Source organism: Cupriavidus gilardii (genome assembly GCF_013314895.1).
GTDB classification, from domain to species: Bacteria; Pseudomonadota; Gammaproteobacteria; order Burkholderiales; family Burkholderiaceae; genus Cupriavidus; species Cupriavidus gilardii_C.
Window position 1 is genome coordinate 57,275 of sequence record NZ_JABTYE010000009.1, and the last position, 55,747, is coordinate 113,021.

The following is a 55,747-nucleotide window of genomic DNA, read 5'->3' on the forward strand; positions in this document are numbered from 1 at the left end:
GCTGGAGCAGGACGAGCGCTATATCGCCATCGGCAAGGAAGAAGGCGCGCGGCTGGTGTGCGGCGGCGAGCGGCTGTCGCTGGACAAGGACGGCTTCTACCTGAGCCCGGCGCTGTTCGTCGACTGCAGCAACGACATGCGGATCGCGCGCGAGGAGATCTTCGGGCCGGTGGCAGCAGTGATCGCGGCACGCGACTACGACGAGGCGCTGGCACTCGCCAACGATACCGAATTCGGCCTGTCCGCCGGGATCTGCACCACCTCGCTGAAGCTGGCCACGCATTTCAAGCGCCACGCACAGGCGGGCATGGTGATGGTCAATGCGCCGACGGCTGGCGTGGATTTCCACGTGCCGTTCGGCGGCCGCAAGGGTTCGAGCTATGGCCCGCGCGAACAAGGGCGGTATGCGCAGGAGTTCTATACGGCGGTCAAGACGGCGTATACCGCGGCTTGACGCCCTGATCGCCCTCTACAGGCCCTTCGGCAACAACGTCCCTACCGCCTCCCGCATCAGCCGTGCGATCAACTGCTGACGATCGCGCGGCATCCGCGCCAGCGTGGTGGCAACGCTGATGCCGGCTACCGGTTCGCCGTCGCGGTTGTGCACCGCCATGCCGACCGCGAGCGCGCCGCGGGTCGCGTGATTGCCGATCACCGACCATCCGCGCTCCCGCGTGGCGCGAATCAGGATGCGCATGCGTTCCGGCGTCATGCCGCCGTATTGGCTCAGCGTGTCGGCATTGCCGGCGATGATCTCGCCGACCGCGTCGTCCGGCAGCGCCGACAGCAGCGCCAGCCCGGCCGCGCCAACACCGAGCGGCTGACGCGTACCGACCTGGATCACCAGCACCTGCACCGGATGCGTGCCTACATGGCGCGCGATGCAGCGCGACAGCGAACCATCGCGCACGATCGCGAAGGCCGCATCGCCGCACGCTCCGCTGACCCGCGCCAGCACCGGCCGCAGTTTCTCCGCCAGTTCGGTCGAGCCGTCGCGCTGCGGCATCGCCGCGAGCCTCGGCCCGCTGACATAGCGAAAGCGGCCGCGCTGAGCGACATAGCCGCATTCGATCAGCGTCGCCAGCAGCCGATAGACGGTCGGGCGTTCGAGCCCCGCCGCCCTGCATAGATCGACGACGCGCAAGCCGTCCCTGCCGCCCGCCAGAATCGCGTCGAGCAACGTCAGGCCGCGCCGCAGCGCACGCGCGCCCTCTTCCGGAGCGGTCGTTGAAACGTCCGCCTGCCGGACGTTCTGAGTCGCAAGACGAGAGGTCATCGGGAAGAATTTCCGTGCCGGGATACCAGTCGGCAGTATGCCCCAACACCACAAGAGGGCTCGCCCCGGCAAGGCTATCGACCCAGGAGACAACCATCATGAACGTACGGAACGCGCCGCGCCGGCGCCTGTTCGGCTGTGCCCTTGCCCTTTCGCTTGCCGTGCTGGCAGGCGGAATTTCCCCTTCTGCCCATGCCCAGCAACCCTGGCCCAGCAAGCCGCTGCGGCTCGTCGTCGGCTATGCCGCGGGCGGCGCGACCGACGTGCTGGCGCGCCTGGTCGCCCTGAAGCTCGGCGACGAGCTCGGCAAGCCAGTGGTCGTCGAGAACCGTGCCGGCGCCAACAGCAATGTCGGCGCCGAGGTGGTCGCCAAGGCCGAGCCCGACGGCTACACCCTCTACGTCTACACGATCGCCAACACGATCAATGCCTCGCTATACGACAAGCTCGGCTACGACCCCGCCAAGGACTTCGAGCCGGTCGGCATGATCGCCAAGATTCCGAACGTGCTGGTGGTCAACCCGAGCCTTCCGGTCAAGAGCGTGGCCGACTATCTGCGGTTTGCCAGGGAATCGTCGTCCGGGATCACCTTCGCGTCATCGGGCAGCGGCTCGTCGATCCATCTGTCCGGCGAGATCTTCCGCATGCGCAGCGGCATCAATATGCTGCACGTCCCCTATCGCGGCAGCGCGCCGGCGGTCACCGACCTGCTCGGCGGGCAGGTGCAATCGATGTTCGACAACACGCCGTCCGCGATGCCGCACGTCAAGGCCGGCCGCTTGCGCGCCATCGCGGTGACCAGCCCGCAGCGTCTTCCGTTGCTGCCCGATGTGCCGACCGTGGCCGAGTCGGGCTACCCCGGCTTCGACGTGCAGTCGTGGTTCGCGATCGCGGCGCCCGCCGGTACGCCGAAACCCGTGGTAGACCGGCTCAACGCCGCTCTGAACAAGGCGCTGGCCGCGCCCGACGTGCGCCAGCGCATGCAGGACCTCGCCGCCCATCCGCAACCGGGCACGCCGGAGCAGATGCGCATCTTCATGATGTCCGAGATCAAGCGCTGGCACGATGTCGTCAAGCAGTCCGGCGCCCGTGTGAACTGAGGAGCCCCATGTTTCCGATCGATCTGTTCTGGCGGGCCGCGGACCGCTGGCCCGACAACATCGCCATCGACGCGCCGGACGGCTGCCTGACCTATCGCGAATTGGCGGCGCGCGTCGCCGCGGCGGCGGCCGGCCTGCTGGCGCTCGATGCCTCGCCGCAGAGCCGCGTCGGCATCTGCGCCGGCAATTCCACCGCGCATCTGGTTGCGCTGCTGGCGGTGCTGGCCAGCGGCAAGGTCTGGGTGCCGCTGAACCCGAAGAGCACGCGACCGGAGCTGCGCCGCATTGTCGATGCGACCCAGCCGAGCATTCTGGTGCTGGACAGCGGCTGCCTCGCGTTGCTCGACGGCGCGCCGGGCGTGCGGATCTTCACGGACGTCGCGGAGGACGGCTGCGACGCATTGCCGGCGCTCATCGCTCGTCATGCCGACGCGGCGCGGCCCCGTCTCGATCTTTATCCCGACCTCGATCGCGATGCCACCCAGGCCATCAAGTTCACCGGCGGCACCACCGGCGCGCCAAAGGGCGTGATGCAGCCCTACCGCGCGTGGATGGCCAATATCGTCAACCAGATCCATGCGTGGGGCTTCGATGCCGACGATCGCTACGTGATGGCGGCCCCGATCACGCACGGCACCTCGACCTATGTGCTGCCGATCCTCGCGCAAGGCGGCTGCCACGTGATCCTGGACGGCAGCGGTGCCGAGGCGGTCCGCGCCGCGTTTCGCGACCGGCGCGGCACGGTGTCCTTCATGCCGCCGACGCTGATCTACATGCTGATGGCGCTGCCGGGCACGTCCCGCGACGACTACCCCGCGCTGCGCCGACTGATCTATGGCGGCGCGCCGATGCCCGTCGAGAAGATCCGCCAGGCGCGCGCGTTCTTCGGCCCGGTGGTCGGCACGACTTACGGACAGACGGAAGCGCCGCAGCTGCTGACGGTGCTGCGCCCCGAGGATTTCGACGACGAGCGCAATCTGGCCTCGGTCGGACGGACCACCTGGTTCAGCGACGTCGGCATCATGGCACCGGACGGCACGCTGTTGCCGCCGGGACAGATCGGCGAGGTCGTGGCTCGTGGCGACCTGGTGATGACCGGCTACTGGCGGCGCCCCGACCTGACCGCCGCGACGATCGTCGACGGCTGGCTGCATACCGGCGATCGCGGCCTGTTCGACGAGCGCGGCTACCTGTATCTGAAGGACCGGCTGCGCGAGGTCGTGATCACCGGCGGCTTCAACGTCTATCCGATCGACGTCGAGAACGCGCTGGGACAGCATCCCGCAGTCCACGAATGCGCGGTGTTCGGTGTGCCCGACGACAAATGGGGCGAGGCAGTGCACGCCGCCGTCCAATTGCGCGAAGGCGGTCAGCCACCGAGCGAAGCGGAACTGATCGCCTTCGTCCGCGAACGCCTGGGACCCGTGCCCACGCCCAAGCGCATCCACTTCCACGACTGCCTGCCGCGCTCCAGTGTCGGCAAGGTACTGAAGAACGCCGTACGCGAACGGGCGCTCGCCGATGCGTCGGCCACCCCATCCATATCGCCCATACAAGAGGGAGAGCAGCCATGACCGCCACCACCAAGCCCGTAACCCGCCTTTGCACGCATACGCTGACGAGCCTGCACTACCGCGATGCCGATCTGGTCAATGACCTGATGGGCAAGAAGACCTTCACCGAAGTCATGCTGATGCAGATTCTCGGCCGCACGCCGCGGCCCGTCGATATGCGGATCACCGATGTCGTGCTGATCGTGCTGATGGAACATGGCCTGACGCCGAGCGCTATTGCGACGCGGTTGGTCTATATGAGCGCGCCGGAGAATCTGCAGGGGGCCGTTTCCGCCGGGCTGCTGGCCGTCGGCAGCTCCTTCGTCGGCACCATGGAGAACTGCTCGCAGCTGCTCGATCGATTGCTTGCGGCCGACGATCCCGAGGCCGAAGCGCGGGCCATCGCGCGCCACTACAAGGAAACGAAGAGCCCGGTGCCCGGCTTCGGCCACCATCTGCACAAGCCGGTCGATCCACGCGCGTACAAGCTGCTCGAATTGGCCGAGGCAGAGCCGGAATTGGGCGGCGAGCGGATTCGCGCGCTGAAGCAGTTGTCCGCGGCGGTCGACGAAGCGGCCGGCCGGCCGATCACGATCAACGCCACCGGTGCGGTCGCGGCGCTGCTCGGCGAGATCGGCGTACCGACCGCGGTGATGCGCGGCTTCGCCGTGATCTCGCGCGCGGCCGGGCTGGTCGCCCATATCGTCGAGGAACAGCAAAGTCCTTCCGGCCGCTATATCTGGGACACCGTCGAGCACGCGATTCCCTATGTCGGCAGCGCGCCGACGGGAGAGGCATCGTGACGCCCACGCCCGCGCTTCCCCTCAGCCTTGCCGACCGTACCGTATTCGTCGCCGGCGCTGGATCGGCCGGCCCGGGCTGGAGCATCGGCCGCGCCGCCAGCCTGACCTATGCGCGCCTCGGCGCTCGCGTCTGCGTGGTCGATCGCGATGCAGCGTCCGCCGAAGAGACCACGGCGCTGATCCGCGCGGAAGGCGGCACAGCGGAGACGTTCATCGGGGACGTCGCCATCGAGCCGGAGGTCGAGCGCCTGTTCGTCGAGGCGCGTGCGCGCTTCGGTGCGATCGACGTGCTGCACCACAACGTCGGCATCGGCAAGCCCGGCGGCCCGCTCGACACCGCGCTCGCGGACTTTGACCAGGCTCACAACGTCAATGTCCGCAGTCTGCTGCTCGCGTCGCAACAGGTATTGCCCGAGATGGTCGCGCGCCGGCGCGGCGCCATCGTGACCATTTCCTCGGTCGCGGGGCTGCGCTATCTCGGCTATCCGCACCTGTCGTACTGCGTGACCAAGGCGGCGGTGATCCAGTTCACGCGCATGCTGGCCCAGCAATACGCGTCGCACGGCATCCGCGCCAACACGGTGGTGCCGGGCCTGATCGATACGCCTCGGATCGCGCATACGGTGGCCAAGATGTTTTCCGACAACGATCTCGAGGAGGCGCGCTCCGCCAGGGCCCGGCAGGTGCCGATGCAGCGGATGGGAACGGCATGGGACGTGGCTTACGCCTGCGCGTTTCTGGCGTCGGATGCGGCGGCGTATGTCACGGGGACGGAACTGGTGGTGGATGGCGGGCTGACGGGGAAGTACGCATAGGCTCGCATTGCTCGTCAGTTCGCCTACCTCATGTTCTGGCCGCGACAGAATTTGAAATCCGCGGGTAGTCTCCCGCGGAATGCTCGCAGGCGCTCCAACAACGCATCCGCGTCCCGACTCCTGCGGCTTGGCGAACTCCGCGAATTGTCGACAACGATTTCAACGTGGTCCCCCTCGCGCAATTCCAGCAGCTCCACAATGCTGTTCGGAAGGCGTATGGCCAAACTGGTTCCCCACCTCTCTAAGCGCATTGGCGTTCTCCGTGACTAAGGACAGTAGATGTTCGCTGATACAGAACTCGACGGCTAGGCTTCTACCCGCCACCAGGCCGGCAACAACTCCCGTACCGACGGCTGCGCAAACCGGTCGTCGATCAGATAGATCACGCCGCGGTCTTCGGTGGTTCGGATCACCCTGCCCGCCGCCTGCACGACCTTGCGCAGGCCCGGATACAGATAGGTGTAGGCATAGCCGTCGCCGAACGTGTCCTCGAGCCGGCTGCGCAGTTGCTCGTTGACCGGATTGAACTGCGGCAGGCCGAGCGTGGCGACGAATGCGCCGATCAGGCGGTCGCCGGGGAGATCGACGCCCTCGGCGAACGGGCCGCCCAGTACGGCAAAGCCCACGCCGCGGCCGCCGGGCTGGAAGGCGGCGAGAAACTCGGCCTGCTCGGCCTCACCCATGCCGCGCGCCTGCGACCAGCTCGGGATATCGGCATGCCGCTGCGTGAACAGCGCCAGCGCCTCGCCCAGGTAGTCGTGGCTGCTGAAGAAGGCGAGATAGTTGCCGGGGTTCTGTCGATACTGGGCGGCGATCAGCTCGACGATGTCCGGCAGCGAGCGCCGGCGATGCGCGAAGCGGGTCGAGATATGCGATGCGACCCGAACGCGCAACTGGTCCGGCTGGAATGGCGACGGCACCTCGTGCCAGACCCATCGCTCGGGCAGGCCCAGCATATCTGCATAGTAGGAGGCCGGCGCCAACGTGGCCGAGAACAGCGACACGGAATGCGCCGCCGCCAGCCGCGGCCGCAGAAAGTGCGCCGGCACCAGGTTGCGTACCCCGAGACGGACATTGCCGTGCGCACCGCGCGCCGGCATCCGCGTCATGTCGAAAACGGAATGCGGACCGATCTGTTCGGCCAGCCGGCAGAATTGCAGCACATCGAAATAGAAGCGCTGCAGCGCCGGGTCCTGTTCGGTGGGCCGCTCCGTGAACCGCTCCAGCAAGGTGGCGCACAGTCCCTCGAAGGCATCGAGCAGCTGCGGCGGAACCTTTGCCTCAGCCTGATAGTCCCTGAGCAGCGCCTTCGCCGCGACATTCCACTGACGGCCGACGCGATCGAACGCGCGGCGCAGGTCCGCAGGGGCCTGACGCCGCAGCGCGCGGAATTCCGCCTGATCGAGCGTGGCGCTGTACATGTCGCGCGCCCGCTCCGGCAATTGATGCGCCTCGTCGACCAGCACGCTGACGCGCCAGCCGTCGTGCAGCGCGAAGGCATGCAGCAACGCGGTGCGGTCGAAGTAGTAGTTGTAGTCGGCCACCACCACATCGCTCCAGCGCGCCATTTCCTGGCTCAGGTAGTACGGGCAGATATCGTTGGCGAGTGCGATCTCGCGGATCTCGGCTCGACCGAGCATCGACCGCTGCGCCGCCTGCGCACGCGCTGCGGGCAGCCGGTCATGGAAGCCACGCGCCAGCGGACACGCTTCGCCGTGACAGGCGCGGCCAGGATATTCACAGGCCTTGTCGCGCGCCACCATCTCGAGCACGCGCAGCGGCATCGCTTCATGCTGGGCAGCCAACGCGCGCGCGGCTTCCAGCGCCAGGGCCCTGCCGGTGGAGCGAGCCGACAACACGAACAGCTTGTCGATCTTCTGCTTCGGCATCGCCTTCAACGCGGGGAAGATCGTGCCGACGGTCTTGCCGATGCCGGTGGGCGCCTGCGCGAGCAGGCAGCGGCCGGAGAGATTGGCGCGATAGACGGACTCGGCCAGTTCGCGTTGGCCGGCGCGAAACGCCGCATGCGGAAACGCCAGCGCGTCCAGCGACAGATTGCGCTCCATGCGATGTGCCAGCTCCTGCTCGGCCCACCCTATGAAGGCGCGACATTGCGCCTCGAAGCCTTCGCGCAGCGTCGCTGCCGTGAAACGCTGCGAGTCGGCCCGCTCGCGGCCGCTGACGATATCGAAATAGACCACCGCGATCTCGATGTCGTCGAGGTCATCGCGCTGGCACATCAACCAGCCGTAGACCTTGGCCTGCGCCCAGTGCAAATGTCGATGATGGGCGGGCACCTCGGCCGCATCGCCGCGCACCGTCTTGATTTCCTCGAGCCGCCGCAGCGCGGGGTCGTAGCCGTCGGCACGACCGCGCACGCGCAGCGGGCCGAAGTCAGCGCTCAGTGCAATTTCGGTCTGATAGCCGGCGGGCCGGCGCGATGTCACGGTGGCATGTCCCGCCATGCCTTCGAGCGCGGTCGGCGAGGGGGTAAACCGCAGATCCAGGTCTCCGGCGCGGGCGGTGAAATCGCACAGCGTGCGCACCGCGACGACGTAGCGCGGTTCGCCTTCGACCGCCACGGCGGACCCGGCTTGCTCGCAGGGCGGAGCTGAAGGCCGGTCATGAACGGTGGCGGGAAAACTCGGCGGAGCTTCCGGCGAGGAATTGGGTTGAGCAGCGGCGGACATCGGTAACGGCGGGGATCGCTTCATTTCGCCGAGGGGCGAAATGGACTGTATAAATATACAGGTGCGCGGCCGGCGTGTCGATGTCCCTTTCCGTCGTCCCCGAGAACGCGGGGACGACGTTGCACAACGCGTCAGCGCGAATCAATCCACGGTGATATTCGCGCTGCGCGCCACCTTGCCGAACTTTTCGTATTCCGACTGCGTCAGCGCCTGCAATTCGGCCGCGCTCGACGACTTTGGATTGAAGCCGGCCTGCACCAGCTTGTCGCGCACTGGCGCACTGCCCAGGGCCTCGACAAAGGCGGCATTGAGCTTCTGCACGATATCGGCCGGCATGCCGGCCGGTCCGTACACGCCGAACCACGGCTCGACCGAATAGCCCACCAGACCTGCCTCCGCGAGCGTCGGCACATTGGGCAATGCTGGTGAGCGCGTGCTGCCTGCCACCGCGAGCGCGCGCAGCTTGCCGGCCTGGATATGCGGCAGCGACGCAGGCAGATTGTCGAACATCACGGGGATATGCCCCCCGAGCATGTCGTTGATCGCCGGGCTGCTGCCCTTGTACGGTACGTGGGTCAGACTGGTGCCGGTCATCTGCGCAAACATCGCACCGGCCAGATGCATCGAGGTGCCGGTGCCCGCGGTCGCATAGGTCAGACCCGGATTGCGCTTGGCCCAGGCAACCAGTTCGGCGACGTTCTTGACGGGCAGCTGATTGCCGACCTCCAGCACGATGGTCGACGTACCCAGCAGACTGACCGCGGTGAAATCGCGGCGCGGATCGAACGGCATGGCCTTGTAGATGTGCGGGTTCAGCGCATTGGTCGAAATCGCGCCGAAGCCGATCGTATAGCCGTCGGGCGCGGCCTTTGCCACGGCCTCCATGCCGATATTGCCGCCGGCGCCCGGGCGGTTCTCGATCACCACCGGTTGGCCCAGCTTCTCGGCGACACGTTGGCCGACGGTGCGTGCCACCAGGTCGGTGGTGCCGCCGGCGGCGTAGGGCACGATGAAGCGAATCGGCTTGGTCGGGTAATCGGCCGCGCGGGCTGGCGTCGGCAGACCCAGCGTTGCGGTGACCAGGCCAGCCAGCGCAAAGGCGAGAACGGTGCGGCGGGGAAGATGGCGGACGCGAGGCGTCATGGGCAGTCTCCTTTCGTGTGGTGATTGGTTGTTGTTGTCGTGCACATGCAGTGCCGGCGGAAACCGGCCGGCGCCATCTTATCCAATCCTCACTGCGCGCGTTCGGCGCGCGCTGCAGCTCGACGTCATACGCTGCCGCCCCCACCCGCTTCGCGCAAGGCATCTCTGGACCAGGGCGCCATACGCCTACCCCCTATGCCCGCCACCGCTGACCGCCTGCATCTCGGCGTCCGCAAAGCGCCGCTGCCGCGGGAGAAACCGGCGGCGACCGCAGCGTCAGCCGGCAGCCGCAGGCAAATCGCCGCGATGGACGACCTGGACCTTGTTGCCGTCCGGATCGCGCAGATAGGCGCCGTAATACCCCTCGCCGTAGTGCGGGCGCGGTCCCGGCGGACCTTCGTCTGTTCCACCGGCGGCCATGGCAGCCGCATAGGCCTGCTCGACCGCCTCCGGCGACGGTGCCAGGAACGACACCATGCTGCCGTTGCCGGCGCTAGCCGGTTGCCGGTTGAAGGGGTGGTAGGCGTAGAAGCGAGGCAGCGCCTCACCCGGCCGGATCCAGCACAGCGCGGCGGGGCCGCCGTCCGGCACGACAGGACGCTGGCGCAAACCCAGCGGGGCGAGCAGCGCATCGTAGAACCTTCCAGCACGGGATAGGTCCGCGACGCCGACGGTGACATGGCTGAACATGGTGAGGCTCTCCTCCGGTAGCAATCGAGACGACAGGCAGGCTATTGGAATTGGCGCAAATACGCCAGCAGATCCTCGATCTGCTGCGCACTGCCAATTCCCCAGAAGCGCATCTTGTTGCCCGGCACGACCTGCTCCGGGTCGCGCAGGAAGACGGTCAGCGTCTTGTCCGACCAGACGATGCCCGAGGCGCGCATGGCGCTCGAATAGTGGTAGTCGCCGACGGCCCCCGCCTTGCGGCCGACGATGCCGTTCAGTTGCGGACCGAATCCGCTGCGCGCCGCGGGCCCGACCTGGTGGCAGGACCCGCATTTGCGGTCGAACGCCGCCTTGCCGGCGCGCGGATCGCCGGCAGCGTGCGCGGATGCATAGACCGCAAAAGTCAGCACCGCGAGGGTCGTTTTGATCATGCCGTGATGCGAATGGAAATGGCGCGGCCGCGAGGCGGCGCAGAGGTGGGCATTCTAGCGTTGTCGCCGTTCGACGGTTCAGGGTCCGCCCCCACTTCTGCTGGCGGGTGTTTACTGGTTCGAGAAATTTCTGGCGGTTAATTGCATTCGTGCCGACGACCATGCCGGGCAGTCCAGGCGAATAGATTGGGCGGCACTGGCCCTTTCCACGGTCAATCGGCGCGATGCAGGGCCTTGGTCCGGTACAGCATGTACAGCGCGACCGGCGCGCCGACCAGCCCGATCACGGCATTCAGGTGAAACACATGCCGGCTCCACGGCAGATGCACCACCAGGTCGGCGGCCAGGCCCAGCACCGCGCCGACCAGCGCCGCGCCGGGAAGCAGCACGCGATGGTCGGCGCAGCGCCACAGCGTGCGGGCCAGCTGCGCCGATACCAGTCCGAGGAATGCCACCGGGCCGCAGAAGGCCGTCACCAGCCCGGTCAGCCAGGCGGTGGCCAGCAACGCGGCGCGCTTGACCCGCGCCACCGGAATCCCCATCGATTCGGCGTAGCGCTCGCCGAGCAGCAGGCCATTGAGGGGCTTGACCAGCAGCAGGCTGCCGATCAGCCCGATCGCCACGCCCGGCACCAGGATCTCGAGCTGTCGCCGCGTGGCGCCGGCGAAGCTGGCATCGTCCCAGGCCTTGAACGCACGGGCCTGAGTCTCGTCGATGAAGTGCATCGACGCGCTGATCAGCCCGACCGCAAGGTAACCGAGCATCAGGCCCGTGATCAGCAGCGTCACCGTGCCCACCCGCCGCGACAGCACCGCGAGCAGGGCCAGCACGGCGGTGGAGCCGGCGATCGATGCCAGCGCCATGCCAAGATCCCCGACCAGCCCGTAGCGCAGCAGGAACGCATTGCCGGCGACGCCGGCGATGGTCACCAGCAGCGCCGTACCGAGGCGCGCGCCATGCACGATGCCGAGCACGAAGGGATCGGCCAGCGGATTGCGGAACAGCGTCTGCAACAGCAGCCCCGACACGCCGAGCGCGGCGCCGCTGATCATCGCGTTGACCGCCCGGGGCAAGCGGAAGCCAAGCACGATCTCGCGCCACACCGGCGCTTCCACCATCTGCCCGGTCAGCGACTGCAGCACCGCGGGCAACGGCACGGCGACAGCACCAAGCGTCAGCTCGGCAATCAGCAGCAGCAGTGCGGCCAGCATCAGGCCCGCGAAGATCAGCGCGGCGCGCGGGCTCGATCTGCGTGGTATTGCCGCCGTGGCGGGAGCGTGGATCAGGGTCGTCACGGTAGTTTGCGCAGAAATTGAGGAGTCAGGCGAAGGGCAGACGTTTCGGGCCCGGCAGGTTCGATGACGCCGGCAGCTTCGCCTGCCAGTTCAGGATGCAACGCGGCGATGGCTTCGGCCAGCTGGATATGCGGCCGCGTCATGCTCTGGTCCTGGTACGGATACGCCCACGCCCCGGTATACCCACGGTCCCACGCATGGACATTGCGCGCGCTGGCGGCGGCAAAGCGCCCATGCAGCGGATTGGCGGCGATCCACGCCTCGATACTGGCCTGCCCGCCCATCGTGCCGAGCCATGCCGGCGCGCTGGCCCCTGTCGCGTAGACGCGCTCGAACGGCAAATAGACCAGGCTGCCAGTGCCGCCGCCGTCCAGCACGTAGCGCCCGCCAGCGTCCGCGATGAGCCTGGCGCGCTGGTTGTGCTCGCCGAACGTCTCGAAACGATTGCGGCCGGCGGCAAAACCGGACATCACCATGGGACGGCTCGTCGCCCGCGCGCCAATCGCGGACAGACCGTTGTATGCGGCTTCGATCGACGCAAAGCGATCGTTGGCACGCTGCTCCCGATTCGACAGCAGCGCCAGCAGCTTGAGCCATTCGGCACGCCCGAGCGGATGGGGTTCGTGATGGTCGGCCTGCGGAATCGCCCGCACACCGAGTTCCCACAGGCGGGGATGCATATTGCCCTGCGGATAGGCCGAATAGAAGCTGAGGTAGACGTCCGCCTGCACCGACATCGCCTGTTCGATCGAGGCATGGCCATAGCCCCACATATCGTGGACCAGGCCCTGCTCGACCCGTGCGCGCACCGACGGCACCGTCACGCTGCGCACGTTCTCGGCGCCGTACAGGCGGTCCACCAGGCCGAGCTCGTCCAGTGCTCCCAGCATCGCGGCATTGCCGGTGACCAGACGCTGGATCGGCACCAGGATCACCGGTACATCGGCGGCATGCGGCGGCACCGGCGTGCCGCATTGCACCAGCAGATATTCGAGCCGCTCGCCGGTCGCCACGCTCGGCGTAAAGCGGACGCGCTTGTAGTGGGGGCCGTATTCGACCTGCAGCTGCGACGAATGCGAGAACGTGGTCTTCTGCGGAAAGTAATCGACACCGGGTCGATAGTCGGCGACGCAGGCCGCATCGAGATTCGCGATCGGCCCGCCGGGTCCGACGGCCTGCTCCGGCCATGCGGCGCGCGCAGGCGCGTCGATGCGCGTGCAGCCGCACAGCAGGCCGGCAGCGAGCGCCATCGCGGCAAGACGTCGGCTCACCGCACCGTCTCCGTGGCAGAGCCAGACCCGGTCCGCTCCGACGCCACGCGCAGCGCCTCCACCAGCGCGCCGAGCGTCGCGTAGCGCGTGCCATCGTCACCGTCGCGCGCCACCGTGTAGCCAGAAGGATCGGCATGCACCGTCAGCGTCGCCGAGGCGTCGCGTACATACCCAGCCCGCTCGAGCGCTCGCGCGGCCCAGCTGACGCGCAGCCCCACGCCTTCGAGCCGCACTGCGCGCGTGCCGGCCCGCCCCACCCGCAACTCCGCGCGCTCGAGATCGAAGTCCAGCCCATCGGCGGCGAAGCTCGCACCCAGCGTGCCGGCGATCGCCAGGTCCTCTGGCGCGCCGACATGCAGCTGCCGCTTGCCGTCGATCAGCCACAGCTCGTCCGCATAGCGCAACGCCAGTTCGAGGTCGTGCGTGGACAGCAGTACAGCCAGGCCGCGCTCGCGCGCGAGATCGAGCAGCAGTTGCATGGTGCCGACGCGACGCGGCAGATCGAGAAACGCCGTCGCTTCGTCGAGCACCAGCAGGCTCGGCTGTTGTGCCAGGGCGCGCGCAATCATGATCTTCTGCCGCTCGCCATCGGACATCTCGGCGACCAGCCGATCCGCCAGCGGCAGCGCGCCGGCACTGACCAGCGCCTGATGCACGATGCGATGGTCGTCCGGGCTCAGGCGGCCAGCCCAGCCCAGATAGGGATAACGCCCCATGCTGGCGAGTTCGTAGCCGCGCATCAGCGTGCCGTCGACCCGCTCGGTCAACACGACCGCAAGGCGCCGCGCCCGCTGCGCCGACGGCATCGCATGGATCGGCTCGCCGTCCAGATGCACCTGTCCCGCTACCGGTGCCTGCATCGCGCACAGCGTGCGAATCAGCGTCGATTTGCCGGCGCCGTTCGCGCCCAGCAGACAGACGAAACGCCCGCTCGGGATGGCCAGGTCGAGCGGACCCAGCAGCGGCCTTCCGCCGTGCCCGGCGAACAGGCCCGTGGTGACCAGCACCGTCACAACGTCGCTCCGAAGCTCGCGAACACCGTGCGCGGTGCACCGGGATAGGTCGGCACGAACGCGCCGCCCGAGTCGTAGTAGCGGCGATCGCCGAGGTTCTGCACCGTCAGCTGCAGCTTGTAGCGCCGCGCCTTGCCGAAGCGATAGGCGATATTGGCATCCCATCGCGTGTACGACGGCAAGGCGAAGGTGTTCTCGGTATTGGCCTGCCGTTCGCCCACATAGGTCGCGCCAATGCCGACGCTGAGGCCCGATGCGACGCCGGCAAAGTCATAGGTGGTCCAGATGCTCGCGGTGCGGCGCGGCGCATTGGCCAGCAGCTTGCCGACCAGCGCCGGATTGCTGTCCGCGGCGATCTCGGCCTTGTATTGCGTATAGCTCGCCAGCACCCGCCAGCGCGGCGTGATGCTGAACGGTACGTCGATTTCCCAGCCGCGGCTGCGCTGCTCGCCCACCTGAATCACATAGTTGAAGTCCTCCGGGTCCGATACCACGCCGTTGCTGCGGCGGATATCGAACAGCGCGACGGTCGGCTCGAGCCGGCCGTCCAGCAGGCTGAACTTTGCGCCGACCTCGGTCTGCTTGCCACGCGACGGCGCGGGCAATGTGCCGGCCCGTAGCATGCCGCCGGAGGGCTCCGTCAGGAAGGACCGCGCCCAGCTGGCGTAGAACGACACGGCCTCGACGGGCGTCCACGTCAGGCCCGCGCGCGGCGACAGCGCATCGTCATGCCGGACCAGCGTGTCCGCTGCCTGCAGGTACTGCGCCCGCGCGCTGGACCGCGAACGGTCGTAGCGCAGGCCGAGCAGCAGGCGCCAATGCGGGCCGAACTGCAGCTCGTCCTGCGCATACAGGCCGAGATTGCGGCCGGTGTAACGAGAACCATCGTACGGCAGCAGCGGTCCGGCGGCGGTGCCATGCACCGGGTGGTAGAGGTCGATGGGCAGATTCACCGGGAAGCCGCCCGGCCCGAGGTTGGCCTGAGCGCTGAAGTCCCATTCGTCCCAGTTGTAATCGGCGCCGATCAGCACGCGATGGCCGATGCCGGCGGTATGAAAGCGGCGCGAGGCTTCGGCCATCAACGTGGTATCGGTCTGCCGATCGATATTGCGTTGCTTGCGGCGGTTGACCTGCGGGTCCGGGCCTTCGGCGCCGCCGATCGGCTGGAATCCATACGGATACCAGACCGCATCGGTGCGCGCGTACGATCGTTGGGCGCCGGCGCGCAGCTCCCAGCCGTTGTCGAAGCGGTGATCGAGCACCAGCGACCCGAGCGCGCTGTCGTTGTCCAGCCGTGCGTCCCGCTCGCCATAGTTGTAATGGATTGGCACGCCGAGAAACAGCGGGCTGTTGCCGAAGCCGCGGTCGAAGGCCGAGCGACGGCGGCCGAACTCGAATTCCGCGGTCAGCCGCGTCTGCGGCGCGAGCTTCCATTGCAGTACCGGCGACACGAATGCGGTTTCGGCATCGACGAAATCGCGGAAGCTGCGGTTGTCCTGCCAGGAACCGGTGATCCGGTAGCTCAGCGTATCGCTGATCGGTCCGGTGCTGTCCACCGTCACGCGGCGGAAATCATGGCTGCCGCCAGTGAGCTCGACACTGTGCTGCGGCTTGTCCAACGGCTTTTTGGTGACCAGATTGACCACGCCGCCAGGCTCGAAGCGGCCATAGAGCGCGGACGCCGGGCCCTTCAGCACTTCGATCTGCTCGATATTGACCATCTCGTCGACCGGTGCGAAGACGCTGCGGCGAAAGCCGTTCTTCAGATTGGCCGAGGTGGCGAAGCCGCGCAGCCGGAAGCGGTCGTTGCTGCCGCCCCAGCCGACTTGCGGCGTCACGCCCGGCACGGTGCGAATCGCCTCGCCCAGCGTGAACACGCCACGGTCTTCGATCAGCTCGCGCGTCACGGTCTGAATCGAGAACGGCGTTTCCTTCAGCGCGGTATCGCTCTTGTTGGCGGTGGGCGCCACCACCGCGCGATAGGCCCGCTCGCGCGTGCCGGTGACAGTCACCGCTTCCAGTTCGGCCACCGCGCCGGCCTCTCCCTCCTGCGCCGCGCAGATGCCGGGCACCGCCGCGAGCAGTGCCATGGTCGCGCGCCGCTGCCATCGGTTCGTATGGGGTCGTGTTTGCATGATCGAGGGCAAGGTAAGCGGTCCGGGTAGCCAGTGGGCGGAGGACGATAATGATATTTCATTATCATTAGAAGTCAATCCGTGGAAATCAATCCGCCGCCCCGTTGAGCCCGCCTTCGCGACCGCTGCAGCAGACTGCGCGGCCCTGGCACGCCAGTTGCATTCCATCTTGGATACAAGATTGGATGCACCAAAATGCTACGGACCATCATCGGCACTACCGCCACCACCACGACCACCACCACCGCTCCGACCCAGGGTTCGCCCGCCTGGATCCGCCGCTTCGACACCGCGCTCGCCGGCGCGGCGTCTGGCCAGCTGGCCGGCCTCTCCTTCGCCATCAAGGACAACATCGATCTGGCGGGCTACCCGACTACGGCTGCCTGTCCCGCGTTCGACCGGATGCCGCGCGACAGCGCGCCGGTGGTGCAGAGGCTGCTCGCGGCTGGTGCATCGCTGCACGGCAAGACCAATCTCGATCAGTTCGCGTGCGGGTTGAACGGCACGCGCTCGCCCTATGGCGCCGTGCCGAACGCCTTCGATCCAAGCTATGTGTCGGGAGGCTCGAGCTCGGGCTCGGCCCATGTGGTGGCCATCGGCGAGGTCGATTTCGCGCTGGGCACCGATACCGCCGGTTCCGGCCGCGTGCCGGCGGGGCTGAACAATATCGTCGGACTGAAGCCGAGCAAGGGCCTGATCAGCGCGCGCGGTGTCCTGCCCGCGGCGCAGAGCGTCGATTGCGTATCCATCTTCGCGCGCACGGTCGCCACCGCATGCCGCGTGCTCGCCGTGGCGAAGGGCTACGACCCGCTCGATCCATATTCCCGCGATCTGCCGCTTTGCAGCCGTCCCTTTGCGGCCGAGTTCCGCTTCGGCGTCCCCGATACGCTGGAATTCTGCGGCGATGCCCTTGCCGAGCGCGAATTCGCGGTCGCGATCGAACGGCTGCGCGAACTGGGCGGCGAGGCGGTGACGATCGACTACGCGCCGCTGGCCGAGGCCGCCGCCCTGCTCTATGACAGCGCGCTGGTGGCCGAGCGCTACGCGGCCATCCGCACCTTCTTCGATGCGCACGAAGCCGACGTCGCCGAGCCGGTGCGCAGCATCGTTGCCAGCGGCCGCCAGTACAGCGCGGCCGACGTGTTCGAGGCCCAGACGCGATTGCGTGCCCTCGGGCAGCGCGCGGCGGCGATGTGGGAGCGCATCGACCTGCTGCTGGTGCCGACCGCACCGACCCACTACACCATCGCGCAGATGCGCGACGATCCGATCGCCCTGAACCGCCATCTCGGCGCCTATACCAACTTCGTCAATCTGCTCGACTACGCGGCCTTGTCGGTGCCGAGCAGCCTGCGCGCCGACGGCCTGCCGTTCGGCATCACGCTGATCGGCCCGTGCGGCAGCGATCTGCAATTGGCCGAACTGGGGCAGCGTTACCACCACCGCACCGGACTGATGCAGGGCGCGACGGGCGTGCCGTTGCCCGCGCCCGAGCCGATTCCAGGGCTGGTACCGGCAGGCGATGACACCGTGCAAGTGGCCGTAGTTGGCGCCCATCTCAGTGGCATGCCGCTGAATACTCAACTGACCGAGCGCCGCGCCCGCCTGGTGCGGCAGGCCATGACCGCGCCCGACTATCGGCTGTACGCGCTGCCCGACAGCACACCGGCGAAGCCGGGACTGCTGCGCGTCGCGCCCGGCACCGGCCACCGCATCGCACTCGAGATCTGGGAGATGCCGGTGCAGGCTTACGGCTCCTTTGTGGCGCTGATTCCCGCGCCGCTGGGAATCGGCCGCATCCGGCTCGACGACGGCGGCGACGTACAGGGCTTCCTGTGCGAGCCGTTCGCGCTGGCCGGCGCCTGCGATATCAGCCACTTCGGCGGCTGGCGCGCGTATCTCGCGGCGAACGCCTGACGCGTTTCCCGCCCCGACTTCGCACACCCCAAACCCGATTACCGACTAGCGACCTCAACCTCCAGGAGCGATCTCATGCCCCCCGAAACCCAATCGTCCCAGGCTGCCCACGCAACGCCCGTTTCCGACGCCGCCACGTCGCTGCAAAGCGGCCGCCGGCGCGTACTGAAGGCCGCCGCCGCAACCGCGCTCGGCGTCATCGGCGCGCCCGCCATCGTGCGTGCCCAGAGCGCGCCGCCGATCCGCGTCGGCTTCTGGCCGGTGGCCTCCGGCCTGCCCTTCTTCGCCGCGATCGACAAGGGCTATTTCAAGGAAGCGGGCCTGAACGTGCAGGCGCAGAAGTTCGCCAGCCCGCAGCAGGTCACCGAGGCGATCCTCGCCGGACGCTCCGAGGGCAGCGCCAGCGGCACTGCGTCGGCCGCGCTCGCCATCGGCGAAATCGCTCAGCCGGGCCTGGTCAAGATCTTCTGCGCCAATCCCAGCAACGCCAAATACGTGCTCGACGAATTCCTGGTCGCCAAGGACAGCCCGATCCAGAGCATTGCCCAGCTGAAGGGCAAGAAGATCGGATGTGGGCCGGGCGTGCAGAACGTGCTGATGGCCAAGACCGTGCTGGAGCGCGCGGGTGCGACCGGCGCCACCGTGGTCGAGCTGCCGATCGGTCAGCATGTGGCCGCGATTGCCGCAGGCCAGATCGAGGCCTGCTACACGCTCGAGCCGACCGGCACGATCGGCCGCCTCAATGGCGCGACCCGCACGCTCGAAGTCGGCGTGATCGCCAAATACCTGCTCGGCGATCCGATGGCGCCGTGGTTCGGCGGCTCGGCCAGCCTGTCGAGCGAATTCATCGCCAAACACCCCGACGTCGCCCGCAAGTACATCGCGGCCTATCGGCGCGGCGTCGAGCTGGTGCAGAAGAACCTGCCGGAGGCGCGCGCGTCGCTGAAGGGCTATACCGCGATCGAAGGCGCGCTGACCGCCGAGGTACCGATGGTCGACTACGTGTTCTCGACCGAGTTCAAGCCGAGCGACGTGGCCTATTTCCAGAAGTACTTCGACCTGTTCGCCGAGAAGGGCATCTTCAGCAAGCGCGTGCTGGTCGATTCGATGCTCTACAAGGGTTGATCGTCATGCCCGAAACGACCACGACTTCGCCGGCCTCCCCGCCGTGGGCTGCGGCCGCGGCAGCGGCCACGCCTGCGCCGCCCAAGCCATCGCTGGGCAGCCGCCTGCTGCCTTTCGTCGGGCCGCTGGTGCTGTTCGTCATCTGGGACCTGGCCGTGCGCGGCGGCTTCATCAAGGCCATCCTGCTGCCGCCGCCGTCCGACACCATCGCCACGCTGGTATCGGGCCTGCTCGGCGGCCCACTGCTGACGGACTTCCTGGTGACGGTGGCGCGCACACTGCAGGCCTTCCTGATCGCCGCCGTCGTGGGCATGCCGCTGGGCGTACTGCTCGGCAGCAACGAGAAGGCCTATCGCAGCGTCGAGTTCCTGATCGACTTCTTCCGCTCGACGCCCTCGTCGGCGCTGATCCCGCTGTTCCTGCTGATCTTCGGCGTGTCCGATATCAACAAGGTGGCGATCGCCGCGTTCGGCGCCCTGCTGATCGTGGTGTTCAACAGCGCCTACGGCGTGATCAACGCGCGCAAGCAGCGCGTGGCGGCGGCGCAGGTGATGGGCGCCTCGCGCTGGCAGATCTTCAAGGACGTGCTGATCTGGGAAAGCCTGCAGCCCTCCTTCGTCGGACTGCGCTCGGCCGTGTCGATGGCGCTGGTGATCGTGATCGTCGCCGAAATGTTCATCGGCTCGGAGAACGGCCTTGGCCATCGCATCATCGACGCGCAGCAGGTGCTGAACGTCAAGAGCATGTACGCGGCAATCCTGGCCGCGGGCGCGCTCGGCTATGTATTGAACATCCTGTTTCTGGTGATCGAACGCCGGATCGTGCATTGGAGCGGCAGATGAGCGCAGTGATCAACGCCCCCGTTTTCGCGGACACGCCGAAGCCGGCTTTCCGCCCCGGCCCCGCCGGCACGCATATCACCATCCGTGGGCTGACCAAATACTTCGCCGGCTGGCCGCTGTACGAGAATTTCGATCTCGATATTCCGAAGGGCAAGATCGTCTCGATCTTCGGCCCCAATGGCTGCGGCAAGTCCACGCTGATCAACATGATCGCGGGCCTGGTGCCGATCGACGCCGGCGAGATCCTGTTCGACGGCAAGTCGCTCAAGGACACCAAGATCGGCTACGTGTTCCAGAACTACCGAGAAGCGCTGTTCCCGTGGATGCGGACCATCGACAATATCGCCTATCCGTTGAAGCTGGCCGGGCAATCGAAGGCCGAAGTCGATCGCCGCATGGCCGAGCTGGTGGCGTCCTTCGACGTCAAATTCGACCTGAACCGCTATCCGTATGAGCTGTCAGGCGGCCAGCAGCAGACCGCGTCGATCATGCGCGCGCTGGCGCCCAAGCCCGAAGTGCTGTTCCTCGACGAGCCGTTCTCCGCGCTGGATTTCGAGATGACGCTGTTCATCCGCGAGAAGCTGCAGGAGGTCTTCATGCAGACCGGCACCACCATGATGCTGGTCTCGCACGATCTCGAGGAAGCGGTGTATCTGGCCGACGAGGTGCTGCTGCTGACCAAGCGCCCGACGCGGGTGGCCGAGATCCTGCACTACGGCGACGCGCGTCCGCGCACGGTGGAGACGCTGTCGCAGCCGAGCTTTGTCGATACCAAGCGGCTCAGCATGGAAATCTTCCAGCGGGAGGTACGGCGCTGAGCGGCGCGCGGCGCGACGCATCGGTCCCGCCGCGCGGTATGCTTCGACCCAGCAGAAGACGGAGACACCTTCTTTCCATGCAGACTCTCAGCAAGCAGGCGCGCGCGGCAACCATCAAGGCGCCCACGAAGGCGGCCCCGAAGACCGCCCTCAAGCGCACCGGGACGGCGCACCAAAAAGGGACGCCCGACGCCGTCGCCGCCGCCCCGCGGCGCTCGGTCGCCGATCAGGTCTATGACGGACTGAAACGCGATATCGGCCAGTTCCGGCTGGTGCCCGGCGACCGCTTCACCGAACTGGAGCTGTGCGCGCGGCTGGGCGTGTCCCGCACGCCGGTGCGCCAGGCGCTGGTGCGCCTGCAGCAGGAGGGCTATGTCGAGGTGCTGTTCCGCAGCGGCTGGCGCGTGCTGCCGTTCGACTTCGATCGCTACGAACAGCTCTACGATCTGCGCATGGTGCTGGAAACCACGGCGGCGCAGCGGCTGTGCGCCGAGGCGCCGGTCTGCGGAGCGGCGGTCGACCGCGCAGGCCTGGACCGGCTGGCCGCGATCTGGCTGGTCGAGCCGGCGCGGCGCAGCACCGACGGTGCCCAGGTCCGGCAATGGGACGAGGAATTCCATTGCGCGCTGGTCGAGGCGGCGGGCAATGCGGAAATGGCGAGGGTGCACCGCGACATCACCGAGCGCATCCGCATGGTGCGCAGTCTGGATTTCACCAAGTCGTTCCGGATCGAAGCCACCTACGAAGAGCACGCGCAGATCCTGCGCGCCATCCTCGCCAAGCGTGCCGACCAGGCCACGATGCTGCTGCGCGCGCATATCGGCAGCAGCCAGGCCGAAGTGCGCAAGATCACGCTGCACCAACTGCATCTGGCGCGGCATCAGGGAGGGACCGCGGGCGACGGCCGCGCCTGACGCCGCGAGGCGGGCATCCTCGCCTCGGCAAATTTCTCAGAACACGTGCCGCACGCCAAGCACGACGCCGGTCTGGTCCGCGCCCGCGCCGCCGCTCGGGCCGGCGTTCGCCACGCTGAGCGCCGACGCACCCCGGTTGTCCATCCACGAAACGTTGGCGTAGAGCTCGCTCCGCTTCGACAGGTTGTACACGGCGGACACGGCATAGCTGATCGCATCGTCCGGCGAATCGCGGCGATCGGTCCGGTAGACACCGCCGCGCAGCGCCAACGCCGGCGTGAACTGGTACGCCGCGCCGGCCCAGTACAGATGGGCGCGCAGCGAAGGCGCAGCGATGGTTCCCTGCAGGAAGCGATAGCCGGCCATGGCGGACAGCGGCCCGGCCGACCACAGCAGCCCCGCGGCATAGCGACGTTCGATGTTGCCCTGCGTGGCAGCCGCTGCGCCGCGGCGCTGATGGTAGGCCAGTACCGTGCTGAGGTTGCCGACGGTATAGGCGACACCGGCACCCATTTCCTGTCCGATCCGGAACGACCCCGCGACTTCCGATCCATTGGCGATGGTCGCGTCGTAACCGCTGCTGTAGAGCCCGGTCACGGTCATACCGCCGAACTTGCCGGTGTACTTGATCGCGTTGTCGGCGCGGCCGGCGAAGTGCGGGTCCTGCGGCAACACGCCATAACTGGCATAGCGGGTCGGATCGAAGGGCACGAACAGGTCGTACAGCGTATTGTTCTGCCGGCCCAGCGTGATCGCACCCCAGCGGCCTTGCAGGCCGACATGGGCCTGGCGGCCGAACAGCCGCCCACCCTGCCCCGACGTTCCGCTATCGCTGTTGTAGCCGCTCTCGAGCACGAACACCGCGCTCAGCCCGCCGCCGAGGTCTTCCTTGCCCCGCAAACCCCAGCGCGATCCGGCCAGGTTGCCGCTGGACATGCGGAACACGCCGCCGTCCGCGCCGGCGTGGCTGATGTACTCGACGCCGGTATCGAGCAGGCCATAGAGCACGACGGCGGACGCCTGCTGCGCGTGCGCGCCGTTAGTGGCCATTACCGCAGCAGCGGCGGCGGCCGCGGCCGCGGCCGGCACGCCGTTGATCTTGCGGTGGTGGCGAAAGGCAAAGCGCCGCCCTGCCTTCACAGGCAATTTCATGTCTCCTCCTTGTTTTTGTGTGTCGGGCCGGGAATGCCCTGTCAGACCAGCTTCTTCAGTTGGCTCTTGTAGTCCGCGCCGCGCTCGACGTAGTCGGCCGCGTTGGCGCGCAGATTGCGCACTTCCTCCTCGCTCAGTTCGCGCACGGCCTTCGCCGGCGAGCCGACGATCAGCGAACGTGGCGGGAAGGACTTGCCCTCGGTGACCAGCGCGCCCGCCGCGACCAGCGATTCGCTGCCGATGGTCGCGTTGTTCAAAATCACCGCCTGGATGCCGATCAGCGCACCATCGCCGATCGTGCAGCCATGCAGCATCGCCTGATGCCCGATGGTGACGTCGGTACCGATGCGCAGCGGGCAGCCCGGATCGGCATGCAGCACCGCGCCCTCCTGGACGTTGGTGCGATCGCCGATCGCGATCGGCTCGTTGTCGGCGCGGATCACCGCGCCGGGCCATACGGTGACCTGCTCGCCAAGCTGCGCGTTGCCGATGAGGGTGGCCTGATCCGCCACGAAGGCGGTGTCGGAGATGGACGGCGTCAGGTCGCCGAGCCGGTAAAGAGCCATGTCGAGTAATGCGTTGGTTGGGGGAGAAGGAAGCGTTTGCGTTTGCGTTTGCGTGCGGCTTGTGGCCTGCGGCTTGCGGCTCGAGGCTTGCGGCTATTCGATCGACACGTTGGCCTTCTTGACCAGCGCGGCATAGCGCGCCGCCTCGCTGGCGAAGAACTTTGCCGCCTGCGCCGGCGTGGTAGGCCGCGTGGCGGTCGCCTGCTTCTTCAGGGCCTCCACTACCTCGGGGCTGGTGAAGGCCTTGGCAAAGGCGTCGTGCAGGCGCTGCACTTCGGCGGGCGGCATGTTGGCCGGACCGACCAGCGCGAACCAGCCCTCGATGTCGAAAGCGGGCAAGCCCTGTTCGGCGATGGTCGGGATATCCGGCGCCGCCTGCGAGCGGGTCGCGCCGCACAGGCCGATCGCGCGCAGCGTACCGGCCTTCAGATGCGGCAGCGCGGCGTTCAGCGCGACCACGCCCATCTGCACCTGTCCCGACAGCAGATCGGTAACCATCGGACCGGTGCCCTTGTACGGAATATGACGGGCCTTGACGCCGGCCTCCTCCAGGAACATCTGGCCGGCCAGATGAATCACGGTGCCGTTGCCGGACGACGCGTAGTTGTAGTCGTCCGGCCTGGCCTTCAGCAACCCGACCAGCTCCTTGACGTTGCGCGCCGGCACCTTGGGGTTGACCACCAGCACCAGCGAGGTTGCGCCCAGCACGCTGATCGGCGTGATGTCCTTGATCGCATCGAACGGCATCGACTTGAATACGCTGGGATTGATCGCGTGGTTGTTCGACACCATGCCGAGCGTGGTGCCGTCCGGCGCGGCCTTGACCACCGCCGCCGTACCGGTGATGCCGCCCGCACCGGGCATGTTCTCGATCACGACCGGTTGGCCGAGCGCCTTGCCCAGCGCCGGCGCGGCGGTCCGCACGATGGCATCGACTCCCGAACCCGCGCTGATCGGCAGGATCAGCCGGATCGGCTTGCCGGAGCCCGGCTGCGCCTGCGCGGCGCGATGGGGATACAACGCCGGCACGCCCAGCATGCCAAGCGTGACGGCTGCCGCAGTCAATTTGATCACGTTGCGACGGGTCGGGAGCGGGGGCGCGATGGCGCGCGAGCGAGGCGAATGCATGATGTTGTCTCCGGATGGGTAGTGTTCGGCCGCTGTGCCGCGGTCTGTTCGGGCTTGTGCTGGCCTGTCCTGGCCTCGATTTGGGTTGTTCCGGCTTGCACGGCGGGCATCGCTAGCCGGCCGCCTCGGCGATGTCAGCGCGCGGCCTTGCCCAGGCGCGCCAGGATTTCGTCGTTGTGCTCGCCGGGCTTGGGCAAGGGACTGCGGACGCCGGGACGGCGACCGCCCATCAGCAGCGGCAGCAGCACCGCCGGCGCCGTCGAGCCGTCTTCGGCCTGCATCGGCACCAGTCCCCCGCTCTCCTTCAGATGCACATCGTCGAGCAGCTGGTCGGGGCGCACGATCGGCGCGTAGGGAATGCCGGCCGCCTCGAGCTTCGGCGCCAGCTCGGCGACGCGGTGATGCCGCAGGATGTTGCCCAGCTGCTCCAGCAACTGTGGACGCACTTCCACGCGCGAGGCATTGCTGGCGTACTCGGGCACGTCGAGCAGGTCGGGCCGCTCCAGCACCTTGCACAGCGTGACGAACTGCTTGTCGCTGACCGCGCCGATGAACAGCTGCTCGTCGTCGGCCAGCGTGAAGACGTCGTAGACGCTCCAGGCCGATACGCGCGAGGGCATCGGCGGCGGGGCCTCGCCGGTCATCGCGTACTGCTGCATATGCTGCGAGGCGAGGAACACGCAGTTCTCGAACAGCGCGCTCTGGATTTCCTGGCCGCGGCCGGTTCGATCGCGCTCGCGCAGCGCGGCCAGCACGCCGATCGCGCCGAACATGCCGCCCATGATGTCGTTGACGGAGGTGCCCGCGCGCAAGGGCCGTCCCTTCGGCCCGGTCATGTACGACAGGCCGCCCATCATCTGCACCACCTCGTCAAGCGCCAGCCGGTTCTCGTACGGCCCCGGCAGGAAGCCCTTGTGCGAGACATAGATCAGCTGCGGACAGGATTTCGACAGCGTGTCGTAGTCCAACCCGAGCTTGCGCATCAGCCCAGGACGGAAGTTCTCCAGCAGCACGTCGCATTGCCCTGCCAATTGCGCCGCGGTGGCACGGCCTTCGTCGGTGGTGATGTCCAGCACCACGCTCTTCTTGTTGCGGTTGAAGGCGCGGAAAAAGCCGATGCCCAGGCCCGGCAGTTTGCGGGTCTTGTCGCCGCCCGGCGGTTCGACCTTGATCACCTCGGCACCGAGATCGGCCAGGATCATGCCGCAGGTCGGGCCCATGACCATATGGGTGAACTCGACCACGCGGATGCCGGCGAGCGGGAGGGATTCGTTGCTTTGCGTCATGATATGAGCCAATCGGCGGCGATCAGGCGTGGAAAGTCGGGGAAGCTGCCGCGCCGCAGCGGCGCGGCTCATCAAGGCCGGAATCGTCGTCGGCGCCGACGCCGCGGAACGTCTTCGGCAAGCCGGCGCGCCACAACGTGCCGTGCAAGGTCTCGCCGACAAGCCAGGCCGCGACCCGTCCGCGCAGGCGCAGCAGCGCGCCGATATCGAGGCCGGTGTCGATGCCCATGCTGCCCAGCATATAGGCCAGGTCTTCGGTCGCGACATTGCCGCTCGCGCCCGGCGCATGCGGGCAGCCGCCGATGCCGCCAAGGCAGGCGTCGAAGCGGCTCACGCCGGTCTGCATCGCCGCGTAGACATTGGCCAACCCGAGTCCGCGGGTATCGTGAAAATGGCCGCACCACAGGCGATCGCCGGCGATCGCAACGGCGCGTTCGAACAGCGCGGCCACCTGCGCGGGATCGGCATAGCCGACCGTATCGGCAAGGCTGACGCGGTCCGCACCGGCATCGAGCAATGCTTGCATCAGGCGCAATACCTCGTCGGCATCGACACGGCCCTGGATCGTGCAGCCGAACGCCGTGCCGACGCCGCCTTCGATCAGCGTGCGGGCACCGGCGGCATCGCGGGCCGCGCGCATGCGGGCCACCTCGGCCACCACTTCGTCGGGGGTCTTGCGCAGGTTCGCCAGACTGTGCGCACGGCTCGCCGACAGCGGCACCAGCATCAGGTCGGCGCCGTGGGCCAGCGCCAGTTCGGCACCGCGCAGGTTCGGCACCAGCACCGAGCAGAACAGCCCCGGCAGCGTCCTGGCGAAGGTCAGCAACTCGGCCGTATCGGCCAATTGCGGCAGCAGCCGCGCGGGCACGAACGAACCGATCTCGATTTCACGCTGGCCGGCTTCGTAGGCGGCGCGGATCCATTCGCGCTTGTGTTCGGTCGGCACGATGGTCTGCACGCTTTGCAACCCATCGCGCAGGCCGACCTCGCGGATCACCGCGCGGCTCGGAACGGAAGGAAGATGGCTGGCTTTCATGGCTCTTGCAGGGATGCGGCCGGCAGATCGGCGATCTGGTGCGGCGGGATGGGAGCAATGTATGCCATTCCATAAATGATCTACAGCGATCATTCGCGCACATTACGGTTCCCGATCGGAAAGTCTCGCCACCGCGCGGATGGAAACCGTTGGAGCGCTTTCAGTGATACGTGGCATAGGATCACAGACACCAAATGCAAATAATAATTTTCTCTTTTATCGGTGTCGCGCTATTATTATTTCCATGCCACGCAAAGCAAACGCCGTAACGACGCTACCTGGACCGGTCTCGCGATCGCTCAAGACCCTGGGCGCCAATCTGCGGGTCGCCCGCAAGCGCCGCAAGGAAACCATGACGGCATTCGCGGAGCGAATGCAGGTGTCCGTGCCTACGTTGAGGAAGATGGAAAACGGCGACCCCACCGTTTCGATGGCGGTTTATGCAATGGCGCTCTGGCTGGTGGGCCGCTTGAACTGGCTTCCTCAGATTGCGGATCCCGCTGTGGATGAAGTGGCCCTGGAACTCGAACTGTCGCGCATTCAACGCACAAGCACCGCTGCCAAAGTGACATGGAGAAAGCCGTGACGGACCATCTCTTTGTATGGATATACCTGCGGCATCGGCCAACGCCAGTGCTGTGCGGACGCCTGGACCTGATCGGTGGACGCCAGAGCCTGTTTTCCTATGCCACCGAGTATCTCGAACGCCAGGACAGCTTTCCGGTTTCCCCAGACCTTCCATTGCGGCCGGGTCAATATGCGCCACCACCAGGCCTCCCGTTGCCCCCGATCTTTGAAGACGCGGGACCGGATCGCTGGGGTCAACGCGTCATCGACCGAGCCTTCAATCCGCGCCGCCGCGCCGCCATCGACTATCTGGCACTGGCTGGCGAAGATCGCATTGGCGCGTTCGGCTTTTGCCTTTCCGATCAGGCTTACATCGTCGAACAGTCCCCGGTTTTTCGTCGAGGCGATCTGGGCAGCCTGCTAGAGGCAGCACGCGCGGTGGAACTACAACTGCCGATCGACGAACGGCTGCGGCAATTGCTTCGACCCGGGGGGACGGCGGGCGGAGCTCGGCCCAAAGCAACCATCGATGATGACGGACGTGCATGGATAGCGAAATTCCCGGCGCAAGGAGACGACGTCGATTTCTGTGCAATCGAGCATGCCTCCTTGCGACTCGCCGCCACCTGCGGCATCGACGTACCGGAATCGCGGCTGGTGAAGCTGGATCGCAGCAGCGTACTGCTGGTGGCCCGCTTCGATCGTGAACCGGATGGGGCTCGCACGCATTTCGCCAGCGCACGTACCATGCTTCTTGCGCAGGGAATTGGCGAACCGGAAATGTCCTACGCGGACATAGCGGAGGTGGCTCGGCAGTTTTCACCAACACCCGTCGATGACAGCCGGCAGATGTTCCGAAGGATGGTGTTCAACCTGCTGCTAGAAAACACCGACGATCACGCCAAGAATCACGCCTTCCTCCACGCAGGGGGACAGGCATGGCGCCTCGCACCCGCCTATGACCTTCAGCCGCAGATGCAGGGCCTGCACTACCATCAGTTGATCATCGGCAATGATGGATCGGAGCCGACGCTGGTGAACGCATTGTCATATGCATCGAGATTCATGCTCACAGAGAGCGAAGCGCGTACAGAAATCGAGGCCTTGCTCGACGGTGTGTCGAAGTGGAGACAGGTGTTTTCCGAGGCCGGCGTACCGGCCCATGACATCGAGGCCTGCGCACCTTACATCATGCGCGACACAACCATCCCCGCCCCACGCACAGGCCGCCGACCCGCCAGGCGCTGACTACCCTGCGCTGCTGCTTCGCCCACGTCCGCCCTCTCTGCAGAAATGACGGGCGTACCATATGCACCGTCATAAAACCGACCGGGGGCCAGGCCGCCCGGCAAGGGAGACAGGCAATGGATGCAGGCATGGTCAAGTCGGCGAACCGGGTGTTCGACCTGCTCGAGTTGTTCGAGCGCGAGCGGCGGCCGTTGCGGGTCAGCGAGATCGTCGAGAAGCTCGGCATCCCGCAATCGAGCGTATCGATGCTGGTGCGCACGCTGGTGGCGCGCGGCTATATGGAATTCGACGCGCAGGCGCGCACGTTCTGCCCCTCTGTCCGCGTGTCCTTTCTCTGCGACTGGACCACGCGCAAGCACGGCACCAGTGCCACCGTGCATGACGCCATGCGGCGGCTGTCCGAAGAGACGGGCGAGACCGTGCTGCTGGGCCGCCAGAGCGGCATCATGCTGCAGTACCTGTCGGTCATCGAATCCCCGCATGCGCTGCGGCTCACAGCTGTATCCGGCGGCATGCGCCCGATGCATCTGACCGCGATCGGCATCATGTTGATGAGCCGCATGAGCGACGACGAGGTCGGCCGCCTGCTGCGCCGCTATAACGCCGAGCGCAAGGCGGGATGGCCGCCGGCACGGCTGCCCGACACCCTGCGCGCGGTACGGCAGGCGCGCGAGCAGGGCTACTACGAGTCGGCCAATCTCGCCACGCCGGGTGCCGGCGTGTTGGCGACACTGCTGGCGACGCCAATTCGCGGGCAATGGCTGGGTATCGGCACCGGCGGACCCGTGGCCCGGCTGCATGAGCGCCGCAAGCAACTGCTGCCCGCGGTGCTGGCGGTCGCCCGCAACTGCTAGGCGGCTGCCGCTGCGTCGCGTCGCTGCTCCGCGGTGGCAATCGCCCGGCGACGGGCGATGACCCGCAGCGCCTGCTCCAGATGCAGGCGCTCGACCATCCTGCCGTCAAGATTGATCACGCCCGCATCGGCGTGCTCGTCCGCCGCAAACGCGGCAGCGATCCGCTCGGCCTCGGCAACCTGCTGATCCGACGGAGCGAATGCTGTGTTGGCGGCGTCGATCTGGGAAGGATGGATCAGCGTCTTGCCGTCGAAGGCCATCCGCACCGACTGCGTCAGTTCAACGGCGAAGCCGGCCTGATCGCCGAAGTCATTCCAGACGCCATCGAGGATATCGACGCCGTGCCGCTTTGCGGTCAGCACCGCCTGCATCAGCCACGGCAGCAGGTACCGGCGCTCTTCCCCGGGGAGAACGCCCGTCTCCTTGGCCAGGTCGTTGGTACCGACCACCAGGCAGTCGAGCGTGGGCACCGCGGCACCGCCTGCGACGACGATCGCGTCGAGCGCGTGAATCGCCTGAGCCGTCTCCACCATCGCCCATAGCCGCGCCGGCTTTCGCCATGTCAACACGGCACAGGCTCGCGCGAATCGCAGCACATCGCCGTCGCCGCTGACCTTCGGCAACAGCACGGCATCGACGCCGGCGCGGGCGGCGAGCATCAGGTCCTGCTCGAACTCGGCGGTGCCGAGCGCATTGACCCGCAGCACGACCTCGTGATGCGGAAATGGCTGCGAGGAAAGCGTCTCGCCAAGTTGCGCACGTGCGGCGTCCTTCATCGCGGGCGACACCGCGTCCTCGAGGTCGAAGACGATCACGTCGCACGGCAGCGTTCTGGCCTTGTCGATCGCGCGGGCATTGGCGGCGGGAACGTAGAGCACCGAGCGGCGCAGGCGAAGGTTGTCGTCGGTCATGGTTTTCATAGTCAAGGGTTGGCTTTCCGAACGCGCGGCATGTCGCCGCGCGACACCGAGTCTGACGTCCCGGTCGGCGTACCGTCATCACATATGTGATGGATCGCGGCCGCATCCATCCATCACATATGTGATGCCAGTCGGCGGCGCGCTGATCGATACTGCCTCCACCCCAATAACCGACGCCCGACAAACCGGGCGCATGAACAGGTGGAAATGGAACGATCCGATCAGGCGGCACCCGGCTTTACCGGCGCGATGGCGCAGTGGCTCAGCACGGTCGACGATACGGCGATCGGACCCGCGGCCTTCGTCTGGGCCCGTCATGCCCTGCTGGACTGGCTGGCGGTGGCGATCGCCGCCAACGACGAGCCGCTGGTCACGATGCTTGCCGCCGAGTATGGCGGCGATGCGCTGGCGCCCTGCTCCCTGCTTGGCGGCACCCGTGCAGAAGTTGCCGACGCCGCGCTGATCAATGGCGCCGCCGGTCACGCGCTCGATTTCGACGATGTCGCTTCCGCGATGCGCGGTCACCCGACGGTGCCGGTCGCACCCGCCGCGCTGGCGGTCGCCGAGCTGCATCGCGCCAGCGGGGCCGACCTGTTGCGCGCGCTGATGATCGGCCATGAGATCGAGGCTCGCATCGGCGAGCGATTGGGCGACGCACAGTACCGCTTCGGCCTGCATCCCACCGGCACCACCGGCGCCATCGGTGCCGCCGCGGCCTGTGCGCGCTTGATGGGACTAGACGCGGACCGGACCGCGCACGCGCTCGGTCTGGCGGCGACGCAGGCCGCCGGTCTGAAATGCATGTTCGGCACGATGGCAAAGCCGCTGCATGCCGGCAAGGCGGCGATGAATGGCGTGATGGCGGCCCGCCTGGCGGCGCGCGGCTTCACCGCCAACACCGCGGCACTGGAATGCCCGCAGGGATTTGCCGCCACGCAGGCTCCGGATGGCGAGCCCTTGCCTGCCCACTTCGAGCGGCGCGACACCATGGCAATCGAGAGGACGCTGTTCAAGTACCACGCGTCCTGCTACCTGACCCACTCCACGCTCGAGGCCGTGGCCCAGGCTCGCCGCAAGCATGGCATCGGCCTGGACGATATGGAGACGATGGCCATCCTCGTGTCGGGCCCGCATCGCGGCGTCTGCGACATCGCCCGGCCGCGCACCGGACTCGAGATCAAGTTTGCGATCCAGCATCTTGCCGTGATGGCGCTGGATGGCGTCTCGACCGCCTCGCTGAGCAACTACACCGACGAGCGGGCCACCGATCCGCGCCTGGTTCGGGCTCGCGAACGCGTCACGCTGCGCACCGATCAGGGTGGCGACCGCAACGCCGCGGGCGTCGAGATTCGCACTCGCGACGGCCGGACCGTGCGCGAGAGCGCCAACGTCGCCGTGCCGGCGAGCGATCTGGAGCGCCAGTGGCAGCAATTGCTTGCCAAGGCGGAGGCCATCGTCACGCCGGTGCTGGGCAGCGAGCGCTTCGGCCGCCTGGTCGACGCGGTGCAATCGCTGGACCGTCTCCCCTCCGTTGACTCCCTGTTCGAGGCAATCCGATGACGTCCCAAGACTCCGCTTCCCTGGACCCGACCGTGGCACGGCTGAAGACAGAAGCCACGCTGCGCGCGCGCGGCAACCGCTACGAGGACTTCGAGCCTGGCCGTGCATTCACCCATCACTGGGGCCGCACCGTCAGCGAGGCCGACAACACGCTGTTTTCGGTGCTGACGCTGCACTACAACCCGCAATACACCAATGTCGCCGTGGCCGAAGCCGCGGGCCATCCGCGTATCCCGGTCAATCCGCTGCTGGTGTTCAACACCGTGTTCGGACTGTCCGTCGAAGACCTGTCGGAAGGCGGCGGCCCGTTCCTCGGCGTCGACGAACTGAGCTACCTGCAGCCGGTGTACCCCGGCGACACGCTGTACGCCAGCTCCGAAGTGGTGGCGCGCCGGCTGGCCAGCAATCGTCCCGGCTACGGCATCGTCACCTGGCACACGCGCGGCACCAACCAGCGTGGCGAAGCGGTGATCGAGTTCAAACGTTCGAATCTTGTGAGGACCAGGGCATGACCATCTCGGCAGACGGCAAGGGCTACATGACGGAAGAGCGCGAAATGATCCGCGAAGCGGCGCGCGAGTTCACCATGAAGGAGGTACTACCGGTCGCCAACGCCCTCGACGGTCCCGACGCCGAGATCCCGATGGATCTGCGCGACAAGATGGCGGAGATGGGCTATTTCGGCATCACGATCCCCGAGCAGTACGGCGGCCTCGGCCTTGGCATCTTCGAGTACTGCCTGATCTGCGAACAGCTGTCGCGCGGCTGGATGTCGGTCGCCTCCATCGTCGCCCGCGCGCAGGGCGGCTGGATCATGAAGGCGATGCCGGAGGACATGCGCAAGGCCTACCTGCCGCGTGTGGTGCGCGGCGAGTTTCTCAATGCCAGTGCGCTGTCGGAGCCCGACACCGGCTCGGATCTGGCCTCGATCTCGTGCCGCGCCGAGCGCGACGGCGACGAGTGGGTGCTGACCGGCAACAAATACTGGTGCACCTTCGCCGATGGCGCCGATTACCTGATCCTGTTCGCACGGACTTCGCCGCCGCCGAGCCCCGACAAGCGCTGGGAAGGCATTTCCTGCTTCATGATCGAGAAGGAACGCGGCAGCTTTCCGCCGGGCATGACCGGCTCGCCGATCCCCAAGATCGGCTACTTCGGCTGGAAGACCTTCGAGCTGGCCCTCGACGGCGTCCGCGTGCCCGCCCGCAATCTGATGGGCGGCGAAGGCAAGGCCTTCCTGCTGATGGCCAAGGGACTGGAAGGCGCGCGCGCGCATACCGCGGCACGTGCCATTGGTCTTGCCCAGGGTGCGCTCGAGGACGCGATCGCCTATTCGCTGGAGCGCCGACAGTTCGGCATGCCGATCGCCGAATACCAGGCGATCCGCTTCAAGATCGCCACGATGGCGACCGAGATCGAAGCGGCGCGCCAGCTGCTGTACTACGTCTGCAATGAGATCGACAGCGGCCGCCGGTGCGACAAGGAGGCGTCGATGGTCAAGTACTTCGCCTCGGAAATGGCCGAGCGTGTCACCTCGGCCGCGCTGCAGATCTTCGGCGGCGCCGGCTATACCAAGCTTTTCCCCGTCGAGCGTTACTGGCGCGATGCGCGGCTGACCAAGATCTTCGAGGGCACCTCGGAGATCCAGCAGCGCATCATCGCCAACAGCCTGCTGGGGCGTTCGGAGGTCGAAGCGATGATCGCCAGCCGGGCCTTCGAGCAACGATCCGGGAGGACGACGGCATGAAGACGCACGCGCTGACCAGCCACGACGGCTATTTCGAGGACTTCGCCCCCGGCATGCTGATCCGCCATGCGCGCGGCAAGACGGTGACCGAGATGGACAACGTGCTGCTGACGAATATGGTGATGAACACGGCCGAGGGGCATTTCAACGAGGACGCAATGCGCCGCGCCGCCAACGGCATCTTCTCGCAGCGGGTCGTGTTCGGCGGCATCAATCTGTCGATGGTGCTGGGCCTGGCCGCACAGGACACCGCGGAGCAATGCCTGCGCGAAGTGGGCCTGGACAAGATCCGGCTGTCCCATCCGGTCTTCCATGGCGACACGCTGTACGCCTATTCGGAAGTGCTGGCCGTCGAGGAAGCGGCCGACCGCGCCGATGCGGGTCTCGTCCGTTTCCGCCATTACGGCATCAATCAGCACGACAAGCTGTGCGTGCAGGCGGAACGCACGGTCCTGCTCAAGCGCAAGAGCCATTGGGGCGCGCGATGAGTGGGGACGGCCGCCCTGCCGGCGCCCTCGATGGCCTGGTGGTGCTCGATCTGACACAGATGCTGGCCGGGCCGTACGCCTCGATGATGCTGGCCGACCAGGGCGCGCGGGTGATCAAGATCGAGCCGCCAGGCGGCGACCTGACGCGCCGCAACGGGCCGCATCTGGATGGCGCGCTGCGGCTCGAGCAGCGGGGGTACGGCGCCTATTTCGCCTCGATCAACCGCGGCAAGGAATCGGTGGAACTGGACCTGAAGCATCCGGCCGGGCGGGAGGCGCTGCTGCGGCTGGTGCGGCAGGCCGACGTGCTGGTCGAGAACTATCGGGTCGGCGTGATGGACCGCCTCGGGCTGGGCTACGAGACCCTGGCCGCCGAGAATCCGCGGCTCGTCTATGCCACGCTGCGCGGCTTCGGCGATCCGCGCAGCGGCGCCAGCCCTTACGCCGAGTGGCCCGCCTATGACCCGGTGGCGCAGGCCATGGGCGGCATCATGGGCATCACCGGGCCGCAACGCGGCGGCGCGCCGACCAAGGTCGGGCCCGGTATCGGCGACATCGTCCCCGCGATGTTTCTGGCCTATGGCATCGCCGCGGCCTGCTGGCGGGCGCAGCGAACCGGTCAGGGCCAGTTCGTCGACGTCGCGATGGTCGATGCGGTGCTCGCCGTCTGCGAGCGCCTGGTGTTCCAGTACAGCGTCACCGGCAAGGCGCCCGGGGCCGAGGGCAACGGCCATCCGCTGCTGTGCCCGTTCGGACTGTTTCCGGCCGCTGACGGCCACGTCAGCCTGGGCGTGCCGAACGACCGCTTCTGGGCCCTGCTGGTGGCGCGCATGCAGCGCCCCGAGCTGCAGCACGACCCCCGCTTTGCCACCAACGACGCGCGCGTCGCGCATCGTGAAGCGGTGGACGAGCTGGTCTCGGCCTGGACCCGGCAATTCACCAAGCAGCAGCTCGCGCACGATCTTGGCGGCGAGATTCCGTTCGGTCCGGTGTTCGATGCCGGGGACATCTTCGCCGACTCGCATTTTCGCGTGCGGAACATGCTGGTCGAGGTGGAACAACCGGGCGCGGCACGGCCATTGACCGTCGCCGGAACGCCCGTGCGGATGAGCGCGACACCGGGCACGGTGCGGCGGCGGGCACCGCTGGTCGGCGAGCACACCGCGCACACGCTGGCCGACTTCGGCTTCACCGCGACGGAAATTGCCGCGCTCGCGGCCGGCCGGCAGTAGCCGCCATCGCCCGATCTCGGGAGCGACCGGAGCGACCGGAGCGACAGCCACTCTCAACACCAAGGAGCAAACACAGTGATGCAAAGGGATGCACAACAACGGCCAAAACGGCTGCGCCGCTGCCAGCTTTCCGTACCGGGCTCGAGCGAGAAGATGATGAGCAAGGCGGCCGCGATGGACGTCGATTTCGTCTTCCTCGATCTCGAAGACGCGGTCGCGCCCTCGGAAAAGCGCCCCGCGCGGGCGAAGATCGTCGATGCACTGAACCAGCTCGACTGGGGCAGGACCACCCGCTGCGTGCGCATCAACGACCTGACCACCGAGTACGCCTACGAGGACATCATCGAAGTGGTCGAGGGCGCCGGCGCCAACCTCGACGCGATCATGCTGCCCAAGGCGATGAGCGCGGCCGACGTGCAGTTCGTCGACAAGCTGCTGACGATGATGGAGATCAAGCTGAAGCTGCCGCATCGGATCGGCATCGACGTGCTGATCGAAGAGGTCGAGGCGATGATGAACGTAGAGGCAATCGCGGCCTCCACGCCCCGGCTCGAATGCCTGATCTTCGGCATGGGCGATTACTCGGCCAGCCAGGGCGTGTCGGTACGCGACATCGGGGGCAGCGGCGGGTATCCGGGCGACATCTGGCACTACCAGCGGCACCGGCTGACGATCGCCGCGCGCGCCAACCGGCTCGACGCGGTCGATGGCCCCTTCGCCGATTTCCGCGACCCCGACATCTATCTGCAGGAAGCCCGGCGCGCAATGATCCTCGGCATGGTCGGCAAATGGGCGATCCACCCGTCGCAGGTCGAGTTGGCGCAGCAGGTGTTCTCCCCCTCGCCCGAGGACGTGGCCCGCGCCCGCGACATGATGCGGGCCTACGATGCCGCGCTCGCGCAAGGCCTGGGCGCGGTCCAGTACGACGGCAAGATGATCGACATCGCATCGATCCGCATCCTGCGCAATCTGGTCGAGCGCGCCACGTTGATCGGCATGTAGCGCCCGCTACGGCGGGAACGGAGGCCGGGACACGCGGCCGTGCAGTGATAACAACGATACGGAGACGATATGAAGGCTGACAACCCACTCCAATGCCCGGCCGACGGCCAGCGCCGCCGCCTGCTGCGCGCCGGCGCCGCGCTGGCCATGCTGCCGTGGCCGTTCGCATCCGCGCGCGCCGCCAACTGGCCGAGCCGGCCGATCCGCATCATTGCCGCACAGGCGCCCGGCTCTTCCAACGACAGCACGGCGCGCGCGTTCGCCGAGTACTTCACCAGCGTGCTGAAGGTTCCCGTGGTGGTGGAGAACAAGCCCGGGGGTGTCGGCATGATTGCGGCCGAGACCGTGGCGCGCAGCGAGCCCGACGGCTACACGCTGCTGTTCACGCTGCACAGCCAGCTCGCCCAGGCGCCGGTGCTGCTGCGCAAGCCGCCGATCGATCCGTCCCGCGATCTGCTGCCGATCGCCGCGGTCAGCACCGGCGTCGGCGTGATGGTGGCCAACAAGAACCTGCCGGCCAACAACTTCAAGGAGGTGCTGGCCCTGGCGCGCAAGCGCCCTGTTTCGGTCGGCAACTACGGGGTCGGCTCCGGCTGGCAGCTGATGGTCGCGCAGCTGAAGAAGGAGACCGGCGCGCAGCTCGACATCATCAATTACAAGGGCACCGGCGCAATGATGGGCGACCTGCTGGCCGGCCATATCGATGTCGGCGCGGGCTCGCTGCTGGGCATGTCGGGTGGCCTGCAGTCCGGCGGACTGAAGCCGATCCTGATCATCTCCGGCCCGCGCAGCGATCGCCTGCCGGGCATCCCGACCTGGGCCGATGAGGGCTTCACCAGCCCGGTGTTCCGCAACCTGACCGAATGCAACATGCTGCTGGGCCCGGCGGCCCTGGCGCCGGAGATCGCCGCGCGTCTGGCCGAACTGGTGTCGAAGTCGATCACCGAATCCGAGCAGGTCAAGGCGGTCAGGCAGCAACTTGGCAGCCAGGACACGCCGTTGACCGGCGACGCGCTGCGTCAGTTCATCGGCCGCGTGTGGCCCACCTACCAGGCCGCTACCAAGGCGATCGGACTGACACTGCAATGAAAGTCCGCCGGCGTGCCATCGCCATAGAGGCCGCCATCGCCACGGCATGGACACCAAGGCAGGGGAATTCCGATCCATCATAGAATTTCGTCTTCTCCAACCGACGACGAGATCGCGATGAACGATTGGAACTTGCCCTGGACCGGCGGATGCCGATGTGGACGGCTGCGCTTCGAGATTACCGCTCCGCCGCTGCTGACGATGGCGTGCCACTGCACCGGCTGCCAGAAGATGAGCGCCAGCGCCTTCTCGCTGTCGATGGCGATTCCCGAGGCCGGCTTTCGCGTGACCGAGGGTGAGCCCGTCGTCGGCGGCATGCATGGGGAGCAAATTCATCACCGGCATTGCGATTGGTGCAAGACCTGGGTGTTCACCGAACTCGAACCGAGCATGGGCTTTGTCAACGTTCGCCCCTCCATGCTGGACGATGCCGCATGGTTCCGGCCCTATGTCGAGACGTATACGAGCGAAGCGCTGCCTTGGGCAACGACCGGGGCGGTGCACAGCTTCGAGAAATTCCCGCTGATGGAGGAGTATGGCCCGCTCGTCGCGGAATTCGCGGAAAAGGGCCCGCGCCCGGGCCGCTAGAGCGTGGAGTCGGGGCCAGGCGTCTGCGAAGCAGCGGCACGCCTGGCCCAGGCCCTGCCGACTCAGGTCGGCCAGGCCGATCCCAGGATGATGCTGCAGAAGTTCAGGCGCTTGTAGCTCGGGTCCTTCAGCGCCAGCACGTCGGCCTTGACGTTGCCGAAGGTCGTCATCGGCTTGCGACGCGTGCCCTCGGCGAAATGGTCGATGATGCTTTCCTTGAAATTGTGCTCGCGGGGGTGATGCCGGCAGACGTGATCGCGCTGCTCGCCGGTGAAGTCGTGATAGCACAGCCCCAGCACGTCCATTTCGACGCCCGCCGTGACCAGCGCGACCGTCGGCCGCATATGCTCGGGGATGCCCGGCGTGGTGTGCAGCGCGATGGCGGCCCAGACGTCGTCGATATCCCGCTCGGCAATACCGTAGCCCTTCAGGAAATCGCGCGCCGCATTGGCGCCGTCCACTTCGAAGCGCAGATCGTCGCTGGCATAGCGCTGCGTCAGCCCCATGTCGTGGAACATCGCGCCGATATAGAGCAGCTCGGGATCGTAGGCCAGCGCCTTGCGCTCGCCGGTCAGCGCGCCCCAGAAAAACACGCGGCGGCTATGGTGGTACAGCAGGTCGTCCTCGGTGTCGCGGACCAGCTGGGTCGCGGCGCGGGCCATCGCGCTGTCGGGTACGCGAATGCCGGCAATGATTTCGGACATCGTTAATGCTCCTGAATGGTGGCCATGGCGAGGGCAGCGGCATCATGCACGGCGCCGTCGCCATCGCTACAGTGGGAAGGAAAACTGCCAGCCGGGTCGCCGCCTACTTCCATCGGTTCGGCGAGTCCGTCTTGCGATTCGATTCTGGTCTGCGCGGCGCTTGACTACAATGACAGCATTCCGTCAGATCAGGACATCATGACCGCGCTTCAGGACACCCAAAGGGAATCGACGAGATGAGCGTCACCACCGTCGCCATCCTGATGCTCGAAGGCGTGCAGGCGCTCGATGTCGCCGGGCCCGTCGACGTCTTCGCCGAGGCCAACGCCTTCATCGGGCGCAAGGACCGCTATGAAACGGTGCTGGTCGGCAAGACGCGCAAGCCGCTGCGCGCGTCGAACGGCATGCAACTGATGCCGGACCTGTCGCTCAGCGACGAAGCGCCGCGCTTCGATATCGTGCTGGTGGCGGGCGGCCCGGGGCTGCCGAATGCGCCGGCGGATGCCGCGGTGTCGAAGTGGCTGCGCACCGCGGCGTCGCGCGCACGGCTGCATGGCTCCGTCTGCACCGGCGCCTTCGTGCTGGGCCACGCCGGCCTGCTGGACGGCCGTACGGTGACGACCCATTGGCAGAACGCCGCTCACCTGGCCGAGCGCTTTCGCGCCGCCACGGTCGAATACGACCGCATTTATCTGCGCGACGGCAAGCTGGTCACGTCGGCAGGTGTTACGGCGGGGATCGATCTGGCGCTGGCCCTCGTGCGCGAAGACCATGGCGCCAAGGTGGCACTGGCGGTGGCCAAGCGGCTTGTCGTAGTCGCGCAGCGCCAGGGCGGGCAGTCGCAGTTCAGTCCGTACCTGGCCGCGGCGCCCAGCCAGGCCGATTCGCCAGTGGCGCGCGTGCAGGCCTATGTGATGGCCAATATCGGCGCCAGGCTGACGCTCGACGCGCTGGCGGCCGCGGTCGGCATGAGCGGACGCAATCTGGTGCGCTTGTTCGTGGCCGATACCGGCATGACGCCGCATGCGTTCATCGAGCGGGCGCGCATCGATATCGCGCGCAATCTGCTGGAAGGCAGTGCGCTGCCGTTGAAGTCGATCGCCTACAAATGCGGCTTCGTCACGGTGGATCGCATGCGGGTCCTGTTCCAGCAGCGGCTCGGCATCTCGCCGGCGCAGTATCGCGCGAACTTCCGCTAGCGCCGGCCAGCCCCCCTGCCTCAGATGACGCCGCCGTTGGCGCGCAGCGTCTGCCCATTGATCCAGGCGCCATCCGGGCCGGCGAGGAAGGCCACCGCGTTGGCGATATCGTCGGGTTGCCCCAGCCGCTCCAGCGGTGCGAGCTTTGCCAGGCGCTCGATGACCTCCTGCGGTTTGCCGTCGAGAAACAGCGCGGTGGCCGTGGGACCGGGCGCCACCGTATTGACGGTGATATTTCGGCCGCGCAATTCCTTGGTCAGCACGTGGGTCATCGCTTCGACGCCGGCCTTGGTCGCCGCATACACCGCGTAGGTCGGTTGATACAGGCCCACCACGCTCGACGACAGATTGATGATCCGCCCGCCCTGCCGCAGCCGCCGCGCGGCCTCGCGCAGCGTGTTGAAAGTGCCCTTCAGATTGATCGCGATATGGCTGTCGAACAGCGCGTCGTCGCTGTCGGCCAGCGCCGCCAGCCGCATGATGCCGGCGTTGTTGACCAGCACGTCGACGCCACCGAAGGCGGTCTCGGCGGCATCGAACAGGCGCCGGACGGCTGCGCCGTCGCTGACATCCGCCTGCGCCGTGATGGCGCGGCCGCCGGCCTGCTCGATCTGCCGGGCCAATGCCTCGGCATCGCGCGCGCTGCCCGCATAGTTGATGACGACGGTGAAGCCGTCGCGGGCCAGACGCTGGGCAATGGCGGCGCCGATGCCGCGCGAGGCACCGGTCACGATGGCGACTTGGTCTTGAGTGCTCATGTTGGTTCTCCGCTCGAGGGTCGCTAAGGAAGGTCGCGACATGGGAGAACTATGCGCGGCGGCGCCGAAAAGATCATCGCCCCGGCATTGGCAGGACTGTTAGCCGGGCTTGAACAATGGTGCCGCCCGGGCTATTGCGTCCCGAGCAGCACGGCGATCAGGCTGTCGGCCACCGTGCGCAGCCGCTTCTCGTCCTGATAGACCCGTTCGACCACCACCAGCCCGCGCGTGAACGTGACGATCAGCCGGGCTGCCTGCCGCGGCGGCAGCGCGAGTTCTGCCGGCTGCGCTTGCTGGTCCTCGCGCGACAGGCGATCGAACAGCACCTGTTCGATATCGTCGAGCAGCGCCTTCAGCGCCGCGCGCATCGGGCCGTCCAGATCCTCGGTGCCCACGGCGGTCTTGGTGCTGAGGCAGCCGCGAGTCGGCGTCCCGGTCGTCATCGACGTGATGACGCAGGAGAAGAAGCCGCGCAGCGCATCGCGCAACTTCGGCTTGTCCAGGGCCACCCGCATCTGGCCGACGAACCGCTCGCGGTAGACGTCGAACACGCGCAGGAACAGCGTCTGCTTGTCGCCATAGGCGTTGTACAACGAGCCGCGCTGCACCCCCGTCGCTTCGGCCAGTTCCTGCATCGAGGTCGCGGCATAGCCCTTCTGCCAGAACAACGCCAATGCCTTGTCCAGCGCCAGGTTTTCATCGAATTGGCGAACGCCAGCCATCTGTTTCTCCGAATGCAGGGGCGTCAAAACCCCCTTGAAGACATGCCGCCATTTAAGCCCATTATTGACACCCCCGTCAATCTTGACTATGTTGGCAAACATGACATGAGTGTCAAACATCGCATGTCGATCGCGTTATCGCTGGACGATGGCTTCCGCCACCCTCAAACCCCGAACGAATGACCAAGCCCTCCCCCACCTTCACGCCCGCACAGCTCGACCGTGCGCTGGTCTGGCGCTATATCTTTGCCGGCCTGTGCGCCAGCCTCGACAGCATCGGGCTGGCGCGCTTCGCCTTCACGCCGCTGATCCCCGAACTGATCCAGGCGCACTGGTTCCCCGCTTCCAGCGTGATCTATCTCGGTGCCGCCAACCTGGCCGGCTATGTCTGCGGCGCGCTGATCGGCCGGACGGTCGGGGCGCGCCTGGGCAACGAACGCACGCTGCGGCTGATGATGGTGTGGATCACCGCCGCCTTCCTTGCCTGCGCCGTGCCGCTGTCGTTCGGCTGGTATTTCTCGTGGCGCTTCATGTCCGGCATGGCAGGCGGCGTCGTCATGGTGCTGGTGGCCGGCACCATCCTGCCGCACGTGCCCCCGGCGCGCAAAGGCGCCGCGAGCGGCGCGATCTTCCTCGGCCTGGGGCTTGGGATTGCGGGATCGGGCACCCTGATTCCGCTGCTGCTGCAACTGGGCCTGGCCCAGACCTGGATCGGCCTGGGCATTCTGTCGGCGCTGCTGACCGCCGCCAGCTGGTTCGCGTGGCCGCCGCGGCAACTGGATCGCCACCCGACAGCAGCGGTGAAAGCGGCGGCGTCCGCGAAGTCGCATTTCGGCGGCGCCGTCTCGATGCTGTACCTGCAGTACGCGCTGATGGCCACGGCGGCCGTGGTGCCGATGGTCTTTCTGGTGGACTTCATCGCACGCGGTCTGGGTGCGGGCACGCATCTGGGTGCGGTGTTCTGGGCAATCTACGGCCTGGGCGCCATCGCGGGCCCGCCGCTGTATGGCTTCCTCGCCGATCGCCTCGGCGCCAGCCCGAGCATCCGGCTGGTATCGCTGGTGCTCGCCATCGTGCTGGCCGCGGTCTACATCACCGACAATCTGCTGGTGCTGGGCGCCCTGACCGTTGTCATTGGCACCTTCGCGCCCGGCATGGTGCCGTTGGCGCTGGCCCGCGTGCACGAACTCGTGCCGGAGCATGCGCCACGGCAGAACATCGCCTGGAGCCGCGCCAGCATCCTGTCGGCGGCGGCAATGGCAGTCGCGGGTTACGCCTATTCCGCGCTGTTCAATGCCACCGGGGGATCGCACCGGCTGCTGTTTCTGACCGCGGCGGCGCTGCTCCTGGTGGCATTGCTGGCGGACCTCTGCTTCCCCGCCAAGGCCAGGGATTCGCAGATGGCCCGCTCCTGAGCGTGCGTTACGCCGTCGCGTCAATCATTTCCAGCACGGCCGCCGCCAGCTCGCTTTGCGCGTCGCCGAGGGGCTCGAGCGCATCGAAATGGTGGCCGTTCTCCTGCGCGACGATGCTGACAGGCACGCCGCGTTGCCGGAGCAGCGCGGCATATTCCGCCTGCTGCCTGTGATACTCCGCCGATTCGTCGCCGCCGACGGTCAGGATCATCGGCAGCGCGTTGGCGGCAGGCGGATGGTGAATCGGGCTGTAGGCGGCAACGTCCGCCTCCGTCAGCCCCACCACCTTGTTGAGATAGCACAGCCGGATCGGCTCCAGATCGTAGAGCCCGCTGATCGAGCATCCGCCCTTGAGTACGTCCGACGGCAGGCCCAAATCCTGCCAGCGCGTGCCGGCCAGCATGCCGACCAGTTGGCCTCCCGCCGAATGGCCGGATACGAAGATCCGGTTGGCATCGAAGCCCAGCACTCTCGCGTTCCGATGCAACCACACCACGGCACTGCGGTTGTCGCGCACGATCTCGGCCATCGTCGCGTCTGGTGCGAGCCGGTAGTTCAGCATCGCCACATCGATGCCGCGAGCAAGATACGGTGCGGCCAGATGGCTGGAATCGGACTTGTCCAGCGCTTGCCAATAACCCCCATGAATGAAGATCAGCAGCGGCCGGCCTGGCCCGCCGGCGGGGAAATAATCCAGCGTCTGCTTCGGTGCGCTGCCATAGGCGAGGTTTTCCTCGACCGCATGCGCCTGGCGAAAGGCCGCGGCCTGCGCGGCCCATCGCGCAAGGATGGCCGGGTGCTGCGGCACCGCCGCCCGGTTGTTGTACTGCTTGTCCAGCGATTCCTGATCCAGATGGCGAAACACGGGCATGGAACGAACCTCCGTATTGGCGGACGTCGATGACAGGCTGACGATATCCGCTCGGGAATATCAGCCTTGGGGCTGCCCCTCTTCCCCGACGATCCGCCGCACCAGATCGCACACCGTCGGCACCAATGACTCCAGCCGTGCCGGCCCGGCTCCCTCGATCCGTTCCAGCACCAGTTCATGCACGGCGCCGACCAGGGCCAGCGCGCTTTCGTAGGGAAGGCGCTGCCGGCGGCGGTGATCGGTGCCGACGGTGCGCTGGATGAATTCGGCCAGGTCGCGATGGACCTGCCGGCGCACCGCCAGTCCGGGACCGCCGAGGCTGAGAATCTCGATGAACAGCGTGCGCAGCAGCGCCGGATTGCCTGCCATATAGCCGAGATAGGCACGCATCGCGCCTTCGACCTGGGCGATCCACGGCTGGCGCGGATCGATCGCGTCGCGCAGCACCTGCAGCGCATGCCGGCTCGCGCTGACGTACAGGGCCATCAGGCAATCGGCCTTGGAATCGAAATGCTCGTAGAAGGTCCGGCGCGAGACGTTGGCCTCGGCCACGATATCGGCGATGGTGACCTCGGCATAGCCTTTGCGAGCCACGGCGCCGGCCATGCCTTCGAGCAGGCGGCGTCGATGTTCGCTGCGGTCCGGCGCAGTGCCGGCGGTCAGGATGGCGGATGCGTGCATGGGCGGCTCGTCATGGGCGGCTCGTTATTCGCCGCCATGGTACTTGACAGTACCGATCCACGCCATCATGATCGGTACTCTGCAGTACCAGCCCACGCAGTACCAGTCCAGGGAGACCACCGTGACGCATCTCGTCGTTCGCCGCCTGCTCGTCGATATGGAAGCGCCGATCCCGCGGCACTGGTGCGCGGGCGATCCGTTCCGCACCGCCTTTCTCAATGCGCTGTCGATGAGCTTTCCGGTCGGCGAGCAGTTCTTTATCGATGCGGTGCGCAATGGCCTGAAGGCACTGCCGCCCGGGCGGCAGGACGAGTTCCGCGCCGAGGTGCAGGGATTCGTCGGGCAGGAGGCCACGCACCGCCGCCTGCACGGGCTCTACAACGAGCATCTGCGCAGGCAGGGTCTGGTCAATCACTGGGAGGTCCGTTCGAAGGAACGCCTGAAACAGCTCGAAGGCGTGGACCCGCGCCACCCGCTCGCAATCACGGCGGCGTTCGAACACTTCACCGCGATCTTCGCCGACTGGATGCTGCGCAATCCCGACCTGCTGGGCGAGCAGGATCCGCGTCTGGCGACGCTATGGCTGTGGCACAGCGCCGAGGAAACCGAGCATCGCAACACCGCCTTCGATCTGTACCAGGCGCTCGGCGGCTCGCACGAATGGCGCATCACCTGGTTCCGCCGCATCAGCATCACCTTCCTCGGCGATGCGCTGCGCCAGACCATCGACAATCTGCGCCGCGACGGCACGCTGTGGCAATGGCGAACGTGGACGGGGGCGGCCCGATTCCTGTTCGGCAAGCGGGGCCTGATCCGGCAGACCTTCGTCGCGTGGCGCGACTACTTCCGCCGCGACTTCCATCCGACCGACCACGACGCCGGCGCATCGAGGCAATGGCTGGACGCCCACCGGGACAAATACGTGCCGGTAGGCGGTTGAACGAACGGCCAAGCGAAGCCGGCGGCCGCGCTTGCCCGTTCCTTACCAGTACGACAGCGTCAGCAGCCCCAACAGCAGGATCGCGATAAACACCCACAGCACCGGGCGTGCAATCAGGTGGCGGCCGCGGGTCGAGGCGTGGGCGGCCTCGGCATTGGTGCCGTACTCATCTTTTCTCGGCATGGCGATGACTCGAAAGGCTTGAAGTATTGGGCCTGACGCACGGATCATGCCGGGCGCAAAAGCCTGCTCGCTGCGGTGCGCCATGCCGCGGCACCGTGCAATTTTGACAACGGGATGGCCGCGCTGGCCTGCGCCCGGTCCTCGCCCTTGGGGCGCGCCGCCCGCGCGGCGTGCGATCACCGGGCACACCTTTCCCATCCCGTCATCGGCTCGGCTATGCTTCGTTGGCCGGATTCCGCTGAGCCAGCATCCGGCACGCGCTCCACCAAGACCAACAAAGCAAGGAGACCCGATGCGCATCGTCCGCCGGCGGCCCGCCGCCACCCTGCTCCGCAACATTGCCTTCGTCGCCGCCGCCCTGCCCGTGCTGGCCGGCACGGCCTCGGCAGCGCCGCCCACCGACCGTTATGCCGCGCCCGGCCTGGAGAAGCCTGCCAGCATCCTGATCGATCGCTGGGGCGTGCCGCACATCTACGCCGGCACGCTGTACGACGCCTTCTACGCGCAAGGCTTCATCGCCGCGCGCGACCGGCTCTGGCAGATCGACCTGTGGCGCAAGCGCGGGCTCGGCGAGATGGCCAAGGACTTCGGTCCGGCCTATGTCGACGGCGACCGCATGGCGCGGGCGGTGCTGTATCGCGGCGACATGTACCGCGAATGGCTGGCCTACGGCTCCGACGCGAAGCGCGTGGCCGAGGCCTTCGTCGCCGGCGTCAACGCCTACGTGGCGCTGACCGAGGCGCAGCCCGACTTGCTGCCGCGCGAGTTCAAGCAGCTCGGCTACAAGCCGGCGCGCTGGCGGGCCGAGGACATCGTCCGCATCCGGCACCACGGCCTGACGCTGAATTTCACCGGCGAGGTCGATCGGGCCACGCTGTACTGCCAGGCCAGGGAGCAGGCGGCCCGTGCCGACTGGCTGCGGCGCGAACTCGATCCGCCGATCACGCCGACGCTGCCCGAGGGCCTGGACCCTTGCGCCGTGCCCGCCGCCGCGCTGAAAAAAGCCTATACGCTGGCCACGGCGGCCGCCAATTTCCCCAAGGAGGCCTGGCAGAAGGCCAGCGCCGACGCAGTGCCGGTGGACCAGCTCTACGCCGCCGTCGATGCCAACAGCGATACCGGCCGCAGCCTCGGGTCGAACAACTGGGTCATCGCCGGCAGCCGCACATCGACCGGGCGTCCCATCCTGGCCAACGACCCGCACCGCGCGCACGGCGCGCCGAGCCTGCGTTATGTCTCGCACCTGAACGCGCCCGGCCTGTCGGTGATCGGCGCGGGCGAGCCCTTCCTGCCCGGCATCTCGATCGGCCATAACGGCACGATCGCTTTCGGCCTGACCCGCTTCTACATGGATCAGGAGGACCTGTACGTCTACGAGACCGATCCCGCGCAGCCCAAGTCCTACCGCTATCGCGGACGCTGGGAGCCGATGGAGACCATCACCGAGAAGATCGAAGTGCGCGGCGAGGCCGAGCCGCGCACGGTCACCGTGGACTTCACGCGCCACGGCCCGGTGCTGCATGCCGACGACGCCAGCCATCGCGCCTGGGCGCTGCGCGCGGCCTGGCTCGATACCGGCATGGCGCCGTACTTCGGCTCGATGGACTATATGCGCGCCACCAACTGGGACCAGTTCCGCGCGGCGATGAACCGCTGGGGCGCCCCCGGCGAGAACCAGGTCTATGCCGATCGCAGCGGCAATATCGGCTGGATTCCGGGCGGCCTGACGGTGATCCGCCCCAACTGGGACGGCCTGTTCCCGGTACCCGGCGACGGCCGCTACGAGTGGGCGGGCTACCGCAACATGGACGAGCTTCCGTGGGCCTACAACCCGTCCGCCGGCCATATCGTCACCGCCAACGAGAACAATATTCCGCCGGATCATCCGGCCGCGAAGCTCGGCGTCGGCTACGAATGGAGCGACAGCTCGCGGGCGCGCCGGCTCAAGAGCCTGGTCGCCGCCACGCCGGTCAGCTCGCTGCGCGATTCGATCGCGTGGCAGAACGACACCGTGTCGCTGCCCGCGCAACGCACGCTGGCGGTGATGCGCACCGTCGGCAATGCCGGCGCCGCGGCATCGCTGCTGCAGGATCCCCAGGTGCAGCGCGCCGTCGCGCTGCTGCGCGGCTGGGACGGCAATGTGCGCGCCGACAGCGTGCCGGCCGCGTTGTTCGAGATCTGGTTCAGCAACCATCTGCGGCAGGCGGTGGTGCGCGCGGCGCTGCCCGCGGGCGCTGCCAAGCTGGTCGGCGCCGGCGATGCGGCGCGCGTGCTGGCGGTGCTGGAGCAGCCGGACCCGTGGATGCCGGCGGCGCGGCGCGACGAAGTCATGCTGACCTCGCTGAAGGCCGCGATGGCCGAGCTCGAGCGCCGTTCGCCGTCGCCGGAGCAGCTGGCGAGCTGGGGCGCGCTGCATCGCGCGATCTTCCGCCATCCGCTGGCCAATATCGTCGACGACGCCACGCGCGCTCAGTACAACGTCGATGCGGGCGGCATCGGCGGGTCCGCGTTCACGCCGATGAACACCGGCTACCGCAACAGCGACTATCACCTGACCTCCGGCGCGTCGTTTCGCATGGTGCTGGACGTCGGCAACTGGGATCAGGGGCGTGTCGTCAATACGCCGGGACAGTCGGGCGATCCGGCCAATCCGCACTATCGCGACCTTGCGCCGGTGTGGGCCAAGGGGCAGACCTTCCCGCTGCTGTATTCGCGCAAGGCGATCGAGCGGGCCGCGGAGAAGCGGATCGAGCTGACGCCGCGCTAAGGCGCGGCCACCGCATCGGCCCCGAGCGCCGATGCAGTCCGCGGGCGTGCCTCGTGCACGCCCGCGACATGCACACCGAACCCGGTGCGCCCCGGCGCGAGATCGTCGCGCAAGGTCAGCTGGGGAATCGCATAATCCCCGCCGTTCTGCCGGCGGAATGGAATCGGCGGCGTCGTGCCCAGCCGCTCCAGGCGCTGCCCGAGTTCGGCTTGAATGGTGACGAACCGCGCCGCGTCGACACGGCCGGTGCGGTAGACCACGTAGGGCGGCAGCACGTCGAAGCCCGGGTAGTACAGGATCCCGTGATGGATCGGGAACAGGATGTCGTCGATCGGCCCGTTGATGCCGCGCGGACTGTAATGCGATTCCCATCCGCCTGCGGTCACGATCAGCATCGCACGCTTGCCGGCCAGCGTGCCCTCGCCATAGCGATCGCCCCAGCGCGCATCCGAGTGCTCGCCCACGCCATAGGCAAATCCATAGGCATAAACGCGCTCCACCCATCCCTTCAGGATCGCCGGCATCGAGAACCACCACAGCGGAAACTGCAGGATCACCGCATCGGCCCACAGCAGCTTGCGCTGTTCGGCGGCGATGTCCTCGCTTTGCCTGCCGTGCTCGAAGGCGTGCCTGGAGTCGAGCGACGGATCGAAGCGAGCCCCGGCCTGATGGTCGAGATTGTCGGCGGCGTCGAGCGTGGCCTTCCACTGCATCGCGTACAGATCGGACAGCTGCACGGTGTGGCCGGCTTGCCTTAGCCGCTCAAGGGTAAAGTCGCGAATCGCCCCGTTCAACGAGCGCGGTTTAGGATGTGCATAGACCAGAAGAACATTCATCGTAAGCCTCCATAGCGAGAGGAAGCCAGATTAGGGGTGCGTCCGGTATATTGGAAATGAATTTCCAATATTCCAGGTATTGTCATGAACAATTTCGGACGGCTGGATCTGAACCTGCTGATCACGCTCGACGTGCTGCTGGCCGAGCGCAATGTCACCCGTGCGGCGGAGCGGCTGAACCTGTCGCAGCCCTCGGTCAGCGTGCAGCTGGCCAAGCTGCGCGAAACGCTCGGCGACCCGCTGCTGCTGCCGGGCCCGCGCGGCATGCGGCCGACCGCGCGCGCCGAGGCGCTGCGCGAGCCCTTGCGCGAAGCGCTCGAGGCGCTGCAGCGTGCTGTGTCGCCACAGCGCGCGTTCGATCCGGCGCAGGCGACCGACACCTGGCGCGTTGCCGCCTTCGACTACGCCGAATCGACCATCGTGCTGCCGCTGCTGCGCGGCTTGCGCACGATGGCGCCCGGCACCCGGCTGGCGATCGTGCAGCCGGTGCCGTCGTTGCTGGCCAGGCAGGCGGAACAGGGCGAGATCGATCTGGCCTTCCATACGACCGACGGCGCGCCGCAGAACCTGCATCGCCGTCCCCTGTTCACCGAGCGCTATGTGCTGGTCGGCCGCGCCGGACATCCGGGCCTGAAGCGCAAGCCGACACCGGCACAGTTCTGCCGGCTCGAACACGTGATCGTGTCGCCCGATGGCGGCGGCTTTCACGGGCCGACCGACGAGGCGCTGGCCGCGCGCGGGCTGTCACGCCGGGTCGTACTGTCGGTGCCGCATTTCCTGTTCGTGCTTTCCGTGCTGGCCAGCACCGATCTGGTTGCGATGCTGCCGTCGCGCCTGGTACGCGAGGCCGCCGGCCTGCGGGCGGTCGAAGCCCCGATCGAGATCCCGGGATACGAGATGTCGATGCTGTGGCATGAGCGCGTCCATCGCGACCCCGCGCATCGATGGCTGCGCGACACCATCGTCGATTGCGTCTAGAGGCCATTTCCAGCCGGCCATGGGCCACTACAACGCCACTACAACGCCACCACTACGCCACCACTACGCGTGCGCCATGCCCGGCAACAACGGAATGCGCCCGGCCAGGAAATCCATCAGCACGCGCACGCGGGCCGGCTGATAGCGCCGGCTCGGATAGACCAGAAAGGCTTGTTGCGCGGTGCCATCCCAGCGTGGCAGCACGCGCACCAGCGTGCCGTCGTCCAGCAGGTCCTGCACCAGCCAGGCCGGCGTCAATCCGAAGCCGGTCCCGGCGATAAAGCCCTCGCGCATCGCCAGCGAGTTGTTGACCCGATAGCGGCACGGCGCCTCCACCGTGGCCGAGCCATCCGGGCCTTCCAGCACGATCGAGTCGCCGCCCGCCAGCCATGTGAAACGCAGCATCGGCACGGACGCCAGGTCCGCGGGACGGCGGATGCGCTTGTGCTGGCCCATCAGCGCGGGGCTCGCAACGAGCATCCGCGGCGATACGGCGATGGGCCGCGCGACCACGTTGGGCGGCAACTGCGCGCCCAGGCGCAGCGCCAGATCGACACCCTCGCCGACCAGGTCGACATAGCGGTCGTCGAACAGCAGCTCGACATCCACCTCGGGATAGCGCTGCTGGAATTCCAGCACCAGCGCATTCAGACGCAGCACGCCGAAGCTGACGGGCGCGCTCAGGCGCACCAGCCCGGACGGGCGCTCGACCTGGCCCTGCGCATCGCCCACCGCCTCGCCGAACTCCTCCAGCACGCGGCGCGCGCGCTCGTAGAAGCGCCGCCCGGCCTCGGTCGGCGACAGGCTGGTGGTACTGCGCTCCAGCAGCCGTACGCCGAGCTGCTTCTCGAGCGCGGCGACGATCTTGCTGATGGTGGGTTGCGATGCCTGCTGTTCGCGCGCGACGGCCGACAGACTGCCCAGCTCCACGGCTCGCACGAAGGTCTGCATTGCGCGAATGGTGTCCATGACGGAGTCCTTGGCTGGCACGGCCTGGTTCGGGGGAATATCGAGGTGGCGGCGTGCGCCCTCATTCCAATATCGAATGAGCAGCATGCCATTTTGCCATCTTCTGCAACACATCGGCATACCGTAGCGTGACGGCTGTACCGGCTAGCGGCCGGGCTTTCACAGGACGATTCCAACCATGCCGACCTTTTCTCTCCATGTCTTGCGCGAACACTGGCGGCAGATCAGCGCCGCCGTCATGCTGGGCGTGGCCACGTTCGCCGCGTCCGCCGCCGAGGCGCCGGCCGTCGACTGGCTGCCCACCTGGACCGCAAGCGAGCAGGCGATCTGGCAGGCCGGCGAGTTGCCGCTGCCCACCGGTGTGCCGGCGCGGCTGGACAGGCAGACGCTGCGGCAGATCGCGCGCGTCAGCGCCGGCGGCCGGCGCGCGCGGCTGGTGCTGTCCAACCGATATGGCAGCGGGCCGATCACGATCGGCGCGGCGCGGCTGGCCCTGGCCGCCGGGCGCGATCGCATCGACGCCAGTACCGATCGTGTGGCGACCTTCGGCGGCAGGCCATCGATCACGATTGCGCCAGGCGGCACCGTCACCAGCGATCCCATCGCGCTCGCACTGCCGCCGCTGAGCGAAGTCGCGGTCAGCCTGTATCTGCCAAAACCGGTCCGGCCCGGCGGCTTTCATTGGGACGGCCGGCAGACCGCGTGGCTGGCGCCGGGCGATGCCACCCGCGCTGCCACGCTGCCGAACGCAAGCAACTTCACCGGCCGGCTGCTGCTCGCGGCCATCGAGGTGGAAGCGCGCCAGGACGCTGGCGCCGTGGTGGCGATCGGCGATTCGATCACCGAAGGCAACGGCTCGACCGTCGACGCCAATCGCCGCTGGCCGGACCGTCTGGCCGAACGGCTGGCGCCGCACGGTCTGGCGGTCCTCAATGCCGGCATCTCGGGCGGGCAGTTGTTGCGCGACGGCATGGGAGAATCCGCGCTGGCGCGCTTCGAGCGCGACGTCCTGCGGCACAACGGCGTCCGCACGGTGATCGTCGCGATCGGCATCAACGATATCGGCTGGCCGGGTTCGACCTTCGCGCCGCGCACACCCTTGCCCGACGCGGCCGCCATGATCGAGGGCTACCGCGCGCTGATCCGCCGCGCGCAGCAGCGCGGCCTTCGCGTGATCGGCGCCACCATCACGCCGTTCGCCGGCGCGCTGGCCGGCACACCGATCCGCGGCTACGACCGGCCACCGCAAAAGGAGGTGCTGCGGCAAGCCGTCAATGCGTGGATTCGCGGCAGCGGCGAGTTCGACGGTGTCGCGGATTTCGATGCCGCGGTCCGCGACCCGGAAAGGCCGGAAGCGATGCTGCCGCGCTACGACAGCGGCGATCATCTGCATCCGGGCGATGCCGGCTATCTGCGGATGGCCGAGGTCGCGGCCACTGCAGTGGGTGCCCTCGACTGACGCCGGGGCGATCGATCTATCGGCCGGAGTCGGTCAGCTTCGCCACCGCGGCCTGCAGGATCTCGTCGGACAGCGCAGGCTCGTCCACCGCGCGCGACAGCATCAGCGCACCGACGATCTGCGACAAGGCGGCAAGCGCCTCGGGCCGCGACATCTCCACGCCCGCCTGCCGCTTCATCTCGATCAGCATGCCGGCATAACCCTCGACCGCCCTGGAGAAAACGGCCCGCACCGGCTGCGCGCGGTGGCGCGTATGGCCGCTGCAGGCGGCCAGCAAGCAGCCACGGTCCGCCGCATCGCGGTGCGCCGCCGACAGATAGCGCGCGATAAAGGCGGCGAAGGCCTGCTCGCCGCCCTCCTCGCGCATCCGCTGCCAGAACCCCAGGTTCTCCTCGAGCGCCTGCTCGCTGGCCTCGCGCGCGAGCTCCTCCTTCGAGGCGAACTGCTTGTAGAAGCCGCCCTGCGTCAAACCCGCCGCCTTCATCAGATCGGCGATGCCGATGCCATCGAAACCGTGCTCGCGGAACAGCCGGCTCGAGGTTTCGACGACCCGACGGCGGTTCTCTTCGGCCTGTGCGCGACTGACCCGCATCTCGCTCTCCTGTGACAGGGCGCGAACGCCTCCCGGACGATCCGCCCCAAATAGATGTTGATCCAAATCTAAAAAGCCTTTAGATTGCGTTCGACATCATAACCACTTGCAGTCCCCGATGGCGAGCGTGCCGGGAGGAAATCCAATGCAGGACATGCCAGTCGACGCCCGCGCCAACGCTTCCGTCGGCGCAGCGGCCGTTGCCACCCCCACCCACACGCTGCGCGGCAGCACGCTGGCGATGCTCGGCGGCCTCGCCGCCTTGGGCGCGCTGGCAACCAACATCATCCTGCCGGCCTTCCCAGCCATGGGCGCCAGCCTTGGCGTGCCGGTGGCCGACCTCGGCGCCGCGCTCAGCAGCTTCTTCCTGGCCTTCGCGGTGGGCCAGCTGGCCGCCGGCCCGCTGTCCGACCGCTGGGGCCGCCAGCCGCTGGTGCTTGGCGGCCTGGCGGTCTTTATCGTCGGCAGCCTGATCTGTGCTGCGGCCGATACGCTCGGCATGCTGATCGCCGGCCGCGTGGTGCAGGCCTTCGGCGTCTGCGCGGCCTCGGTACTGTCGCGGGCGATCGCAAGGGACCTGTTCGATGGCGCCGCGCTGGCGCGCGCGCTCGCCCTGACCATGGTCGCGATGGCCGCCGCGCCCGGCTTCTCGCCGCTGATCGGCAGCGCGCTGGACAGCTGGCTCGGCTGGCGCTCGGCCTTTGTCGCGCTGGCCGTGGCCGCCGCGGCATTGGCGATCCACTACCGCGTTTGCACCGGCGAGACGCATGCACCGGACCGGCGCCAGGCCGTGTCGATGGGCAAGGTCCTGCGCGGCTATCTCGCGTTGCTGGGCGATCGCCGCTTTATCCTGCCGGCCGGCGCCGTGGGGCTGATGACCGGCAATACCTTCACCTTCTTCGCCGCCGCGCCGCGCGTGCTGATGGGCAAGCTGGGCTTGTCTTCGCTGGCGCTCGGGCTGTTCTTCGCGATCACCGTGTTCGTCGTGTTCGCCGCGGGCTTTCTGGCGCCGCGCCTGGCGAAGGCCCGCGGCCCGCGCCCGGTGGCCATGTCCGGCCTCGTCATTGCCGCCGCCGGCGGCGCCGCGCTGATGGCCGTACCGGGGACATCGCTGGCGGGCTTCGTCGGCGCGATCGCGGTATTCCTGTTCGGCATGGGGCTGGTCAATCCGCTGGCGACCGCGATGACGCTGCAGCCGTTCGGGCGCGAAGCAGGTGCCGCGTCCGCGCTGCTGGGCTTCCTGCAGATGTTCTGCGCGGCGCTGGGCACCACGCTGGCGTCGCAGCCGTCCGATACGCCGGCACGCCTGCTCGGCATGGTCATTGCAGCGGCCTCGATCGTCGGTCTGCTGCTGTTCCTGCGAACCCGCGCCCAGGCATCAGGCGGGACACCGGCGGGATAGCGGCGGCGCCCTGGCCGGGCCGGGCTGGAACTTCACGCCGGCGCACCGACTCAGACCGGGATATCGCTGTCCGACAGCATCGGCCGCTTGCCTGGCGGCCCTACCGTCAAGAGGTGCCCAGATGAGACTGCAAGGCAAGACTGTCCTGGTGACCGGCGCCGCCTCCGGCATCGGCCGCGGCATCGCGCTGCGGCTGGCCAGCGAAGGCGCCAGCGTGGTGGTCGCGGTGCATCGGCTGGACGAACGGTCCGAGCAGGTCTGCAAGGAGATCCGCGAGGCCGGCGTGCAGGCATGGCTGGTGCAGGGCGACGTTGCGGGCGTGGCCGAGGTCGAGCGGCTGTTCCGCGAGGCCGTCGATGCCGCCGGTTCGATCGACGCGCTGGTCAACAACGCCGGCATCGAGATCCGGGCGCCGTTCGGCGAGGTCACGGAGGAAGACTACGACCGCGTGCTGAACGTCAATCTGAAAGGCCCGTTCTTCCTGTCGCAGCAATTCGTGCACCACTGCAGGCAGCAGGGACGCGGCGGCAAGATCGTCAATATCAGCTCGGTGCACGAAGACCTGCCCTTTCCCAACTTCACCAGCTACTGCGTCAGCAAGGGCGGACTGCGCATGCTGATGCGCAACCTGGCGATCGAGCTGGCCCCGCTCGGCATCACTGTCAACAACATCGCGCCCGGGGCCATCCAGACGCCGATCAATCACGCGTTGCAGCAACGCCCCGATCAACTGCGCGCGCTGCTGGCCAACATCCCGCTGGGCCGCCTCGGCGAGCCGGGCGACGTGGCGGGATTGGCGGCCTTCCTGTGCAGCACCGACGCGGATTACATCACGGGGGCCACGCTGGTGATCGACGGCGGGCTGCTGTGGAATTACAGCGAGCAGTAAGGCGGGTGCCGCCGTCGTGCTGGAAGGCTAGCCGCCCTTGGCGGTGCGCCCGGCGATGACGCCCAACGCTGGGCCCCGGCCCCGCATCGCCAAGGCGGCGAGCGGACGC

General features: G+C 67.4%; 55 protein-coding genes (2 of these 55 cut by a window edge). 29 read left to right on the top strand and 26 right to left on the bottom strand.

Annotated elements, in window-relative coordinates; genetic code table 11:
* On the top strand, positions 1-454 hold the end of the coding sequence (locus tag HTY53_RS10905; RefSeq protein WP_174106517.1) for an aldehyde dehydrogenase family protein. The gene continues 977 nt to the left of window position 1, outside the view; the window shows 454 of its 1,431 coding nt (coding positions 978-1,431); the start codon falls outside the window, past its left edge; the stop codon is at positions 452-454.
* A gap of 15 nt (positions 455-469) precedes the next feature.
* On the opposite strand, the gene HTY53_RS10910 is transcribed toward HTY53_RS10905, so the two are convergent.
* Positions 470-1,276, bottom strand: a complete 807-nt coding sequence (locus HTY53_RS10910) for an IclR family transcriptional regulator (protein WP_174106518.1) — start codon at positions 1,274-1,276, stop codon at positions 470-472.
* A gap of 98 nt (positions 1,277-1,374) precedes the next feature.
* Here HTY53_RS10910 and HTY53_RS10915 point away from each other — a divergent pair, with 98 nt between their 5' ends.
* The 4 genes from HTY53_RS10915 to HTY53_RS10930 are packed head-to-tail and all read left to right on the top strand — an operon-like array spanning position 1,375 to position 5,547.
* Positions 1,375-2,376 carry a Bug family tripartite tricarboxylate transporter substrate binding protein gene (locus tag HTY53_RS10915; RefSeq protein WP_174106519.1) on the top strand — a complete coding sequence of 334 codons (1,002 nt, stop codon included), beginning with the start codon at positions 1,375-1,377 and terminating at the stop codon, positions 2,374-2,376.
* A gap of 8 nt (positions 2,377-2,384) precedes the next feature.
* Complete coding sequence (locus tag HTY53_RS10920) at positions 2,385-3,950, top strand: class I adenylate-forming enzyme family protein (protein WP_174106520.1); 1,566 nt, start codon at positions 2,385-2,387, stop codon at positions 3,948-3,950.
* The gene (locus HTY53_RS10925; RefSeq protein ID WP_174106521.1) at positions 3,947-4,732 is read left to right on the top strand and encodes a citryl-CoA lyase; all 786 of its coding nucleotides are present in this window, start codon (positions 3,947-3,949) and stop codon (positions 4,730-4,732) included. Before HTY53_RS10920 ends, HTY53_RS10925 begins: the two co-directional genes overlap by 4 nt.
* Positions 4,729-5,547, top strand: a complete 819-nt coding sequence (locus HTY53_RS10930) for an SDR family NAD(P)-dependent oxidoreductase (protein ID WP_174106522.1) — start codon at positions 4,729-4,731, stop codon at positions 5,545-5,547. Before HTY53_RS10925 ends, HTY53_RS10930 begins: the two co-directional genes overlap by 4 nt.
* Positions 5,548-5,570: 23 nt before the next feature.
* Here the strand turns inward: HTY53_RS10930 and HTY53_RS10935 are convergent, their stop codons facing one another.
* From HTY53_RS10935 to HTY53_RS10975, 9 genes are all read right to left on the bottom strand, one after another.
* Positions 5,571-5,798, bottom strand: coding sequence for an AbrB/MazE/SpoVT family DNA-binding domain-containing protein (locus HTY53_RS10935; RefSeq protein ID WP_174106523.1), 228 nt, complete (start codon positions 5,796-5,798; stop codon positions 5,571-5,573).
* A gap of 54 nt (positions 5,799-5,852) precedes the next feature.
* Positions 5,853-8,237, bottom strand: coding sequence for a helicase C-terminal domain-containing protein (locus HTY53_RS10940; protein WP_438820947.1), 2,385 nt, complete (start codon positions 8,235-8,237; stop codon positions 5,853-5,855).
* Between the two features lie 141 nt (positions 8,238-8,378).
* Positions 8,379-9,380, bottom strand: a complete 1,002-nt coding sequence (locus tag HTY53_RS10945) for a Bug family tripartite tricarboxylate transporter substrate binding protein (protein ID WP_174106525.1) — start codon at positions 9,378-9,380, stop codon at positions 8,379-8,381.
* Between the two features lie 276 nt (positions 9,381-9,656).
* Positions 9,657-10,070, bottom strand: coding sequence for a VOC family protein (locus tag HTY53_RS10950; protein WP_174106526.1), 414 nt, complete (start codon positions 10,068-10,070; stop codon positions 9,657-9,659).
* Between the two features lie 41 nt (positions 10,071-10,111).
* Entirely contained in the window at positions 10,112-10,480 is a 369-nt protein-coding gene (locus HTY53_RS10955) for a c-type cytochrome (protein ID WP_174106527.1), read from the bottom strand.
* Positions 10,481-10,692: 212 nt separating this feature from the next.
* Entirely contained in the window at positions 10,693-11,775 is a 1,083-nt protein-coding gene (locus HTY53_RS10960) for a FecCD family ABC transporter permease (RefSeq protein WP_174106528.1), read from the bottom strand.
* The gene (locus tag HTY53_RS10965) at positions 11,772-13,046 is read right to left on the bottom strand and encodes an ABC transporter substrate-binding protein (protein WP_174106529.1); all 1,275 of its coding nucleotides are present in this window, start codon (positions 13,044-13,046) and stop codon (positions 11,772-11,774) included. The genes HTY53_RS10960 and HTY53_RS10965 overlap by 4 nt, the downstream gene beginning before the upstream one ends.
* Positions 13,043-14,059, bottom strand: coding sequence for an ABC transporter ATP-binding protein (locus HTY53_RS10970; protein WP_174106530.1), 1,017 nt, complete (start codon positions 14,057-14,059; stop codon positions 13,043-13,045). The genes HTY53_RS10965 and HTY53_RS10970 overlap by 4 nt, the downstream gene beginning before the upstream one ends.
* On the bottom strand, positions 14,056-16,149 hold the full coding sequence (locus tag HTY53_RS10975; protein WP_174106531.1) for a TonB-dependent siderophore receptor: 2,094 nt from the start codon (positions 16,147-16,149) through the stop codon (positions 14,056-14,058). Before HTY53_RS10975 ends, HTY53_RS10970 begins: the two co-directional genes overlap by 4 nt.
* A gap of 240 nt (positions 16,150-16,389) precedes the next feature.
* Here HTY53_RS10975 and atzF point away from each other — a divergent pair, with 240 nt between their 5' ends.
* The 5 genes from atzF to HTY53_RS11000 all read left to right on the top strand — a co-directional run bounded on the left by atzF (position 16,390) and on the right by HTY53_RS11000 (position 21,810).
* Positions 16,390-18,111: an allophanate hydrolase gene (atzF, locus tag HTY53_RS10980; protein ID WP_174106532.1), complete on the top strand. Its 1,722-nt coding sequence runs from the start codon at positions 16,390-16,392 to the stop codon at positions 18,109-18,111.
* A gap of 75 nt (positions 18,112-18,186) precedes the next feature.
* Positions 18,187-19,236, top strand: coding sequence for an ABC transporter substrate-binding protein (locus tag HTY53_RS10985; RefSeq protein ID WP_174106533.1), 1,050 nt, complete (start codon positions 18,187-18,189; stop codon positions 19,234-19,236).
* 5 nt (positions 19,237-19,241) lie between these two features.
* On the top strand, positions 19,242-20,078 hold the full coding sequence (locus HTY53_RS10990) for an ABC transporter permease (protein ID WP_174106535.1): 837 nt from the start codon (positions 19,242-19,244) through the stop codon (positions 20,076-20,078).
* A complete protein-coding gene (locus HTY53_RS10995) occupies positions 20,075-20,896 on the top strand; it encodes an ABC transporter ATP-binding protein (protein WP_174106537.1) in 822 nt (273 codons plus the stop codon). The genes HTY53_RS10990 and HTY53_RS10995 overlap by 4 nt, the downstream gene beginning before the upstream one ends.
* Before the next feature lie 77 nt (positions 20,897-20,973).
* A complete protein-coding gene (locus HTY53_RS11000) occupies positions 20,974-21,810 on the top strand; it encodes a GntR family transcriptional regulator (protein WP_174106539.1) in 837 nt (278 codons plus the stop codon).
* Positions 21,811-21,846: 36 nt separating this feature from the next.
* Here HTY53_RS11000 and HTY53_RS11005 read toward each other — a convergent pair whose 3' ends face one another.
* From HTY53_RS11005 to HTY53_RS11025, 5 genes are all read right to left on the bottom strand, one after another.
* Positions 21,847-22,962: a porin gene (locus tag HTY53_RS11005; protein ID WP_174106541.1), complete on the bottom strand. Its 1,116-nt coding sequence runs from the start codon at positions 22,960-22,962 to the stop codon at positions 21,847-21,849.
* A gap of 41 nt (positions 22,963-23,003) precedes the next feature.
* Positions 23,004-23,528 carry a gamma carbonic anhydrase family protein gene (locus tag HTY53_RS11010; RefSeq protein ID WP_174106543.1) on the bottom strand — a complete coding sequence of 175 codons (525 nt, stop codon included), beginning with the start codon at positions 23,526-23,528 and terminating at the stop codon, positions 23,004-23,006.
* A gap of 93 nt (positions 23,529-23,621) precedes the next feature.
* Positions 23,622-24,566, bottom strand: a complete 945-nt coding sequence (locus HTY53_RS11015) for a tripartite tricarboxylate transporter substrate binding protein (protein WP_254599914.1) — start codon at positions 24,564-24,566, stop codon at positions 23,622-23,624.
* 224 nt (positions 24,567-24,790) lie between these two features.
* Positions 24,791-25,942, bottom strand: coding sequence for a CaiB/BaiF CoA transferase family protein (locus HTY53_RS11020; RefSeq protein ID WP_174106547.1), 1,152 nt, complete (start codon positions 25,940-25,942; stop codon positions 24,791-24,793).
* A gap of 22 nt (positions 25,943-25,964) precedes the next feature.
* Positions 25,965-26,978: a hydroxymethylglutaryl-CoA lyase gene (locus tag HTY53_RS11025; protein WP_174106549.1), complete on the bottom strand. Its 1,014-nt coding sequence runs from the start codon at positions 26,976-26,978 to the stop codon at positions 25,965-25,967.
* Between the two features lie 244 nt (positions 26,979-27,222).
* Between HTY53_RS11025 and HTY53_RS11030 the strand changes: the two genes are divergently transcribed.
* From HTY53_RS11030 to HTY53_RS11040, 3 genes are all read left to right on the top strand, one after another.
* Positions 27,223-27,564, top strand: coding sequence for a helix-turn-helix domain-containing protein (locus HTY53_RS11030; RefSeq protein ID WP_174106551.1), 342 nt, complete (start codon positions 27,223-27,225; stop codon positions 27,562-27,564).
* Entirely contained in the window at positions 27,561-28,793 is a 1,233-nt protein-coding gene (locus HTY53_RS11035; RefSeq protein ID WP_174106553.1) for a type II toxin-antitoxin system HipA family toxin, read from the top strand. Before HTY53_RS11030 ends, HTY53_RS11035 begins: the two co-directional genes overlap by 4 nt.
* 116 nt (positions 28,794-28,909) lie before the next feature.
* On the top strand, positions 28,910-29,647 hold the full coding sequence (locus HTY53_RS11040; RefSeq protein WP_238509071.1) for an IclR family transcriptional regulator: 738 nt from the start codon (positions 28,910-28,912) through the stop codon (positions 29,645-29,647).
* On the opposite strand, the gene HTY53_RS11045 is transcribed toward HTY53_RS11040, so the two are convergent.
* A complete protein-coding gene (locus HTY53_RS11045; RefSeq protein ID WP_254599916.1) occupies positions 29,644-30,567 on the bottom strand; it encodes an HpcH/HpaI aldolase/citrate lyase family protein in 924 nt (307 codons plus the stop codon). The two genes, HTY53_RS11040 and HTY53_RS11045, sit on opposite strands and share 4 nt — an antisense overlap.
* A 207-nt stretch (positions 30,568-30,774) precedes the next feature.
* Between HTY53_RS11045 and HTY53_RS11050 the strand changes: the two genes are divergently transcribed.
* The 8 genes from HTY53_RS11050 to HTY53_RS11085 all read left to right on the top strand — a co-directional run bounded on the left by HTY53_RS11050 (position 30,775) and on the right by HTY53_RS11085 (position 38,273).
* A complete protein-coding gene (locus HTY53_RS11050; protein ID WP_174106555.1) occupies positions 30,775-32,127 on the top strand; it encodes an MmgE/PrpD family protein in 1,353 nt (450 codons plus the stop codon).
* Complete coding sequence (locus HTY53_RS11055) at positions 32,124-32,639, top strand: MaoC family dehydratase (RefSeq protein WP_238509074.1); 516 nt, start codon at positions 32,124-32,126, stop codon at positions 32,637-32,639. Before HTY53_RS11050 ends, HTY53_RS11055 begins: the two co-directional genes overlap by 4 nt.
* Positions 32,636-33,874, top strand: a complete 1,239-nt coding sequence (locus HTY53_RS11060) for an acyl-CoA dehydrogenase family protein (protein WP_174106557.1) — start codon at positions 32,636-32,638, stop codon at positions 33,872-33,874. The genes HTY53_RS11055 and HTY53_RS11060 overlap by 4 nt, the downstream gene beginning before the upstream one ends.
* Positions 33,853-34,362, top strand: a complete 510-nt coding sequence (locus HTY53_RS11065; protein WP_338018979.1) for a MaoC family dehydratase — start codon at positions 33,853-33,855, stop codon at positions 34,360-34,362. The genes HTY53_RS11060 and HTY53_RS11065 overlap by 22 nt, the downstream gene beginning before the upstream one ends.
* A complete protein-coding gene (locus HTY53_RS11070) occupies positions 34,359-35,594 on the top strand; it encodes a CaiB/BaiF CoA transferase family protein (protein ID WP_174106560.1) in 1,236 nt (411 codons plus the stop codon). The genes HTY53_RS11065 and HTY53_RS11070 overlap by 4 nt, the downstream gene beginning before the upstream one ends.
* A 78-nt stretch (positions 35,595-35,672) precedes the next feature.
* Entirely contained in the window at positions 35,673-36,596 is a 924-nt protein-coding gene (locus tag HTY53_RS11075) for an HpcH/HpaI aldolase/citrate lyase family protein (protein WP_174106562.1), read from the top strand.
* Between the two features lie 69 nt (positions 36,597-36,665).
* Positions 36,666-37,685: a Bug family tripartite tricarboxylate transporter substrate binding protein gene (locus HTY53_RS11080; protein ID WP_174106563.1), complete on the top strand. Its 1,020-nt coding sequence runs from the start codon at positions 36,666-36,668 to the stop codon at positions 37,683-37,685.
* A 117-nt stretch (positions 37,686-37,802) separates the two neighbouring features.
* The gene (locus HTY53_RS11085) at positions 37,803-38,273 is read left to right on the top strand and encodes a GFA family protein (RefSeq protein ID WP_174106564.1); all 471 of its coding nucleotides are present in this window, start codon (positions 37,803-37,805) and stop codon (positions 38,271-38,273) included.
* A gap of 62 nt (positions 38,274-38,335) precedes the next feature.
* Here HTY53_RS11085 and HTY53_RS11090 read toward each other — a convergent pair whose 3' ends face one another.
* Complete coding sequence (locus tag HTY53_RS11090) at positions 38,336-38,977, bottom strand: HD domain-containing protein (RefSeq protein ID WP_174106566.1); 642 nt, start codon at positions 38,975-38,977, stop codon at positions 38,336-38,338.
* Between the two features lie 236 nt (positions 38,978-39,213).
* Here HTY53_RS11090 and HTY53_RS11095 point away from each other — a divergent pair, with 236 nt between their 5' ends.
* A complete protein-coding gene (locus tag HTY53_RS11095; protein ID WP_174106568.1) occupies positions 39,214-40,176 on the top strand; it encodes a GlxA family transcriptional regulator in 963 nt (320 codons plus the stop codon).
* Between the two features lie 20 nt (positions 40,177-40,196).
* On the opposite strand, the gene HTY53_RS11100 is transcribed toward HTY53_RS11095, so the two are convergent.
* A complete protein-coding gene (locus tag HTY53_RS11100) occupies positions 40,197-40,934 on the bottom strand; it encodes an SDR family oxidoreductase (protein ID WP_174106569.1) in 738 nt (245 codons plus the stop codon).
* 131 nt (positions 40,935-41,065) lie between these two features.
* Positions 41,066-41,656 (bottom strand): TetR/AcrR family transcriptional regulator, encoded by a 591-nt coding sequence (locus tag HTY53_RS11105; protein WP_174106571.1) that lies wholly within the window; start codon positions 41,654-41,656, stop codon positions 41,066-41,068.
* 179 nt (positions 41,657-41,835) lie between these two features.
* On the opposite strand from HTY53_RS11105, the gene HTY53_RS11110 reads away from it, so the two are divergent.
* A complete protein-coding gene (locus tag HTY53_RS11110) occupies positions 41,836-43,071 on the top strand; it encodes a YbfB/YjiJ family MFS transporter (protein WP_174106573.1) in 1,236 nt (411 codons plus the stop codon).
* A gap of 7 nt (positions 43,072-43,078) precedes the next feature.
* On the opposite strand, the gene HTY53_RS11115 is transcribed toward HTY53_RS11110, so the two are convergent.
* Both HTY53_RS11115 and HTY53_RS11120 read right to left on the bottom strand, forming a co-directional pair.
* Positions 43,079-43,942: an alpha/beta hydrolase gene (locus HTY53_RS11115; RefSeq protein ID WP_174106574.1), complete on the bottom strand. Its 864-nt coding sequence runs from the start codon at positions 43,940-43,942 to the stop codon at positions 43,079-43,081.
* 60 nt (positions 43,943-44,002) lie between these two features.
* Positions 44,003-44,623, bottom strand: a complete 621-nt coding sequence (locus HTY53_RS11120) for a TetR/AcrR family transcriptional regulator (RefSeq protein ID WP_174106576.1) — start codon at positions 44,621-44,623, stop codon at positions 44,003-44,005.
* 121 nt (positions 44,624-44,744) lie between these two features.
* Between HTY53_RS11120 and HTY53_RS11125 the strand changes: the two genes are divergently transcribed.
* On the top strand, positions 44,745-45,563 hold the full coding sequence (locus HTY53_RS11125; protein ID WP_174106728.1) for a metal-dependent hydrolase: 819 nt from the start codon (positions 44,745-44,747) through the stop codon (positions 45,561-45,563).
* Positions 45,564-45,605: 42 nt separating this feature from the next.
* Here the strand turns inward: HTY53_RS11125 and HTY53_RS11130 are convergent, their stop codons facing one another.
* The gene (locus tag HTY53_RS11130) at positions 45,606-45,746 is read right to left on the bottom strand and encodes a hypothetical protein (RefSeq protein WP_174106578.1); all 141 of its coding nucleotides are present in this window, start codon (positions 45,744-45,746) and stop codon (positions 45,606-45,608) included.
* A gap of 292 nt (positions 45,747-46,038) precedes the next feature.
* Between HTY53_RS11130 and HTY53_RS11135 the strand changes: the two genes are divergently transcribed.
* Complete coding sequence (locus tag HTY53_RS11135; protein ID WP_174106579.1) at positions 46,039-48,513, top strand: penicillin acylase family protein; 2,475 nt, start codon at positions 46,039-46,041, stop codon at positions 48,511-48,513.
* Here HTY53_RS11135 and HTY53_RS11140 read toward each other — a convergent pair.
* Positions 48,510-49,349, bottom strand: coding sequence for an NAD(P)H-dependent oxidoreductase (locus tag HTY53_RS11140; RefSeq protein WP_174106581.1), 840 nt, complete (start codon positions 49,347-49,349; stop codon positions 48,510-48,512). The genes HTY53_RS11135 and HTY53_RS11140 overlap by 4 nt on opposite strands.
* Positions 49,350-49,433: 84 nt before the next feature.
* On the opposite strand from HTY53_RS11140, the gene HTY53_RS11145 reads away from it, so the two are divergent.
* Positions 49,434-50,327 (top strand): LysR family transcriptional regulator, encoded by an 894-nt coding sequence (locus HTY53_RS11145; protein ID WP_174106583.1) that lies wholly within the window; start codon positions 49,434-49,436, stop codon positions 50,325-50,327.
* Positions 50,328-50,390: 63 nt separating this feature from the next.
* Here the strand turns inward: HTY53_RS11145 and HTY53_RS11150 are convergent, their stop codons facing one another.
* The gene (locus HTY53_RS11150; RefSeq protein ID WP_174106585.1) at positions 50,391-51,296 is read right to left on the bottom strand and encodes a LysR family transcriptional regulator; all 906 of its coding nucleotides are present in this window, start codon (positions 51,294-51,296) and stop codon (positions 50,391-50,393) included.
* Positions 51,297-51,474: 178 nt separating this feature from the next.
* Between HTY53_RS11150 and HTY53_RS11155 the strand changes: the two genes are divergently transcribed.
* On the top strand, positions 51,475-52,755 hold the full coding sequence (locus HTY53_RS11155) for an SGNH/GDSL hydrolase family protein (protein ID WP_174106587.1): 1,281 nt from the start codon (positions 51,475-51,477) through the stop codon (positions 52,753-52,755).
* Between the two features lie 16 nt (positions 52,756-52,771).
* Here the strand turns inward: HTY53_RS11155 and HTY53_RS11160 are convergent, their stop codons facing one another.
* The gene (locus tag HTY53_RS11160; protein WP_174106589.1) at positions 52,772-53,347 is read right to left on the bottom strand and encodes a TetR/AcrR family transcriptional regulator; all 576 of its coding nucleotides are present in this window, start codon (positions 53,345-53,347) and stop codon (positions 52,772-52,774) included.
* A gap of 145 nt (positions 53,348-53,492) precedes the next feature.
* Between HTY53_RS11160 and HTY53_RS11165 the strand changes: the two genes are divergently transcribed.
* Together HTY53_RS11165 and HTY53_RS11170 are read left to right on the top strand one after the other, a co-directional pair.
* Positions 53,493-54,749: a Bcr/CflA family efflux MFS transporter gene (locus HTY53_RS11165; RefSeq protein WP_254599903.1), complete on the top strand. Its 1,257-nt coding sequence runs from the start codon at positions 53,493-53,495 to the stop codon at positions 54,747-54,749.
* Positions 54,750-54,870: 121 nt separating this feature from the next.
* On the top strand, positions 54,871-55,638 hold the full coding sequence (locus tag HTY53_RS11170; RefSeq protein ID WP_174106591.1) for an SDR family NAD(P)-dependent oxidoreductase: 768 nt from the start codon (positions 54,871-54,873) through the stop codon (positions 55,636-55,638).
* A 27-nt stretch (positions 55,639-55,665) separates the two neighbouring features.
* Here the strand turns inward: HTY53_RS11170 and HTY53_RS11175 are convergent, their stop codons facing one another.
* Positions 55,666-55,747: the 3' portion of a cation:proton antiporter gene (locus tag HTY53_RS11175; RefSeq protein ID WP_174106592.1), read on the bottom strand. Its footprint extends 1,169 nt past the window's final position; the window shows 82 of its 1,251 coding nt (coding positions 1,170-1,251); the start codon falls outside the window, past its right edge — the gene reads right to left on this strand; its stop codon occupies positions 55,666-55,668.

Excerpts from the sequence above, each read along its gene's own strand:
- HTY53_RS10910 (WP_174106518.1), bottom strand. The coding sequence starts at position 1,276 with ATGACCTCTCGTCTTGCGACTCAGAACGTCCGGCAGGCGGACGTTTCA.
- HTY53_RS10915 (WP_174106519.1), top strand. The coding sequence starts at position 1,375 with ATGAACGTACGGAACGCGCCGCGCCGGCGCCTGTTCGGCTGTGCCCTT.
- HTY53_RS10920 (WP_174106520.1), top strand. The coding sequence starts at position 2,385 with ATGTTTCCGATCGATCTGTTCTGGCGGGCCGCGGACCGCTGGCCCGAC.
- HTY53_RS10925 (WP_174106521.1), top strand. The coding sequence starts at position 3,947 with ATGACCGCCACCACCAAGCCCGTAACCCGCCTTTGCACGCATACGCTG.
- HTY53_RS10935 (WP_174106523.1), bottom strand. The coding sequence starts at position 5,798 with ATGCGCTTAGAGAGGTGGGGAACCAGTTTGGCCATACGCCTTCCGAAC.
- HTY53_RS10940 (WP_438820947.1), bottom strand. The coding sequence starts at position 8,237 with ATGTCCGCCGCTGCTCAACCCAATTCCTCGCCGGAAGCTCCGCCGAGT.
- HTY53_RS10945 (WP_174106525.1), bottom strand. The coding sequence starts at position 9,380 with ATGACGCCTCGCGTCCGCCATCTTCCCCGCCGCACCGTTCTCGCCTTT.
- HTY53_RS10950 (WP_174106526.1), bottom strand. The coding sequence starts at position 10,070 with ATGTTCAGCCATGTCACCGTCGGCGTCGCGGACCTATCCCGTGCTGGA.
- HTY53_RS10955 (WP_174106527.1), bottom strand. The coding sequence starts at position 10,480 with ATGATCAAAACGACCCTCGCGGTGCTGACTTTTGCGGTCTATGCATCC.
- HTY53_RS10975 (WP_174106531.1), bottom strand. The coding sequence starts at position 16,149 with ATGGCACTGCTCGCGGCGGTGCCCGGCATCTGCGCGGCGCAGGAGGGA.
- atzF (WP_174106532.1), top strand. The coding sequence starts at position 16,390 with ATGCTACGGACCATCATCGGCACTACCGCCACCACCACGACCACCACC.
- HTY53_RS10985 (WP_174106533.1), top strand. The coding sequence starts at position 18,187 with ATGCCCCCCGAAACCCAATCGTCCCAGGCTGCCCACGCAACGCCCGTT.
- HTY53_RS10990 (WP_174106535.1), top strand. The coding sequence starts at position 19,242 with ATGCCCGAAACGACCACGACTTCGCCGGCCTCCCCGCCGTGGGCTGCG.
- HTY53_RS10995 (WP_174106537.1), top strand. The coding sequence starts at position 20,075 with ATGAGCGCAGTGATCAACGCCCCCGTTTTCGCGGACACGCCGAAGCCG.
- HTY53_RS11000 (WP_174106539.1), top strand. The coding sequence starts at position 20,974 with ATGCAGACTCTCAGCAAGCAGGCGCGCGCGGCAACCATCAAGGCGCCC.
- HTY53_RS11005 (WP_174106541.1), bottom strand. The coding sequence starts at position 22,962 with ATGAAATTGCCTGTGAAGGCAGGGCGGCGCTTTGCCTTTCGCCACCAC.
- HTY53_RS11010 (WP_174106543.1), bottom strand. The coding sequence starts at position 23,528 with ATGGCTCTTTACCGGCTCGGCGACCTGACGCCGTCCATCTCCGACACC.
- HTY53_RS11015 (WP_254599914.1), bottom strand. The coding sequence starts at position 24,566 with ATGCTGGGCGTGCCGGCGTTGTATCCCCATCGCGCCGCGCAGGCGCAG.
- HTY53_RS11020 (WP_174106547.1), bottom strand. The coding sequence starts at position 25,942 with ATGACGCAAAGCAACGAATCCCTCCCGCTCGCCGGCATCCGCGTGGTC.
- HTY53_RS11025 (WP_174106549.1), bottom strand. The coding sequence starts at position 26,978 with ATGAAAGCCAGCCATCTTCCTTCCGTTCCGAGCCGCGCGGTGATCCGC.
- HTY53_RS11030 (WP_174106551.1), top strand. The coding sequence starts at position 27,223 with ATGCCACGCAAAGCAAACGCCGTAACGACGCTACCTGGACCGGTCTCG.
- HTY53_RS11040 (WP_238509071.1), top strand. The coding sequence starts at position 28,910 with ATGGATGCAGGCATGGTCAAGTCGGCGAACCGGGTGTTCGACCTGCTC.
- HTY53_RS11045 (WP_254599916.1), bottom strand. The coding sequence starts at position 30,567 with ATGAAAACCATGACCGACGACAACCTTCGCCTGCGCCGCTCGGTGCTC.
- HTY53_RS11050 (WP_174106555.1), top strand. The coding sequence starts at position 30,775 with ATGGAACGATCCGATCAGGCGGCACCCGGCTTTACCGGCGCGATGGCG.
- HTY53_RS11055 (WP_238509074.1), top strand. The coding sequence starts at position 32,124 with ATGACGTCCCAAGACTCCGCTTCCCTGGACCCGACCGTGGCACGGCTG.
- HTY53_RS11060 (WP_174106557.1), top strand. The coding sequence starts at position 32,636 with ATGACCATCTCGGCAGACGGCAAGGGCTACATGACGGAAGAGCGCGAA.
- HTY53_RS11070 (WP_174106560.1), top strand. The coding sequence starts at position 34,359 with ATGAGTGGGGACGGCCGCCCTGCCGGCGCCCTCGATGGCCTGGTGGTG.
- HTY53_RS11075 (WP_174106562.1), top strand. The coding sequence starts at position 35,673 with ATGCAAAGGGATGCACAACAACGGCCAAAACGGCTGCGCCGCTGCCAG.
- HTY53_RS11080 (WP_174106563.1), top strand. The coding sequence starts at position 36,666 with ATGAAGGCTGACAACCCACTCCAATGCCCGGCCGACGGCCAGCGCCGC.
- HTY53_RS11085 (WP_174106564.1), top strand. The coding sequence starts at position 37,803 with ATGAACGATTGGAACTTGCCCTGGACCGGCGGATGCCGATGTGGACGG.
- HTY53_RS11090 (WP_174106566.1), bottom strand. The coding sequence starts at position 38,977 with ATGTCCGAAATCATTGCCGGCATTCGCGTACCCGACAGCGCGATGGCC.
- HTY53_RS11095 (WP_174106568.1), top strand. The coding sequence starts at position 39,214 with ATGAGCGTCACCACCGTCGCCATCCTGATGCTCGAAGGCGTGCAGGCG.
- HTY53_RS11100 (WP_174106569.1), bottom strand. The coding sequence starts at position 40,934 with ATGAGCACTCAAGACCAAGTCGCCATCGTGACCGGTGCCTCGCGCGGC.
- HTY53_RS11105 (WP_174106571.1), bottom strand. The coding sequence starts at position 41,656 with ATGGCTGGCGTTCGCCAATTCGATGAAAACCTGGCGCTGGACAAGGCA.
- HTY53_RS11110 (WP_174106573.1), top strand. The coding sequence starts at position 41,836 with ATGACCAAGCCCTCCCCCACCTTCACGCCCGCACAGCTCGACCGTGCG.
- HTY53_RS11115 (WP_174106574.1), bottom strand. The coding sequence starts at position 43,942 with ATGCCCGTGTTTCGCCATCTGGATCAGGAATCGCTGGACAAGCAGTAC.
- HTY53_RS11120 (WP_174106576.1), bottom strand. The coding sequence starts at position 44,623 with ATGCACGCATCCGCCATCCTGACCGCCGGCACTGCGCCGGACCGCAGC.
- HTY53_RS11130 (WP_174106578.1), bottom strand. The coding sequence starts at position 45,746 with ATGCCGAGAAAAGATGAGTACGGCACCAATGCCGAGGCCGCCCACGCC.
- HTY53_RS11135 (WP_174106579.1), top strand. The coding sequence starts at position 46,039 with ATGCGCATCGTCCGCCGGCGGCCCGCCGCCACCCTGCTCCGCAACATT.
- HTY53_RS11140 (WP_174106581.1), bottom strand. The coding sequence starts at position 49,349 with ATGAATGTTCTTCTGGTCTATGCACATCCTAAACCGCGCTCGTTGAAC.
- HTY53_RS11145 (WP_174106583.1), top strand. The coding sequence starts at position 49,434 with ATGAACAATTTCGGACGGCTGGATCTGAACCTGCTGATCACGCTCGAC.
- HTY53_RS11150 (WP_174106585.1), bottom strand. The coding sequence starts at position 51,296 with ATGGACACCATTCGCGCAATGCAGACCTTCGTGCGAGCCGTGGAGCTG.
- HTY53_RS11155 (WP_174106587.1), top strand. The coding sequence starts at position 51,475 with ATGCCGACCTTTTCTCTCCATGTCTTGCGCGAACACTGGCGGCAGATC.
- HTY53_RS11160 (WP_174106589.1), bottom strand. The coding sequence starts at position 53,347 with ATGCGGGTCAGTCGCGCACAGGCCGAAGAGAACCGCCGTCGGGTCGTC.
- HTY53_RS11165 (WP_254599903.1), top strand. The coding sequence starts at position 53,493 with ATGCAGGACATGCCAGTCGACGCCCGCGCCAACGCTTCCGTCGGCGCA.
- HTY53_RS11170 (WP_174106591.1), top strand. The coding sequence starts at position 54,871 with ATGAGACTGCAAGGCAAGACTGTCCTGGTGACCGGCGCCGCCTCCGGC.